We start from the raw sequence: 57,432 nt of genomic DNA on the forward strand, positions 1-57,432 counted from the left end.
CCTCGTCTTTCTCCGCGTCCGTGAGGTTCCCCACGAACCGCTCGTAGGCGGTCTCCGCGGACTGGTACAAGGTGGCGGCCACCCAGCGGAGCAGTTCCGGGTCGAGCGCCCGGTATCCGGGACCGGTGACCTTGGTGTGCATTGCGCGCACGATCGCGCTGATCCGCTCCGCTTCGTCCGGGGAGCCGAACATGACCCCGTAGACGAAGGTGAGAGTGCCGTGGAGCCGACTGAGCGGCCGGTGCGCGAAATCGCTGTAGTCGTGCACGCCCTGCCCCACCGCGGGGTGGGCGATCTGCAGCAGGATCGCGTACCCGGCCCCGGCCAGCAGGGCAGCCTCGCGGAAGACACGGTCGAGGACAGGAGCATCAGAGGGGGAGGAGGGGACCATAACTTTCAGCTTACGTTCCGGCTGGACCGAGGGCTGGGGCCGTCGGTCCTGGGATTAGCGCACGTCAGGGCCGCGCCAGTACACCACGGGGCCGTCCCCGGTCGGCACCACCGCCACATCGCCGTGCTGGTCTGTGCGGTACGAGGCGGAGGTCAGCGCGGTCAACTGCGCCCACGTGTCCGCAGCCGGGTGCCCGTAGGGGTTGCCGGCGCCCACCGAGGTGAGCGTCACCCGGGGCCGGGTGGCTTCGAGGAACACGGCCTCCTGCGTGCCCGCCCCATGGTGCGGGGTCTTGAGCACGTCAACACCGCGGATCCCCGGATGGGTGAGGAGAGCGCGCTGGGCCGACTCTTCGATATCCCCGGTGAGCAGCACCGACAACCCGCCTTCGGCGGGCGGGGCAGCGGACCGGTGGGCGAGCACGACCACGCTGCCCTCATTGGCGTCCCCGCCCGCGAAGTCGGCGGGCGGCCACAGCACGGACAGTCGCCAGCGTCCCACAGCCAGCTCCTCCCCGGCATGCACGGTGCGCAGCCGCGCCCCGGCCCGCTCCAAGGCTGCGGCAGCGTCCGGTGCGTCGAACCCCGGAGGCACCACCGCCTCCGCCACGGTCCGGCCCCGCAGCACCCCGCTTGTGCCGCCCGCATGGTCCAGGTCGTGGTGGGTGAGCACCAGCAGCGCAACCCGGCGCACCCGCAGCCGGTCCAAGCAGCGGTCCACTGCCCCTGGACGCGGCCCGGTGTCGACCACCACCGCCTCCCCGCGGTCCACCGCCAACACGAGCGCGTCCCCTTGGCCGACGTCGCAGGCGACCACCGCCCACCTCGGCGGGGGCCAGCTAGGAGCCAGGCAGGCGAGAGCCAGCGCCGCCACCGCGGACGCGGCAATCCCCGCAGCCACCACCCTCCGTGCCCAGCCCCGCAGCACCAGCAGCGCGGCGAGCAGGACAGCCAGCAGCAACGCCCCCACCACGTCGGACCGCCACGGCACCGCGCCGTGCGGCACGCGGGCACCCCATTCCGCGATGCGGTGGATCCAGGCCACGGCGACCCCCGGAACCCACACCGCCACCTGTGCCGCGGGAGGCGCCACCAGTCCCAGGGCGGCGACCACGAAACCGCCGACGGTGGCGACCGGCACGAACGGCCCAGCCGCCACGTTCGTCGGCACGGACACCCAACTGACCTCGGCGGACAGCACCACGAGCAGCGGCGCACACGCCACTTGGGCGGCGAGCGTGACCGCGACCGGCTCCGCCAGCCACGCCGGCACCCGGCGTGCCCATGCGTCCCGCCACGGGGGCGCGAGCACCATGATGCCGCCGGTAGCCAGCACGGACAGGGCGAACCCGAACGAGGCAGCCAGCGCCGGATGGAACAGCAGCAGCCCGATCACTGCGGCAGCTAGCGCTGCCACCCCGATCCGGGGACGCCCCACGACCAGGGAGACGAGGGCGACCGCGCCCATGAAAGCCGCACGCAGCACACTCGGTTCCGGCCGTGCCAACAGCACAAACCCGGCGATTGTGGCCGCACCGGTGAGTGCGGAAGCCCACACAGGCAGCCGGAGCCAGCGGGTGACCGCCAGCACCGCGCCGGTCATCACCGCGAGATTCGCCCCGGAGACGGTCAACAGGTGCGTCATGCCGGTGGCGCGGAAGATCTCCGCGGTCTCCGCGTCCAACAGGGACGTGTCCCCCACGACCAGCGCGGGCAGCAGACCCCGCTCCGGCTGGGGCAGGACCGCGCACGCCCGCCGCAGCCCGCCGCGGACCCGGTCCGCCCACGCATGGGCGGCCGACGGCGGGCCCACGTGACGGGGCGGACCGCGGACCAAGAGCAGCGCAGCATCCAGGCGGGTGCCCGCGGGCACCGCGGTGCCCGCTACGCGCACCGGCTGGCTGGGCACCAGGTGCCGCCACTGTTCGCCGTGGACGAGGAGGACCACCGGGACCCGGCTCCGGACCCGGGTCCCGTCCGGCAGCGTCACCCACTCGGTGTGGGCCGTCACCACGAACTCGGCCCGCCCCGGGACCGCGGGGTTCTCCCGAGGCCGCGGGTCCAAGGCGAGCACCACGCTCGCCTCCGTGAACTGCTGGGCCGCGGCCAGCTCAGCCATCGGACTGGCCGCTACCGCGGCGGTGCGCCCGGCCACCGCCACCGCCCCGCCCGCAGCGCAGACCAGGGTCGCACCGCACAGGGCGGCTACGGTCCCCCAGCGCGGGTGGCGCAGCAGGAGCAGCCCTGCCCACGCGGCCGTGCCGAGCACCGCCGCGGTGAGGAACGCGGTGCGTGGCGCAGCGTGGAGCAGTGCGAGGACCGTCAGCCACAGTCCCACGGCCGGGACCGCCAGGCTCACGTCGAGCCGGACACCTGCCCCGGGCAGGGGACCGGAACCTGCCGCAGTCACGGGGCACCGCCGACGTAGACCAGGTCGCGCAGCTCCGCGAACCGGCGGTCCCCGATACCGGTGACGTCGTGGAGCTGCTCCACCGAGGTGAAACCGCCGATGGACGCGCGGTGGTCGATGATGCGCTGGGCCAGCACCGGGCCGATTCCCGGCAGGGTCTGCAACTGGTCGGCGGTAGCGGTGTTGAGGTCGATCCGCCCGTCCCCGGCGGGCAGGCCCGGACCCTCGCCTTCCCCGGCCATGGGCGACGGGGTGACCCCAACGAGGATCTGCTCGCCGTCGACGAGGGGACGGGCCAGGTTGAGGAACCCTAGATCCGCATCCGGGCGCGGGCCGCCCGCCGCGTCGAGAGCATCGGCCACCCGGGACCCGGCGGGCAGGGTCACGATCCCCGGGGAGACCACGTCACCGCCCACGTGGACCACGACCGTGCCGGCAGGACTCGCTTCCGCCGCCGGGGACGGATGAGGACCGGACGGGACGGCCTCCTGCGGCGGCGCGGGCGCGGACGCGGGACGGGCGTTGAGCATGAACCAGCCGGTGACCCCCGCGGCCAGCAGGCACACGAGGGCGAGCGCCGCCACCCCGGACAGGGTCACGCGGGGCCGCAGCTCCACTGAGACACCCCTCCAGCGGTCCACAAGGGCCGCCAGCGGGGCAGGCAGCCGCCGCTCCGCCGGGTCGGGGAGCGGCGGGATGCGCACATACCCGGGCGGGGGAGCGGGAGCCGAACCGTCGTTCCGACCCGTGCCGCGGTCCGGCTGAGGTGCGGCGGGCGGGGCCGGACGGGCACCGCGGCCCGCCCGGGCAGGGCGCTCTGCCGCATCCTCGTCCCTCCCCACCTCGGGAGCCGGGGGACGCCGTGGCGCGGGAAGCACGGGCACCGGGGAGCGGACCGTGTCGGCTACGGCATAGGGCGGGGGAGGAACAGTGAAGTCCAGTGGGGTCGGGTCCCCGTCGTCCGCTGCCCGCCACTCGGCAGGCAAGGCGGCCTCAGACGACGGCAGGGGAGACGGCTGCTGCGCTGCCGGGGCAGCGGGCTCAGGAGCAGTGTGTCGTGCCATACCGGGGACGGTAGGTCCCCGCCACGGGAGCGCTAGAGAGGAAGGTTCCGCCTGTGGACAACTGCGCGGAGCGCTCACCGGTACGGCCCGCAACCGGCAGCGGACCGGCCCCGACAACGCGAAAGGCCAGACACCGTCACGATGCCTGGCCGTGGGCGCGTGTCAGGAACGAACCTGCTGCAGACGCTTAGGCAGCCTGAGACTGCTGCAGCTGGTGGAGCCGCTTGGCGATCGCGCTCTTGCGGTTCGCAGCCTGGTTCTTGTGGATCACGCCCTTGCTGACGGCCTTGTCCAGCTGGCGTGCCGCGGCGCGCTGGAGAATGATGGCCTCTTCGACGTTCCCGGCCTCGGCAGCTTCACGGAACTTGCGGATAGCGGTCTTCAGCGACGACTTGACCGCCTTGTTGCGCAGACGAGCCTTCTCGTTCTGCCGGATGCGCTTCTTCTGCGACTTGATGTTCGCCATGCGAAACCCTGCTCCAGTTACGTCAGGATGTGCGTCGTCACCACCCGGACCGCGCCTGTGGGCAGCCGCGCCACGAGGAGATCCGCGGAGATCGACGCGAGGATTGAGACCAAGGGCTCAAAAGTGAACGTGGAACGTCTGAGACACGGACTTCCATTATGCCCTGGGAAGGGGAATGCTCGCACCGCGGCACCGCTTTACCGCTGGATGTGCAGCCAATCTTCCTCGAGCTCCGTCCACGCGTCGTCGGCCAGCTCCTCCGGGGCGTGGACCGCGATCCCGAAACTGTCCCGCTGGCCGTGCGCGGTCAACGCGATCCGCACCGCCTCCACCGCGGTCGCTGCCGCGGCAGGGTCGTCCGCCGCCGGCGGCACCCCGATCCGCAGCCCGATCGTCTCCGGCACGGTCCGCAGCGCCAGCGTCGTCTGCCGGGCCATGAAACCGCCGTACAGGGAGCCGCTGGGCATCCCCGTGCCGCTGCCGGACACGACGACCACGTCCGACAGTTCCGCGACCCGGAGGAGGAAATTGGTCGACCAGTAGCGTTCGCCCCCCTGGACGGCGAACACGGGAAGCCGCACCCCGGGAAGCGGCTCGAGGGGGAGGGCGAGTACGGACAGCACGGCCTCCGCGCCGATCGCGTCGCGAGTACGCTCCAGCAGGTCCACGAAGCCCGGGTCGTTCACGGTGACCGGGGTGATGGCGTAGTGCACGCCGTCGAACCCCGCGTCCACGACAGCGCTGGCCGCCTCCACCAGGCGGGCTCGCGCCTCCTTGGGCACGCGGTCCTCCAGCAGCGAAGAACTCTCCGCGGTGCTGCTGAGCCACCCCACCACTGCCACGTCCGGAAGCTCGCGGCCCATCCAGCCGAGGAAGGCGTCCGCTGCCGCGTACCCGGCGGGGTCAACCGTGCCGTCCTCCGCGATCTCCCCCACGTGCACATACACTTCGGTGAAGGCGCGCAGCCGGGGCAGCGCCGCGGCGAAGTCGGACTCGTCTTTGCTCCCGTCCACCCACGACCCGTCCAGCCACGCCGCGTCTGCGCCGGTCGAGGCCGCCCACTCCGCTTTCTCCCCGGAGAACTGTGCGGCTAGCACCACGCCCGCGCCTACCGCTACTACCAGTACTGCGGCCAGGCCCGCGAGAAGGCGTGTGAGAAGCCAGCGCACGTTGCTCTCCCGGTTCTGTCCGTCGCATAGCCTGATAGGGATCGTGTGCCCCATTGTGGCCCGCGGTACCGCCCGCTGTCGCGTCCGTGGGACCATGGGGGCACTGCCCGATCACGGCCGCGTGTGCGCTCCCGCCACGCAGTGCCCTATCCGACCTCGACGAATGTGAACGGACCACGGTGCCACAGCCAACTCGGACCGATCCCGCGCTGATTCGGAACTTCTGCATCATCGCGCACATCGACCATGGCAAGTCGACACTGGCCGACCGCATGCTGCAACTGACCGGCGTGGTTGAGGAACGCCAGATGCGGGCCCAGTACCTCGACCGCATGGACATCGAACGCGAGCGTGGCATCACCATCAAGTCGCAGGCGGTGCGACTGCCTTTTACCGCGCTCGACGATGTGACCTACATCCTCAACCTCATCGACACCCCGGGGCACGTGGACTTCAGCTATGAGGTCTCCCGGTCGCTGGCGGCCTGTGAAGGCGCGATCCTGCTGGTCGATGCGGCCCAGGGCATCGAGGCCCAGACTCTGGCCAACCTGTACATGGCGCTGGAGCACGATCTCACGATCATCCCGGTCCTCAACAAGATCGACCTGCCCGCGGCCCAGCCGGAGAAGTACGCCGCGGAGCTCGCCGGGATCATCGGCTGCGAGCCGTCGGACGTGCTGCGGGTGAGCGCCAAGACCGGTGAGGGTGTCGAGGAGCTGCTCAACGAGATCGTGGCTCGCATCCCCCCGCCGGTGGGCAATGCGGACGGGCCCGCCCGCGCGCTGATCTTCGACTCCGTCTACGACACCTACCGGGGTGTGGTCACCTACGTGCGGGTGGTCGACGGGCAGATCACCAACCGGGAACGCATCCAGATGATGTCGACCGGGGCCACCCACGAAATGCTGGAGGTCGGGGTGATCTCCCCCGAGCCCACCAAGGTGGACTCCCTCGGGGTGGGCGAGGTCGGCTACCTCATCACCGGGGTGAAGGATGTGCGCCAGTCCCGGGTCGGGGACACGATCACGTCGGCGGCCGCTCCCGCCGCGGAGGTCCTGCCCGGCTACCGCGACCCCAAGCCGATGGTGTTCTCCGGGCTGTACCCGATCGACGGCACCGACTACCCTGTGCTGCGGGACGCGTTGGAGAAGCTCCAGCTCAACGACGCCGCGCTGGTGTTCGAACCGGAGACGTCCGCCGCGCTCGGCTTCGGGTTCCGCTGCGGTTTCCTGGGGCTGCTGCACTTGGAGATCACCCGGGACCGGTTGGAGCGGGAGTTCGATCTGGCGCTCATCTCGACCGCCCCCAACGTGGTCTACCGCGTCCGTATGGAGGACGGCACCGAGCACACGGTGACCAACCCCAGCGAGTTCCCGTCGGGCAAGATCGCGGAGATCCGCGAGCCGGTGGTGAAGGCGACCGTGCTGACCCCCTCCGACTATGTCGGCCCGATCATGGAGCTGTGCCAGGGGCGGCGCGGCGTCTTGGACGGGATGGAGTACCTGTCCGAGGACCGGGTGGAGATGCGGTACACGCTGCCGCTCGCCGAGATCGTCTTCGACTTCTTCGACCAGCTCAAGTCCCGCACCAAGGGGTACGCCTCCTTGGACTACGAGCCGTCCGGGGAGCAGGCCGCCGACCTGGTGAAGGTGGACATCCTGCTGCAGGGGCAGGTGGTGGACGCGTTCTCCGCGATCGTGCACCGCGACAACGCCTACTCCTACGGTGCGGAGATGACGAAGAAGCTGCGGGAACTCATCCCCCGGCAGCAGTTCGAGGTGCCGATCCAGGCCGCGATCGGTTCCCGGGTCATCGCCCGGGAGAATATCCGCGCGCTCCGCAAGGACGTGCTCGCCAAGTGCTACGGCGGTGACATCAGCCGGAAGCGCAAGCTGCTGGAGAAGCAGAAGGAAGGCAAGAAGCGCATGAAGATGGTGGGCCGCGTCGAAGTGCCGCAGGAGGCGTTCATTTCGGCACTGTCCACCGAGAGCAGCGGCGAAGGCAAGGACGGCAAGAAGAAGTAAAGCGCTTCCCGGCCCGCACGCCGGGAAGCGCGTGGGAAGGGGCCGGTGCGGTCTGGGGAGGGGCCGCCGCACCGGCCCGATGGCTTTCAGCCTTTGACCGCCCCCGAGGTCAGCCCTTCGACGATGTAGCGCTGCAGGAACCAGAAGACCGCCATGGTCGGCAGGGCGATCAGCAGCGTGCCCACCGCGAACAGGCCGAAGTTCGCGTTGCGTTCGTCGGCGACCAGCGAGTACAGGCCGAGCGCCACCGTCTTAGCCTCCGGGTCGCGCAGGAACACGGTGGCGAGCAGGAACTCGTTGATGGTGTTGATGAACACCAGCAGGCCGACGATCGCCAGCACCGGGGTGACCAGAGGCAGCATGATGCGGAAGAACGCCTGGGCGTGGGTGGCGCCGTCGACTTTGGCGGATTCGTCGAGCTCCATGGGGATGGTGTCGAAGAACCCTTTCATCAGCCAGGTGTTCACGCTCAGCGCCCCGCCCAGGTAGACCAACAGCAGGCCCCAGCGGGTGTCGAAGCCGATCGGGGGCCAGTAGTCGGTGACCGTGGCGAACATCAGGTAGATCGCCACGATCGCCAGGAACTGCGGGAACATCTGGATCAGCAGGATGCCGAGCAGGCCGATGCGGCGCCCAGTGAACCGGAACCGGCTGAAAGCGTAGGCGGCCAGCGCGGACAGGAACACGGTCACTGCGGCGTTGCACACCGCCAGCACGATCGAGTTGACGTACCACGCACCGAACGGGGTGGTGGCGAACAGTTCCCGGGCGTTGTCCAGGCTGGCCCCGGTCGGCACCAGGTGGCTGGAGCTGAGCGTGCCCAGCGGGTTGAGCGCGGCCGAGATGACGAACAGGATCGGGAACAGGGCGAAGGCCACCGCACACCACAGCAGCAGGTGCCGCCAGGAGTTGTCGCGCAGCCAGCGGAGGAAGGGGCGGTCGCGGTAGACGGGGGCGGTCACCGGTTCACCTCCTCCAGGGAACGGCTCTGTCTGAGGCTGATCAGCGACAGCAGGGCCACGATCAGGAAGATCAGCACGGAGACCGCTGAGGCGAACCCGTACTGGGCGCCTTGGCCGCCGAACGCCAACCGGAAGGTGTAGGTGATCAGCAGGTCGGTGGCTCCGGCCAGCGGGTTGTCCGGGCTGAACGGGCCGCCTGCCGTGGTCAGCCAGATCGCGTTGAAGTTGTTGAAGTTGAACGCGAAGGTCGAGACCAGGATGGGGGTCATCGCGATCATCAGCAGCGGCAGGGTGACGTGGCGGAACGCCTGCCAGGCGCCCGCGCCGTCGATTCGGGCTGCTTGTTCCAGTTCCCGGGGGATGGACTGGAGGGCTCCCGTGGCGACGAGGAACATGTAGGGGAAGCCGAGCCAGGTGTTGACCAGCAGGATCGAGCCGCGCGCGGTCCACGCGTTGCCCAACCAGTTCACGTCCAGTCCCAGCACCCGGTTGATCAGCCCGAAGTCGGTGTTGAACATGTCCCGCCACAGCAGCAGCATCGCGAAGGACGGCATGGCGTACGGCAGGACCAAGAGGATCCGGTACAGGGTGCGGCCGCGCAGCGGGGTGCGGGTGTGCATGAGCAGCGCCAGGCCCAGGCCGACCACGAAGACCAGCAGGGTGGTGCCGGCAGCGAATCCGATGTTCCAGGCGAGGATGGACAGGAAGGACGCGCCGGTGGCCGGGTCGGTCACGAACCGGAGGAAGTTGTCGAAGCCGACGTTGACCCGCCAGCCTTGGAGGAGCCGCTGCCCGTCGTCGGAGACGAAGGAGCCGTTGACGTTGTCGGCGGTGTACGTCACCCCGGTGACGGAGTCCACGATGCAGTCGCAGTCCTCCTGGTAGGTCCGGGTGGCTTGGCCTTCGTAGGCCATGGACAGGCCGCTGGAGCGGATCCCGGTCCCGTCGCCGGTGGGCACCGCGAAGTCGGCGATCTCGTCGCTGCGCTCGTTGATCTGGGCGGTGGTGAGCACGGTGTACCCCTCGGCGTCGACGATCTTCCCGGAAGCCTCTCGGGTGAGGTCGTCGGGGTCGAGGGGGGTGAGGCCGTCGGCGTCGCCGGCGTAGACGGTGCCGTCGGCCGCGGTGAGCAGGAAGACGAGGTCGCCGGTGTCCGGGGCGCCGTCGGCGGCGACGGTGAGGGTGTACTGGGGGGAGTCGGGGGTGCGCACCACGGAGTAGGCCTCGATCGCGGCGATGGCCTGCTCCTTGTCCCCGCGGTGCCCGTCGCCGAAGTTGGTGACCGAGGTGCTGACGGTGTACAGCACCGGCAGGATCTGGAAGGCGATGAGCAACAGCGTCCCGGGCAGCAGGTATTTCAGCGGGACGTGGCGGGGGGACAGGTAGACGTAGAAGATCAGGGCGGTGACTGCGGCGACGATGCCGACCCCGACCCAGTTGGCCGCTTCGATGAGCGGGAACGCGGCCCAGACTGCTAGGGCAGCGGCCAGCCCCAGCGCACCGATTTTGACGACCAGTCCGAGCAGTGAGGTCGTGGGCTCACCGCGGACGTGGGATGTGGGGGCGGGCGCCCCCGAGCGGGCGCCCGTGACGGTGTTGCGAGCCACCGTGGATCAACCGCCGATCTGCTCGGAGATGGCCTCACCCGCGGCCTTGACGGCCTCGGCGACGTCCTCACCGGCGATCACCGCGGCCTCGGCCTGCCCGAACGGGCCCCAGATCGCGGCCATTTCGGGGATGGCGGGCAGCGGGTCGCCGTTGGCGCCGGCCTCGACGATCTTGAGCAGGTCGGGGTCGTCGGCGGAGACCTTTTCCAGGGCGGCGGTCAGCGCCGGGGGACGGGGGTCGGCCTCGTACAGGGCGACGGCCAGTTCGGTCTCGGTCACGAAGTTGGTGGCGAACTCCTGGGCGAAGACCTTGTTGGCGCCGCCGGAAGCCACGAAGAACGCTTGGACGCCGATGAACGGGCGCGCTTTGTCTCCGTTCGCGAAGCCGGGAACCGGGCTGATCTCGTAGGGGATGCCCGCTTCCTTCATGTCTGCGATCGCCCACGGGCCGGAGATGAGGAAGGCGGTCTTCGCTTCGTTGAACAGGGGGCCGGCGTTCTGGCTGTCGATGGAGCGCTTGAGCGCGCCTTCGCCCTTCTCGCCGAGTTCCGCGATCTTCTCGAACGCCTTGATGGAGGATTCCGAGCCCACACCCATGTCGGAGGGGTCGAGGTTGCCTTCGTCGTCCTTGCCGAACAGGTAGCCGCCCGCGGAGGTGTACAGCGGGTAGATGTGGTAGGCGTCGCCTTCCGAGCCCACCTGGAGGCTCATGATCTCTTCGACCTTGCCGCTCTCTTTGAGCTTCTTGCCTTCCTTGATGAGCTCTTCAATGGTGTCGGGGGCTTCGGGGGCAAGGTCGGTGTTGCGGAAGAGCACCAGGTTCTCCATGGCGTAGGGCACGCCGTAGAGCTGGCCTTCGAACGTCACCGCGTCGAGGGCGACTTGTTCGAATCCGTCGGCAACCTCCTGGGGGAGCTGGACGGGGTCGATGGCGCCGTTGCGGACGAGGTTGCCGGTCCAGTCGTGGGCGCCCACGACCAGGTCGGGCGGGGATCCTGCCTGGTGTGCGGTGACGAAGTTGTCTTGGAGGTCTTCGTTCGGGATGGATTCGACTTTCACGGTGATGCCGTGGGCCTCACCGAATCGTTCCGCGTAGGGGATCAGCACATCGGTGCGGTTGGGGTCAGCCCAGATGACCATGGCACCGTCGGTGGACTGCTCGGAGGACGCGCTGTCGTCGCCTCCGCCGCCACACGCGGTGGCAAGCAGTGTCAGGACTGCTATGCCCGACAACACGCTGAAGCTACGGAACTTCATGGATTCTCCTTCGAGTAGGCCGCGGCAGCGTCCCCCTGCACGGCGCGGCTTCCGGGTGCGGTGGCGTGGACGTTAGCAACTTTTTGCAAAAGTTGGAAGAGTTTTCTCTTTCTTGCAACGAAATGAGTAATCCAAGTGAAATCTCCGGTTGACATAGAGGGGTCCGAACGCCCCCGAAAAGTCCGGACCCCTCTGTCGGTGTCAGCGCGCCACGCGCCGACTCACCCCGCTACTGCCGCAGCCACACCGCGGTGTCCCCAGGCAGCACGAGGTGCGTGCCGTCCTGCTCCACCGGACCGCTGGACAGCACCACTTCGCCCTCGAACGGCAGCGTGACCGGGTCAGCGCCGAAGTTCACCGCGCAGGTGAAACCCGGTTCCCGGCGGAAAGCCAGCACGTTCTGCGGGGCGTCCGCCCAGTGCAGCGCGTCCTCTGCGGGGAGCAGCAGTTCGCGGCGGAGCCGCAGCGCCTTCTTGTACAGCGACAGGGTCGAGTCCGGGTCGCGCTCCTGGACCTCCCGGGTCAGCGACCGCCACTCCGCGGGCACCGGCAGCCAACTGCGCTCCGCCGAGCAGCCGAAGCCGAACGGGGGCTCGTCGCCTTCCCAAGGCAGCGGCACCCGGCATCCGTCGCGGCCCCGCTCGGTGTATCCGGAGCGCTTCCACGTGGGGTCCTGCAGGGCCTCCTCCGGCAGATCGGTGACCTCGGGAAGTCCCAGCTCCTCACCCTGGTAGAGGTAGACCGATCCCGGCAGGGCCAGCATCAGCAGGAGCGCGGCGCGTGCCCGCGCCAGCCCTTGCGCGCCCCCGCCGAACCGGGTGACGTGCCGGGTGACGTCGTGGTTGGAGAGCACCCATGTGGTCGGCGCCCCCACCGCGTTGTTCGCGGCCAGGGAGCGGTCCACCACGGCGCGCAGCGTTGCAGCGTCCCAGTCTGCGGTGAGGTACTCGAAGTTGAACGCCTGGTGCAGCTCGTCGGGGCGGAGGTAGCGGGCCACGCGTTCCGCGTTCTCCACCCACGCCTCGGCCACCAGCGCGCGCTCCCCGGGGTAGCTGTCGACGATGGCGCGCCACTCCCGGTAGATCTCGTGGACCCCGTCCTGGTCGAAGTAGGGCAGCCGCGTGTGGCCGTCGAGCATGTCCGCCTTCTGGCCTTCGGCGATGTCGGGCAGCGCGGGGTCCTTGATCATGCCGTGGGCCACGTCGATGCGGAAGCCGTCCACCCCGCGGTCCAGCCAGAACCGCAGAATGTCGGCGAATTCGGCCCGGACCTCCGGGTTCTCCCAGTTCAGGTCGGGCTGCTCTACGTCGAACAGGTGCAGGTACCACTCGCCGGGCGTCCCGTCCGGCTCCGTCACCCGGGTCCAGGCGGGCCCGCCGAAGATCGACTGCCAGTTGTTCGGCGGCAGCTCCCCGTTCTCCCCGCGCCCCGGGCGGAAGACGTACCGGTCGCGCTCCGGGCTGCCCGGTCCGGCGGCCAGCGCGTCGCGGAACCAGCGGTGGGCGGAGGAGGTGTGGTTGGGAACGATGTCGATGATGACCCGGAGGCCCAGGTCGTGGGCGGTGGCCAGGAGGGCGTCGAAGTCGGCCAGCGTTCCGAACCGCGGGTCGACGTCACGGTAGTCGGCGACGTCGTAGCCGCCGTCGGCGAGGGGGGAGACGTAGAAGGGGGTCAGCCAGATCGCGTCCACGCCGAGCGAGACCAGGGCGGGCAGGCGCTCCCGGATGCCGTTGAGGTCGCCTTCGCCGTCGCCGTTGGAGTCTGCGAAGCTGCGGACGTAGATCTGGTAGATGACCGCGTGGCGCCACCAGTGGGTATGGGCGGTGGGCGCGGTCAAGTGAACGCTGTCGGGAACTTGCTGCATGGATGCGTCTCCATCGCACGAGTGGAACCCACGATTGCAATTACTTGCGCAAGATTACCTACTTCTTGCGTACATGGAAGAGGGGTTTTCGATAGAGTTCTGCCATGGGTCCACCACGATTGGCCGACATCGCCCGCCACGCGGGCGTAAGCGAGGCGACAGTTTCCCGGGTACTCAACGACAAGCCAGGGGTCGGCCCAGCCACGCGCGAAGCTGTACTGACCGCCTTGGACGTGCTCGGATACGAGCGTCCAGCCCGGCTGCGGCAGCGCTCCGCCGGGCTGGTCGGCATGGTCGTCCCGGAGCTAGAGAATCCGATATTCCCGATGTTCGCCCAGGCCGCAGAGCGGGTGCTCGCCCAGCACGGCTACACCCCGGTGCTGTGCACCCAGACCCCTGGCGGGATCGTGGAGGACGAGTACGTGGAGATGCTGCTGGAACGTAACGTCTCCGGCATCATCTTCGTTTCCGGCCTGCACGCCGACACCACCGCCAACCACGACCGCTACCGGGCGCTCCTCCAGCGCCGCCTGCCTATCGTCCTGGTCAACGGCTACGTCGAAGGACTGCCCGCGACCTTTATCTCCCCGGACGACCGGGCTGCGGCCCGACTCGCGGTCAACCACCTCGCGGCTCTCGGCCACACCCGGATCGGGTTCGCCAGCGGCCCCCACCGCTACGTGCCCGTCCAGCGCAAGCTGGACGGCTTCAAGGCCGCGATGCTGGAGAACGGCCTCGACTTCCACGACGACCTGGTCGAACTCTCCCTGTTCGGGGTGGAAGGCGGCCACGCGGCGGCCAGCAGACTGCTGGACCGCGGGGTCACCGCCATCGTCTGCGGCTCCGACCTCATGGCGTTGGGGGCGATCCGCGCGGCCCGCCAGCGGAACCTCACCGTCCCCGGTGACCTGTCAGTGGTCGGCTACGACGACTCCCCGCTCATCGCGTTCACCGACCCGCCACTGACCACGGTCCGCCAGCCGATACAGGCCATGGCACTCGCCGCGGTCCGCGCGCTCTGCGACGAGATCTCCGGGCATGCCCCGGCACGCACCGAGTACATGTTCGAACCGGAGCTCGTCGTGCGCGGCTCCACCGGCGTGCACCGGGCCTCCCTGGGAGAACAGGTCGCTCCGGCCGGGAACTAGCCGACGTTGTGCTCCGCGGACCGCACGGTCCCACCAGGCCAGCCCACTCGCCCCCACCGAGTGGGCAGGGCCGCGGCACGGCAGCCATGCTGGCCCGCGGCGGCCGGAGCGAGGACTGCCTCGCATCGCCGACACTGAAGACATGCCTTCAGCTCCACTCGACGGTACGCCTGTTCCCCCGGACGGCTCCCTGCCTGCCGATGCGCTCGCCGAGCTCGGCACCCGGCCGTTCGGGTTCTACGTGCACGTGCCGTTCTGCGCGACCCGCTGCGGCTACTGCGACTTCAACACCTACACCGCCGCGGAGCTGCGCTCGCGGGACGGAACAGCAGTCGCCTCCCCGCGCACCTACGCGGACCAGGCGATCGCTGAAATAGCGCTCGCCCGGCGGGTGCTCGGCGACCGCGAACTCCCGGTGCGTACCGTCTTCATGGGCGGCGGCACCCCCACCCTGCTCTCCCCGGAGGAACTCGGCCGCATCCTCGACGCGATCGACGCGCAGTTCGGGCTCGCCCCCGACGCCGAGATCACCACCGAAGCCAACCCGGAAACCGTGGACGCGGGCATCCTCGCCCGGTTGCGCGAAGCAGGGTTCACCCGGATCTCCTTCGGGATGCAGAGCGCCAAAGCGCACGTGCTCGCGGTCTTGGAACGCACCCACACCCCGGGACGGCCCGAACAGTGCGTGGCCTGGGCCCGCCAGGCCGGGTTCGCGCACGTCAACCTGGACCTCATCTACGGGACCCCCGGGGAGAGCGACGCCGACTGGAAAGAGTCCCTCACCGCCGCGATCGCGGCCGGCCCGGACCACATCTCCGCCTACTCGCTCATCGTGGAAGAAGGCACCCGGCTCGCCGCCCGGGTGCGCCGCGGCGAGCTGACCCCGTTCGACGACGACGTGCTGGCCGACCGCTACATCATGGCCGACGAACTGCTCTCCGCCGCGGGACTGCAGTGGTACGAGGTGTCGAACTGGGCAGCCGACCCTACCGCGCGCAGCGCGCACAACCTGCTGTACTGGACCGGCGGCCACTGGTGGGGGGTCGGCCCCGGTGCGCACAGCCACATCGGCGGGGTGCGGTGGTGGAACGTCAAACACCCCGCTGCCTACGCGGCCCGCCTGGCCGCGGGCCGCACCCCGGCGCACGCCCGGGAGATCCTCTCCGCAGCGGACCGCCGTTTCGAACGGATCCTCTTGGAGCTGCGGATCGCCCAAGGCTGCCCCCTCGACCTGCTCGACGACGCGGGGCGTGCCGCGGCTGCCCGCGCCGTCGCCGACGGGCTGCTGGACGCCGCCGCCCACGCGCGGGGACGCGCCGTCCTCACCCTGCGCGGCCGGCTGCTCGCCGATGCGCTGGTGCTCGACCTTGCCTGAGCAGGAGCCCGACAAAGTTCAGGGGGATCCCGGTGGGATCCCCCGTGCCGCAGGCCGAGACTACTTGACCATGCGGATGCTGATCGGGTAGCGGTACCACTCGCCCCGGTTCGCGGCGACCGCGGCGAGGATGGCGAAGATGATCCCGCAGACCAGGGCGGCTATCCAGGTGAGCGCGCCGATGACGATGAAGGTCAGGAACCAGGACACCACGTAGGCGATGAGGAGCGTGAGCTGGAAGTTCAGCGCTTCCGTCAAGTGGTGCCGCAGGTAAGGGGAGGCCGTGTCCTTCTGGATCAAGAACAGGATGAGCGGCCCCACGAACCCGGTGAGCAGACCGAGCACGTGGGTGAGCACGCTGAACGTCTTCTCGTCAGAGTTGCTCGGTCCCGGCTGCCCGTAGCCGTACTGCCCGTAGCCGGGGTGCGGGACGGGGGCGCCGTAGCCGGGGGGAGGTGTGGGCGCGCCGTAGCCGGGCGGAGTCCCGTAGCCGGGCTGGCCTCCCATAGCGGAAGGATCGGGGCTGTAACCGCCGGTGCCGTACTCCTCAGGACCGGGGGGCGGATAGGGGTTATTCATGCGTCGTCCTCAGTAGTTCGTCAATCGAGGATGGGGGAGATGGATGCTCCGCAGTAGCGATGCAGTGGCACCGCAACGGTTCGCTGCAGCCCTAGCCGTGCGGTCGTGAACAGCCGGGGCGTCCTCGGCGGCAGCGGCCGTCCACCAATCTTTAGATGGCTTCACCGTAGAGGAGGTTCCGCTACTTGACCAGATGGATGGCGATCGGGTAGCGGTACCAGGCATCCCGGGCCGCGGCCATCGCGGCCATAGTCCCGAACACGAGGCAGTCCAGCCACACGACGACGATGACTACCGCGCCGATCCACGCCAAATCCGGGGTGAAGAACCCGAATCCCACAAAAAGCCCGGCTCCCACCACGTAGGGAATGAACAGGGTCAACTGGAAGTTCAACGCTTCAGCGGCGTGATGCCGGGTCCACGGAGAACGGTTTTTCACTGCCAGGTAGACGAGGAGCGCGGGCAGCCACCCGACACAGGCGAACACGATACCCACCAGGTGCGCGATCATCGCCCACGTACTGCCGTCCGGTGCGGGCGGCCAGGCGGCGGGGGGAACCCCCGGAGCGGTCCCGTACGGGCCGGGGGGAGGATAGCTGCCTTCCTGGTGGGGCTGCGGTGCGGGATACGCGGGATAAGGTCCTGCCTCGGGTGCGGGGGGAGTCGGCGGGGCGAACTGCGGAGGATGGTGCGGCGGGTGCGGGCCGGACTGGGGAGCGGCCCCAGAAGGTCCGGACCCCGGCTGCGCCCCCGGAGAAGGGACAGCCGGGTCGTGGTCGGGGGAGGGAGAAGACGGTGTCTCGTGCATATCTTCCCTTGGCTGGCTGGGGCACTGCCGTGGATACGCATCGCGGATCCACACAGGCAGCTTAATCAGGACGGGCTGCGGAGCGATTACAAGGAGCTTTCAGTCGTCGACCGATTCCAGCCGAGCCGCAGCAGGCCGCGACTGAAGATTTCGAGTCTGGTTGGCCCTGTGCCAGGCGCGGCCCCGCGGCGGCTTTCCGCCCTTGGGCGGAGAACGCCTCATCTGCACACCTGTGCCGCGACGCGCCACGGGTGTGCCGGGACGCCCGGCCTGCAGCCGACGCGGATAGCCTCATGCCCCGCTCCTGTTCCCACGGGCAGCGGCGGTGGGAATGGTGCTGCGGACGAGGCTGGCGGGAACAGGGCGACCGGCCCCGAAACGGCAGGGCCTGCGGCGTGGGAAATCTGGTGATGGGGAGTGAATACAGGTCCGAAGCGGGGCAAAATTCGGTTGATACCGTGCTTGGACAGACATAACGCCGCTCGGCGCCGCCGCATAGAATTAGCACTTAAGACCACGGAGTGCCAGGAGGTGAGCGCGTGCTCGACGACCGTAACGTGCTCGACGACCGTAAACTCGCGGTGCTGCGTGCCATCGTCGAAGACTACGTGTCCACGAATGAGCCCGTGGGGTCGAAAGCACTGGCCGAGCGGCACAAGCTGGGGGTTTCTCCGGCGACTATCCGCAACGACATGGTTGCGCTGGAGGAGCTGGGGTACATCGCCCAGCCGCACACCAGCGCGGGCCGGGTGCCGACGGACAAGGGCTACCGTCTGTTCGTGGACCGGCTCTCCAAGGTCAAGCCTCTGTCCAAGGCTGAGCGTCGGGCTATCGAGACGTTTCTGAGCGGGGCGCTCGACCTCGACGAGATCGTCTCCCGCACGGTGCGGCTGTTGGCGCACCTGACCCGGCAAGTGGCGATCATGCAGTACCCGTCCCTCACCCGGTCGAGCGTGCAGCACCTGGAGCTCGTGCCGCTGGGACCGCAGCGTCTTATGCTGGTGCTGATCACCAACACCGGTCGTGTCGAGCAGCGCGTCATCGACGGTCTTGCAGAGGTCTCCGACGACGTGGTCGAGAACCTGCGCGGGGCGCTGAACCGGGCTCTCGTGGGCAAGTGGCTGACCGAGGCACCGAAAGAGTTCCCGACGGTCCTCGCCCAGCTTCCGCTGGAGGAGCGGCCGATCGCCGAGTCGGTGATGTCGGTCTTGACGGAGAGCCTCGTCGAGAAGCACGAGGGGAAGGTCGTCTTCGGGGGGACCGCGAACCTCGCGGCGATGGGGTTCTCTGCCGGGCTCCGAGACGTCCTTGAAGCGCTGGAAGAAAACGTCGTCCTCATCCGTTTGCTGGGTGAGATGGGCGACGCATCGATGCTGACCGTGCGTATCGGTGCGGAGAACAACCACGAGGGCCTGCAGTCCACCTCGATTGTCGCCGCAGGGTACGGGATCGGCGATCAAACGTTGGCCAAGCTCGGGGTCGTCGGTCCAACCCGGATGGACTACCCAGGAACGATGGGAGCGGTGCGCGCAGTGGCAAGGTACGTCGGTCAGATCTTGGCGGGACAGTAAGTGGCCAGAGACTATTACGAGATCCTTGGTGTTCGCCGCGACGCGACCCAGGACGAGATCAAAAAGGCATACCGCCGGCTCGCACGTGAACTGCATCCCGACGTCAACCCCGACCCAGAGACCCAGGAGCGGTTCAAGGAAGTCGCCCAAGCCTACGAGGTGCTCTCCAACCCGGAGAAGCGCCGCATGTACGACATGGGCGTCGACCCGTTCGCGCGCGGCGGGGCAGCGGGCGGCGGAGCCACCGGCTTCGGAGCGGGCTTCCCGTTCGACGACTTGATGAACGCGTTCTTCGGGGGGAGCACGGGAACCCGCGCGGCACGCGAGCGGATGCGCCGGGGCCGGAGCATCAAGGTGCGGGTCGAGCTCGACCTCGAAGAGACCGCGTTCGGCGTCACCAAGGACATCACGTTCCCCACCGCGGTCGTGTGCAACACCTGCCAGGGTGAGGGCACGGCGCAGGGAACCCACCCCGAGACCTGCGACATGTGCGGTGGCCGCGGTGAAGTCTCCCAGGTCACTCGCTCGTTCCTCGGCCAAGTCATGACGACTCGGCCGTGCCCGCAGTGCGCGGGCCAGGGCACGATCATCCGCAACCCCTGCCCGGACTGCGCCGGGGAAGGCCGGGTCCGGGAGCGCGTCACCCGCAAAGTGCAGATCCCCGCGGGTGTCGAGGACGGGACCCAGATCCAGCTGGCGGGCGAAGGCGAGGTCGGCCCGAACGGCGGACCGCGCGGCGACATCTTCCTGGAGATCGTGGAACGCCCGCACCCGATCTTCGAACGGCGCGGCGACGACCTGCACTGCACGGTCACCGTTCCGATGACCGCGGCCGCGCTGGGGGCGACGCTGACCATCGACACCCTCGACGGCCCGGAGGAGATCGACCTGCGCCCCGGCACCAATTCCGGGCAGGTCATCACCCTGCAGTCGAAGGGCTGCCACCACCTCAACGCGCCGGGCCGCGGCGACCTGCACATCCACGTCACGGTGGAGACCCCCACCCGACTGGACGAAGAGCAGGAAGCGCTGCTGCGCAAGCTCGCGGAACTCCGCGGCGAGGACCGGCCGCCGGGCAAGTTCAGCCCGGGGCAGGGCAATTTCTTCTCCCGCATCCGTGACGCGTTCGGCGCGCGGTGACCGCCCCGGTTTTCCTGGTCGAGCCCGCGGCCCTCGACTCTGACCCCGTCGTGGTGGACGGCGCTGAGGGGCGGCACGCCGCCACGGTGCGCCGCATCGCCGTGGGTGAACCCGTGGACCTGGTCGACGGCGCGGGCCACCGGGCCCGCTGCGTGGTGACCGCGGTCGGCCGCGACACGATCACCTGCGCCGTCCAAGAGCGGGTGTTCGAGGCTGAACCGCGGCCGCGGATCACGGTCGTCCAAGCCTTGCCGAAAGGGGACCGCGGTGAGCTCGCCGTGGAAGTCATGACGGAAGCGGGCGTCGACGCCGTGGTGCCCTGGCAGGCAGAGCGCTGCATCACCCGCTGGCGGGGGGACCGTGTCGCCAGGTCGCTCACGAAATGGCGTTCCGCGGCCCGGGCTGCCGCTAAGCAGTCCCGGCGCAGCCGCATCCCCGAGGTCGCCGAACCGGTGGGGAAGGCGGGTGTCGTCGCGCTGCTGGAAAGCGCAACGCTGGGCATCGTGCTGCATGAAGAAGGCGCGGTCCGGCTTTCACAGCTGCCGCTGCCGGAAGAACTGTTCGGCCCTGCCGGGCACGCCGTCCTCGTCGTGGGGCCGGAAGGCGGGTTCAGCGACGCGGAGCTCGCAGCTTTCGAGGACGCCGGGGCGCTGCGGGCGCTGCTGGGGCCGACCGTGCTCCGCACGTCCACGGCCGGCGTGGCTGCTCTCGCGGTCCTCCAGGCCCGGTGCGGCCGCTGGTAGCCGGACGACTCTTGGCGCGCGGCCGGCACCGGGAAGCGGTTTACTGCGGGTCGCCGCCGGACGGCGGGGGCGGGGAGGCGGTCGGCGTCTTCTCCGCTCCCGGGGAGCCAGGGGATGAGGAGCCGTTCGAGCCGTCGTCCTCGGAGGGGGACGGCGACGGCTCAGGCTCGTCCGGGACAGCCGGCGACTCCGACGGGCACGGGCGTTCCGTGGCGCGGGGGTCTGCTGCGGCACCGCTGTCTGCCCGCTCCCCCGGACTGGGGGACGCGCACGCAGAGCTTCCGAAGACGGTGGGCGGTGCTTCAGCTTCCGGAGCGGACGGCGACGCTTCCGGGGCGGCCGACGGCAGTGTGGAGGGAGCCCCGTGCACCGGAGGCGGCACGACGCCTTCGGGATCGGCCGGCGCCTGCGGTGACTGCGACGGTGTCTCTTCGGCCCGCTGGGTGTCTGAAGCGGAGACGAACGACCCTGGCAGCACCTGGTTGCGGAGCTGCGGGGTCCCGAGCAGCACTGATCCGGCGATCAGCACCGCGGCGCCCACGGCGACGACCGGACGGAACCATGCCAGTCCTGTCCAGGGGAACAGGCTCCGGCGCTCGGTGCGGGCCCGGATCCGTTCCAGCGCGTCGTGGGAGATGGGAATGTCGTCGGCCGCGGCGTGCAAGGCAGCCCTGAGCCGCTTTTCGAAGTCGTCGAATTCTTCGGTCATTTCGTCTGCTCCAGGAGCTTGCGGAGCGTGGAGATACCGCGTGCCGTGTGGCTCTTCACCGCGCCACGGCTGATGCCCATGGCGTCGGCGATCTGAGCTTCGGAGAGGTCTCCGTAGTACCGCAGGACGATGGCCTCCCGCTGCCGCGTCGGTAACGCGCGCAGCGCGTTGACCACCTCGGCGCGCTCCAGTTCGTTAAGTGCACCGTGCTCAGCACTGGGGGCGTCGGGAAGCGCCTTGGGTGCGTGCTTCTCGACAACGGCTCGGTGCCGCAGGACCGACCGGGCTTTGTTGACCACCGCTTGCCGCAGATAGGAAAGCGCTTTGTTGGGGTCGCGGAGCCGCCGCCACGCCCCGTGCATGGCGACGAACGCGTCCTGTACGACTTCTTCGGCAGTGGCGACATCGCGAACGAGGAGGGCAGCGAGTCGCACCAAAGGGCGGTAGTGGTCCGAGTAGAGCTGTGTCACCGCTTGGTCGGCATCCCACCGGGCCGACACCGTAGCCGCGGGCGCTTCCACCACCATGGTTTCGCTCACGTGATGAGGACGCGGCCCCTTCTCGCCGGGTTTACGAAAGGCCATGCCGTTCTTCTCGCTTGGTCGGAGACTGCTGCTGACGGGAAAAGCGTCGATGACCTCCTTCGGCGTTGGGAGCGGGGGAGTCGGGGCCGGACAGGAGCGCGGCCGGCGCGCCGAGAACCAGGATAGTGGCGGTCATAGTGCCTCAGGTGCGGTTATGCGAGGACACGGGATCCCCGGACGCTGCCTAGTCGCGGTTTCCGGCATGATGGGACCCTGGGGCAGCACCCCCGCATTCGGCAACGGAGGGAGAAGCGGTGACCGATCGTCGGTCCGACTGCCTGTTCTGCAAGATCGTCGCCGGGGAAGTGCCCGCCGATATCGTGCGGGAGGGCGAGCGCACGATCGCCTTCCGCGACATCAACCCGCAGGCGCCCACGCACGTGCTGATCATTCCGCGGGACCACTATCCCGACATGGCCAGCGCGGGCGCTGCCGGGATCGGCCTCCTCGACGAGATCGCCCGGGAAGCCGGGGAGATCGCCCGGGCCGAGGGCATTGCGGACAGCGGGTACCGGATGGTCTTCAACACCGGTCCCGGAGCCGGGCAGACCATTTTCCACGTGCACGGCCATCTGCTCGGCGGCCGCGGACTGGAGTGGCCCCCGGGGTGATCGATCGTCCCCGTCCCGGTCGGGAGCGGTCCGGCGGACAGCCCTGGCCGGGACGGGAAAACCTCTCGGGGGATTAAGCACCCGTTGGTAGAATTGCCGAAAAGAAATGAGGCCGCAGGGGCAGGTGAGACACGGCCTCCGGACACGCGAAAGGTAGGGGCGAGACGGCCGCAAGGCCACATCATGGTCGAGTCAACGTACGCGCACACCCAGGTTAAGGTCGTCGTCCCCGAAGAGCAGATGATGCTCCATCTGCTGGGCACCGAAGACGAACTGCTCCGCGTGGTCGAAGACTCTTTCGACAGCGACATCCACGTTCGGGGTAACGAGATCACCATCAGTGGGCGCCCCGAGGACAACGCTCTCGTGGTCCGGCTCATCGAGGAATTGCTGCGGTTCGTGGAGAACGGGACCCAGATCACCCCGGACACGATCGAACGGGTCCTGGCCATGCTCCGCTCCCCCGGACCTGAGCGTCCCGCCGACGTGCTGACGATGAACATCCTGTCGGCGCGGGGGCGCACGATCCGACCCAAGACGCTGAACCAGAAGCGTTACGTCGACGCGATCGACAAGCACACCATCGTCTTCGCGATCGGCCCCGCTGGGACCGGAAAGACCTATCTGGCGATGGCCAAGGCGGTCAAGGCCTTGCAGGCCAAGGAGGTCAACCGGATCATCCTGACGCGTCCCGCGGTCGAAGCGGGAGAGCGGCTGGGCTTCCTGCCGGGCACCCTGTACGAGAAGATTGACCCCTACCTGCGTCCCCTCTACGACGCGCTGCACGACATGCTCGACCCCGACTCCATCCCCAAGCTGATGGCGGCGGGGACGATCGAGGTCGCGCCGCTGGCCTACATGCGGGGCCGTACCCTCAACGACGCTTTCATCATCCTCGACGAGGCGCAGAACACCTCGCCCGAGCAGATGAAGATGTTCCTCACCCGCCTGGGTTTCGGCTCCAAGATCGTGGTTACCGGTGACATCACCCAGGTGGACCTTCCGGAGGGCCAGGAGAGCGGACTGAGGACGGTGGAGACCATCCTCGACGGCATCGAGGACATCAGCTTCTGCCGTCTGACCAGCAACGACGTCGTCCGACACAAGCTCGTCGGCAAGATCGTGGACGCCTATGGTCGGCACGAAGCTGCACAGCGTCGCAAGCAAGGCAACGGTGCTGTGGGACGGGAGACGCACCGTCCCCATGGGACCGATTCCAGTAGCAGGTGAGCCGCGGCGCAGACCGCATGCCGCAGTGTCCCCGACACCAATGGAACAAGGCCGGTAACAGCAATGAGTATCGACGTCGCGAACGAGTCCGGCGTCCCCGCCGACGAGGAACGGCTGGCCCGACTGGCGCGCTACATCTTGGACGCCCTGCGGGTGCACCCTCTCGCGGAACTGTCCGTGCTCCTCGTTGACGAGGAGCCGATGGCGGATCTGCACGTCCGGTGGATGAATGAACCGGGACCGACCGACGTGCTCTCCTTCCCCATGGACGAGCTCCGCCCGGGCGCTCCGGGGCGGACGTCCGAACCGGGGATCCTGGGGGATGTGGTCATCTGCCCGCAGGTTGCCGCCCGGCAGGCGGAGCGGGCCGGGCACAGCATGCAGGACGAGATCGACCTGCTGTGCACGCACGGGATCCTGCACTTGCTCGGCTACGACCACGCCGAGCCGGATGAGCACCGGGAGATGTTCAGCCTGCAGAACGAGCTGCTGGCGGGCTGGCGACGAAGTTTGGAAGAAGAGGAACGGTGAACGGGGCCGCCGGCACGGGGAGTGTCTTCGGACTGGCGGTCTTGCTGATCTGCGGCGCGGCTTTCTTCGTCGCGGCGGAGACCGCGTTCAGCCGCACGGTGCGGTTGGGGGGCAAGGCGCCGAGCCGCGACCATTCCGCGACCCGCCGCCTGCGTCGGGTCGCGGCGGACCCGGCCTACCATCTCAACACGGCGCTGCTGCTCCGGGTCTGCTGCGAGGTGGGGGCCACCCTGGCGTTGGCGGTGGGCTTCCTCACCTGGCTGGGGTTGACCTGGGGGGCGGTCGCCCTCACCGCGGTGGTGACGGTGCTGGTCGACTACGTGCTGGTTGGGGTGATTCCCCGGATTCTGGCGCGGAGGTTCCCCGGGCCTACCGCGGAGGTCGCCGCCGCCGTCGTCGGCCCGGCAACAGTGGTGCTGGGCCCGGTAGCCCGGCTCCTGGTGCGGGCCGGCCAGCTGCTCCTGCCGCGCGGCGGCACCGACCGGGAGGGGCCGTTTGCGACCGAGGAGGAGCTCCGCCACTTGGTGGACCTGGCCGAACGGGGGCACGTCATCGACCCCGAGGAGCGCCAGATGATCCACTCGGTGTTCCAGCTCGACGACACCACGGTGCGCGAGGTGATGATCCCGCGCCCCGACATTGTCTTCCTCGAAGGCAACGTCTCCATTGAGGAAGCCCTGGAAAAGGCGTTGAGCAGCGGATATTCGCGCATCCCGGTGATTGGGGAGAGCCTTGACGACGTCATCGGCATCGTCTACCTCAAGGACCTGGTGGCGCGCCTGTACGATGCGTGGCGCGCGAACGGCGGCGCTCCCGCCCCGGGGCGAACGATCCGCGACGTCATGCGCGAACCCACCTACGTGCCGGATTCCAAGCCCGTCGACGAACTGCTGCGGGAGATGCAGCAGCAGCGCATCCACTTGGCAGTGGTGATCGACGAGTACGGTGGCACCGCGGGAATCGTCACGATCGAGGACATTGTGGAGGAGATCGTCGGGGAGATCACCGACGAGTACGACGACGAAGTCCCCCCGATCGAATGGCTGGACGACAACCGTGCCCGGGTGACTGCGCGGCTGCCGCTGGGTGAGCTCGCGGAACTGTTCGGCGTGGAGATCGACGCGCCGGATGTGGATACGGTCGGCGGGCTGCTCGCCTACGCACTCGGCCGGGTGCCTGTGCCCGGATCCCAGGCAGAGTATGCAGGACTGCGGCTGGTCGCGGAGGATCCGGCGCGCCGCCGTCGCAAGACCGCCACGGTCTTAGTGGAACGGCTGCCCGCCGCCGTGGAATCCACTGATCCGGACCAGTCTTGACCGCAGAAAGGCTATTTCCGTGAGTAACACTGCCCACGAGCTTTCCAACCCCGAGGACACCAAGCTCATCACCCTGGCCCGCTCGTCCCGGGCCCGCAACAGCGCTGCCGAGGGCGCGGCCGTGCGGGACGAGACCGGCCGCACCTATGTGGCCACCACCGTGTCCCTGCCGTCGCTCCAGTTGAGCGCGGTGCAGGCTGCCGTGGCTGCCGCGGTGTCCAGCGGGGCCCAGCGTCTCGAAGCGGCCGTGGTCGTCACCGAAGCCGCGGAGTGGACCGAGGCGGACCGTGCAGTGGCAGCCGACCTCAACACCGAGACCCTGGTGGTGGCCGCGCCCGACGGTACCCCGGTCCGTGTGGAGCAGGGCGCAGCAGGCCGCGGGAACCGGTGAGACTGGAACCATGGACGATCTCGACACCACGACACCGCTTTCCGCACCGACGCAACAGGAGGGTTTCCGCAGCGGTTTCGTCTGCTTCATCGGGCGGCCCAACGTCGGCAAGTCGACGCTGATGAACGCTCTGGTCGGCCGGAAAGTAGCGATCACCAGCGACCGGCCGCAGACCACGCGGCGCACGATCCGCGGCATCGTGCACCGCGAGAACGCGCAGTTGATCATCGTGGACACGCCGGGCCTCCACAAGCCGCGCACCCTGCTCGGGGAGCGGCTGGACAGCCTGGTGCGCTCCACCCTGGTCGAGGTCGACGTGATCGGCTTCTGCATCCCCGCGGACGAGCCGATCGGCCGCGGCGACACCTATATCGCCAGGGAGCTCGCCCAGCAGAAGGAGACCCCGGTGGTGGCGATCGTCACCAAGACCGACAAGGCCCGGCGGGCCCAGATCGCCCAGCAACTGGTGGCGGTCTCCGAACTCGGGGACTGGGCCGACATCGTCCCAGTTTCCGCGGCGAGCGGCTTCCAGCTCGACGAGCTGGTCGACGTGCTCTGCAGCCACCTGCCGGAAGGGCCGCCGCTGTACCCGGACGGCGACCTCACCGACGAGCCCGAGGAGATCCTCGTGGCGGAGCTGGTCCGGGAGGCCGCACTGGCAGGGGTGCGGGAAGAGCTGCCGCATTCGATCGCGGTCGTGGTCGACGAGATGGTGCCGCGCGAAGACCGGGACCTCATCGAGATCTACGCTTCGCTCTACGTGGAGCGGCCCAGCCAGAAGGCGATCGTCATCGGTACGAAAGGCTCCCGGCTACGTGAGGTCGGCACCCGGGCACGCCGGCAGATCGAGGCGCTGCTGGGCAGCCGCGTGTACTTGGACTTGCGGGTGCGGGTCGCCAAAGACTGGCAGAGCGACCCCAAGCAGTTGCGCCGGCTCGGTTTCGACCAGCAGGTGTGACGCGGGCCTGGGCCGCAGGTCACCGCGCCTGGTTGTTGAGGTCGTCGGCGAGTTCGCGGGCGACCTCCCGGACCACGGGAGCGGCTTTGGCCACGAAATCCCAGGTCATCCTGGACTCGGGGCCGGAGATGGAGATGGCCATCATCGCCGGGCCGCCGACGACCGGCACGGCAAGGCAGCGCACGCCGACTTCCTGTTCGCCGTCGTCGATGGCGTAGCCGCGGCTGCGGATACGGGCCAGTTCGGCCGCGAACTCGTCCGGGGTGGTGATGGTGCGGTCGGTGGCCGCGGGCATCCCGGTGCGGCGGACGATGGCCAGGGCTTCGTCGTCGGGGAGCTGGGCGAGGAGCGCTTTGCCGACGCCCGCCGAGTGCGGCAGCACCCTGCGTCCCACTTCGGTGAACATGCGCATGGCGTGCGCGGAGGGCACTTGGGCGACGTAGACGACCTGGTCGCCGTCGAGCATGGCCAGGTTGGCGGTCTCGCCGAGCTCGTCGACGAGGCGAGCGAGGTGCGGGCGGGCCCAGGCGCCGAGCAGGCGGGACGCGCTCTCTCCGAGGCCGATGAGACGGGGGCCGAGAGCGTAGCGGCGGGACGGCAGTTGCCGCACGTAGCCGTTGCTGACCAGGGACCGCACGATGCGGTGGATGGTGGGCAGGGGCAGCCCGGACGACTGCGCGAGTTCGCTGAGCGAGGTCTCCCCGCCCGCCTCGGCCATGATTTCGAGCAGACAGAACGCGCGGTCAAGGGACTGCACGCCACCTGAGCGTTCCCGTTTGCCCGCGGTGACGGTGGTCCCGTTCATGCCGTCGAGTCCGGCGTCACCGGTCGCTGTCTGTGACGTGGTCATAGGAAGTCAGCTCCCATCGCCGTGACCGACTGCGCTGGCGGCCACATGAGTTCTCGGGACCCTTATTCTGCGGTATCCGGGCGGCCATCTGCGGGCATGGCGCCCGTGTTGCGTGGTACGGCAGCGCGGTTGCCGCCTCAAGGCTGAACGGCTTGTGGAGTGCGCGGGCAGCACAGACCGCACCACGTGCTTTCGAAGTGTAGAAGTCAGACTCCGGCATGCGGAAGTAGTGGCGGGCGGGGGGAACGGCCGACTCCGGCCACGGAGCTCGACCAGGCCGCGGTCGTTGCTGTGGGGCGTACCCCGGCGCCTGGGAGCGGGTACTGTCGATGGCCAGTGCGGTCCTGCGCGGCAGGGCTGCTGCCGTGTGCGGCCGGGGAGGGGGACCCAGGGGCCGCGGCGCGGCAGCCGGCGGGACCATCCGGACAGCATGCACCGGACCGAACCTGCCGGAGTCGATGCAGTTCACCGAGGGGAAAACCAGGCGTCGCAGACCCGCGGCACGCCCATGAGCAGTCTCACACTGCGGGCTCCCCGTCCCACTTCGCTCAGCAGTCTGCTAACGTGGCCTTTGTCATGCTGCGTGAGCTGCTCCTGCTTAGCGGCCGCGGCGGGGGCCGATAAGGGCCGGCTCCCTCGCCGCGGAGGTTCGACCTGTCTGCTGTCGGCCGCACGACCGCAAGAAAAAGTCTCACGGGAGCGTATTCACATGATTCCGCAGCAACAGCCGAGTGGCATGCCGTTCCACCGCTACCAGCCGTTCAAGCCGGTCGACCTGCCTGACCGAACCTGGCCCTCGAAGACCATCACCAAAGCTCCTCGCTGGCTCTCCACTGACCTGCGCGACGGCAACCAGGCGCTGATCGAGCCCATGGACACCGAGCGCAAGCGCGAGATCTTCGACCTGCTGGTCCGCATGGGCTACAAGGAGATCGAGGTCGGTTTCCCCGCAGCCAGCCAGACCGACTACGACTTCGTGCGGTACCTGATCGAAGAGGACCGCATCCCCGACGACGTGCAGATCTCGGTGCTGACGCAGGCACGCGAGGAGCTGATTGAACGCACCGTCCAGAGCCTGGTCGGCGCCAAGCGGGCCACCGTCCACCTGTACAACGCGACGTCGCCGGAGTTCCGCCGCATCGTCTTCGGCGTGAACCGCGAAGAGTGCAAGGGCATCGCGGTGGAAGGCACCCGCACCGTCCTGAAGTTCGCCGAGCAGTACCTCAAGGACACCGAGTACTTCGGCTACGAGTACTCGCCGGAGATCTTCATCGACACCGAGCTGGAGTTCGCACTCGAAGTGTGCGAAGCCGTCATGGACGTCTACCAGCCGGGTCCGGACCGGGAGATCATCCTCAACCTGCCCGCCACGGTCGAGCGCGCCACCCCGAACGTGTACGCCGACCAGATCGAGTGGATGAGCCGCAACCTGTCCCGCCGCGAGTACGTGTGCCTGTCCGTGCACCCGCACAACGACCGCGGCACCGCAGTGGCCGCCGCTGAGCTGGCGGTGATGGCGGGCGCCGACCGGGTCGAAGGCTGCCTGTTCGGCCACGGCGAGCGCACCGGCAACGTATGCCTGGTGACCCTGGGCCTGAACCTGTTCAGCCAGGGCATCGACCCGATGATCGACTTCTCCAACATCGACGAGATCCGCCGTACGGTCGAGCACTGCACCCAACTGCCGGTCAACCCCCGCCACCCCTACGGCGGCGACCTGGTGTACACCGCGTTCTCCGGCTCCCACCAGGACGCCATCAAGAAGGGCTTCCACGCCCTGGAGGCCGACGCTGCTGCGGCGGGCGTCCCTGTGGACGAGTACCGGTGGAACATGCCGTACCTGCCCATCGACCCCAAGGATGTGGGCCGCACCTACGAGGCGGTCATCCGGGTCAACAGCCAGTCCGGCAAGGGCGGGGTCTCCTACGTCCTGCAGCGCGACTACTCCATCGACCTGCCGCGCCGTCTGCAGATCGAGTTCTCCCGCGTGGTGCAGCAGTTCGCTGATGCCGAGGGCGGCGAGTTCAGCGGGGAGCGCATCTGGGAGATCTTCACCGACACCTACCTGTCCGAGGGCGTGGTCGGGGTCATGGCGTACCGCTCGGAGACGAGCGAGGACGGCGAGTACTGCATCAGCGCCGACGTCCGGCTGCGCGGCGAGATTCGTGAGATCACCGGCACCGGCAACGGCCCGATCTCCGCGTTCGTGGACGCGCTGGCCGGTGTGGGCTTCAAGCTGCGGGTCCTGGACTACAGCGAGCACGCGTTGAGCGAGGGCGGCGACGCCCGCGCCGCGGCCTACGTCGAAGCCGAAGTCGACGGAAACGTCCTGTGGGGTGTGGGGATCAGCAGCAACATCACGACAGCCTCGCTGAAGGCGGTGTGCAGCGCGGTCAACCGGGCCCAGCAGAGCTGACCTGAGCGCGGCGGATCGGTCGCGGTGCCGCCGCGGCGCGTCCGCCTGACTGTTCGAGAACAGGCACAGGCCCCGCCCGATACGGGCGGGGCCTGTTGGCGTGCTCGACTATTCGCGGCCGAACATCTGGGTCCAGGCGCCGTTGGACTCGCCCACCCCCAGCGCGCGGTTGCTGCAGTTGAGGATGTTTCTGCGGTGGCCCGGACTGTTCATCCAGTCGCGCATGACCTGTGCGGCGGTGCGCTGCCCTTTAGCGATGTTCTCCCCGGACCACGCGTGGTAGCCGTGTTCCCGGGCGCGGTCGTCGGGGGTGCGGCCGTCCAGACTGGTGTGCGACATGTAGTTGTTGCGGTCCATGTCCTCGCTGTGCGCCTGTGCGGCGGCGGTCAGCCGGTCGTCGGCCCGGACGGGGGGACAGCCCGCTGCGGCGCGCTCTTCGTTGACCAGCGCGAAAACTTGGGCGCTCAACGCGTTCATGCTTCCGGTGGACCCGCTCCGGGACGAAGGGGCGGACGAGGATCCCGAACCTCCGCCTCCGGAACCGCTTTGCCCACCCGATCCCGTACTGCTGCCAGAGGAGGCCTCCTCTTCGGCGCTGTTCTGCTCCTCAGCCTGGGTTTTCACCCCGTCACGCCGTTGCTCGGCCTGCACGTTGGGGGGAGGACTGGGGGAGGGGATGGGCGGTGCCGCTTCCGCTTCCGCGCTGGGGAAGAAGGGGGTGGGCACCGCGGCGTCGTTGGGAAGCAGTGACCCGGGTGCATAAGAGGACGGATCACTGCTGGGCATGCGCATCGACCCGAACACCAGCACCGCGGCCAGCACCAACCCTACGGGGAGGGCGAGGAGCGCGGTGAGCAGTGTGCCGCTTATCCGGCGCCGTCGTAGGGGAGGACGCCTGCGGCGGCGCCGGGAGGGCGGTGGGCGGCGCCGATGCGACCGGGAGCCGAGCGGGGATTGCTCGTCCTCGGACATTCGCCTGCCTCCGTTCGTGAGGGGACCTCGGACGGGGGATGCGGGATTTTCCGTTGGGGGATGATGGTAGACGACGAAAAACCCCAAAGTGTTATCCGTCCGAAATATGTCACAGGATTGCGGCGGGCGAAAAGTGGGAATGAGGACAGGCCGTTGCGGTCCGTCGCATCGGTGACAATGGGAGAGTGAGCCTCTACCGAGATGAAGGCATCGTCCTTCGTACTCAGGACCTAGGAGAGGCCGACCGGATCGTGACTCTGCTGACCCGGCGCACCGGGTTGGTCCGCGCGGTCGGCAAGGGGGTGCGCCGCACCCGGTCCCGCTTCGGGGCGCGCCTCGAACCGTTCACCCACATCGACGTGCAACTCCACGCCGGCAAGAGCCTTGACGTGGTCACGCAGGTCGACACCCTGCACGCGTACGGGAGTGTCCTGGTCACCGACTATCCACGCTACACCGCGGGGGTCGCGATGCTGGAGACCGCAGAAAAGGTCGTGAGCGTGGAGAAAGACCCGGCGCTGCGGCAGTTCCTGCTGCTGTGGGGCGGACTGCGGACCCTCGCCGAGGGCGCGCACGACCCCCGCCTGGTCCTCGACGCCTACCTGCTGCGCTCCCTCGCCGTCGCCGGCTATGCCCCCGCTCTGGAAGAATGTGCCCATTGCGGTGTGCCGGGACCGCACCGGGAGTTCGCGGTGCACGCCGGGGGTATGGTGTGCTCGCTGTGCCGTCCCGCGGGCTCGGTCAAGCCGTCCCCCGCAGCAGTGGCGCTGATGGTGGCGCTGCTGCGCGGTGACTGGGAGAGCGCCGATGCGAGCGCTGAGCGGGACCGCACCGAATGCAGCGGCCTGGTCGCCGCCTATCTCCAGTGGCACCTGGAGAACGGAGTCCGATCTTTGCGCCTTGTGGAGCGTGCGTGAGTCCCAAGACCGTCTTCTCGACCGACACCCACCGGGAGCCGATACCCCCGCAACCGCACCCCAGCGGGGCTCGGCCACCCCAGTTACCCCGAGAACTCATTCCCCGGCACGTGGCAATCGTCATGGACGGCAACGGCCGCTGGGCCAAGCAGCGCGGCCTGCCCCGTACTGAAGGGCACAAGGCGGGCGAGTCCTCCCTGTTCGACGTGATCGAGGGAGCGCTGGAGCTCGGCGTGCCCTACCTGTCCGCCTACGCGTTCTCCACGGAGAACTGGAAGCGCTCCCCGGACGAGGTGCGCTTCCTCATGGGGTTCAACCGCGACGTGATCCGACGCCGCCGTGACGAGCTGCACGCACGCGGGGTGCGGGTGCGCTGGGCGGGACGGCCGGGACGGCTGTGGAAGAGCGTCATCAAAGAGCTCACCGAAGCCGAAGAGCTGACCAAGCACAACACCAAGCTCACGCTGCAGTTCTGCGTGAACTACGGGGGCCGTGCCGAGATCGCGGACGCGGCCGCGGCCCTGGCCCGGGATGTGGCTGCCGGCCGCCTCTCCCCCAACCGGGTCACCGAGGCCACGCTCGCTCGCTACCTGTACCACCCGGACATCCCCGACGTGGACCTGTTCATCCGTTCCTCCGGGGAGCAGCGCCTCTCCAATTTCCTGCTCTGGCAGTCGTCGTACGCGGAATTCGTGTTCCTCGACACGCTCTGGCCCGACTTCGACCGGCGGCACTTCTGGCAGGCCTGCGAGATCTACGCCCGCCGGGACCGTCGCTACGGGGGAGCCGAACCCAACCCGGTGGGGCCGCCGCAGTCCGCTGCCGGAGCGCAGGGGCAGGACTGATGGGAGCGCTCGCCCCTGGGATGCCGGTGGACTACGTGGCCATCGGCGACAGTTTCACCGAAGGCGTGGGGGACTGGTACCCCGACGGCACCCCGCGCGGCTGGGCGGACCGGTTCGCCGACCGCCTGGCGGAGTACAGCGGACAGTTGCGTTACGCCAATCTCGCGGTGCGCGGCAGGCTGCTGCGCCAGGTCATGGAGGAGCAGCTGCCCCGCGCTTTGGAGTTGGCCCCCACCCTGGTGACGTTCAGCGCGGGCGGAAACGACCTGCTCCGCCCGAGCGGCGACCCGGACCGGCTGGCGCGGGCCCTGGAGATCGGGGTGCGTCAGCTCCGCGCGTCCGGCGCCGAGGTGGTGCTGTTCACCGGGGTCAACATCGCCACCGGGTACATGCGCGGGCTGATCGGCCGGTTCGCCCGCTACTACCTCAACATCCGCGCGATCGCGGACCGCTACGGCTGCTTCCTCGTCGACCAATGGTCTATGCCTGTGTTCCGGGACCCGCGGGCCTGGGACACCGACCGGCTGCACCTGTCGGCGGAGGGGCACCGCCGGTTGGCGCTGCGGGTGTGCGAAGTCGTGGGGGTGCCGGTCGACGAGGACTGGAACGCCCCGTGGCCGCCGGCCGCTCCAGTGTCGCGCGCGCAGGCGTGGCGGGAGGATGCGCGCTGGGTCCGCCAGTATCTGGTGCCGTGGATCCACCGGCGGCTGACCGGCCGTTCGTCCGGGGACACGGTGACCGCAAAGCGTCCGGTGTTGGAGAAGTACCCGCCGCAGGACTAGGGGCGGCGCCCCTGCCCGCACTACGCGCAGCGGGGGCAAAACCCCTGATCGGCAGGGGGAGCGCGGGTGTGAGGGCCGCGACAAAATCCGGTAATCCACAAACCTACTGTCGCGTAACCGTGGATTTACCGTGCATGATCCTCTAATATGAGCGGCTTTACTCTCGGGAAGGACATCCTCTCCTACGTGGCTGTCGGTGACAGCTTCACTGAAGGACTCGACGACCCCTACCCGGACAGCGCGCGCTTCCCCCAGGGCCGGTACCGCGGGTGGGCGGACCGCTTCGCCGAACACCTGGCCCGGCACGTGCGCGAGGTGCGCTACGCCAACCTCGCGGTGCGTGGCAAACTCCTGCGCCAGATCCTTACCGAACAGCTCCCCCGAGCCGTGGAACTCCGCCCCGACCTCGTCACGCTCTGCGCGGGCGGCAACGACATCCTCCGCCCCGGCTCCGACCCGGACACGCTGGCCGACGCGTTCGAGGGCGCGGTGCGCCAACTGCGCGACACCGGAGCGGACGTCGTGATCTTCACGGGGTTCGACACCGGGTTCCAACCGGTCATGCGGCACCTGCGGGGCAAGATCGCCACCTACAACATGCACCTGCGCGGCATCGCCGACCGCTACCACTGCCGTGTCGTGGACCTGTGGAGCATGAAGATCTTCCAGGACCGCCGCGCCTGGAGCGACGACCGGCTGCACCTGTCGGCGGAGGGGCACCGCCGCTTGGCGCTGCGGGTGTGCGAAGTGATGGGGGTGCCGGTCGACGAGGACTGGAACGCCCCGTGGCCGCAAGAACCGCCGGCGCCCTGGCACCAGGCCCGGCAGGAGGACCTGCGCTGGGCCCGCCAGCACCTGGTGCCGTGGATCCACCGGCGGTTGACGGGCCGCTCCTCCGGCGACGGAGTGCGGCCCAAACGCCCGAACCTGGAACCGCTGGTCCGGCGGTGACGTCCCGCGGAATCAGGTGCGGGGCTTGGCCGCGGCACAGTCGGAGCAGGTACCGAAGAGTTCCAATGTGTGGGTGAGGTCGACGAAGCCGTGCTGGGCGGCGAGTTCGTCCGCCCAGCTTTCCACTGCCGGGCCTTCAATCTCCACGGCTTTGCCGCAGTCCCGGCAGACCAAGTGGTGGTGGTGCGTGGGGGTACTGCAGGCCCGGTAGACGGCTTCACCTTCGTCCGTCATCAGGACATCCACTTCACCCGCATCGGTGAGTGCCTGCAGGGCGCGGTAGACAGTGGTCAGGCCGATCTTGGCGCCGTCAGCCCGCAAAGACGCGTAGAGGTCTTGAGCGCTGCGAAAGCCGTTGCTCTTGTGCAGGGCCTGGCGGACAGCCTCACGACGTGAGCTCATGGCGAAACACTCCCCGGATCAGTCCCGGAAATCGTACCCACCGCCGGAGGAGACTCCGCCTCAGGGACGGTTCGGAATCGCCTGCGGCGCAGCAGGATTCCGCCTCCTGCGGCGGTAACGAACAGTGCGATCGCGACCAGCACGATGGCGGCGCCCGGCGCGGTGTCGGTGTAGTACGCGGTGGAGAGACCGGTGAGTGCAGCGAGCACGCCGAGGAGCACCGCCAGTCGTACCGTGGCCCGAAAACTACGGGTGAGCTGCTGGGCCGCAGCCACCGGAACAACCATCAGCGCGCTGACGAGCAGCACCCCCACGACCCGCATCGCCAAGACCACGGTGACCGCGGCGACGACCGCGAGCACTGTGCTGAGGAAGCGGACCGGGATGCCGTGCACCCGGGCCAGCTCCTCGTCTTGGCAGAGGACGAAGAGCTCCCGTCCGAAGTAGCCCAGGACCGCGAGGACGGCGACGGCGAGCAGGGCGACCAGGACCACGTCCTGCGGGCTCACCGTGCTGACCGAGCCGAACAGGAAGGACGTAAGGTCGGCGCTGGTCGCTCCGGGGGCCAGCCCGGTGAGGAAGACGCCCCCGGCGATCCCGCCGTAGAACAGCAGCGCCAGGGCGAGGTCCCCGCTGGTCCGGGTGTGGGTGCGGACGAGTTCGATGAGCACTGCGCCGACCGCGGAGACGACGAGCGCGGTCAGCACGGGGGAGGTGTGGGTGAGGAACCCCAGCCCTACCCCGGTCAGCGCCACGTGTCCGATCCCGTCGCCGAGCAGGGCGAGCCGGCGCTGGACGAGGAACACCCCGATGACGGGGGCGGTCATGCCGACCAGGGCGGATGTGATGAAGGCGCGGACCATGAAGTCGAGCTGGAGTATCTCAGGCACGGCGTGAGACCTCAATGTACGAAAGGGTGGGCGGAGGACGTCCGGTGTCGGTGCGGGAGTGGTCGCGGCCCGAGCAGCAGCCGTGGTCCGAGTGCTGCGGCGCACCGTCACTGACCAGTGTGCCGTTCTCCAGGGTGAGGGCCCGGCCGATCAAAGGTTCGAGCGGTCCGAGTTCGTGGAGGACCAGCAGGATGGTGGCGCCCCGCGCGGCGAGGCTTTCGATCGTGCGGGCCAGGGCCTGCTGGTTGGCCGCGTCCACCCCGGCCATGGGCTCGTCCATGACGAAGATGTCGGGCTCCCCGGCAAGGGCACGGGCGATGAGGACGCGCTGCTGCTGGCCTCCGGACAGGTGGTAGACGGAGTCGTCGGCGCGGTCGAGCAGTCCTACCGCGGTCAGCGCCTCGGTGACCGCGTCCCGGTCGTGCGCGGTGAGGGGGCGGAATCGGCGGCGCCGGTTGATCCGCCCGGAAGCGACGATTTCGCGCACGGTCGCCGGGACACCGCCGCCGACGGAGAGGCGTTGCGGCACGTAGCCGATCTGCGCCCAGTCACGGAAGCGGCGGAGCGGGGTCCCGCCGATCCACACCTGTCCACCGGAGAGCGGCACCACGCCGAGCAGGGCGCGGACCAGGGTGGACTTGCCTGACCCGTTCGGTCCCATGACGGCGACGGTCTCTCCTCGGGCGATCTCGAAGGAGACGTCGCGCAGCACGGGCTTGCCGTCGTACGCTACGGCGACGTCGCGTGCGGTGAAGGCAGGCGCGGTGGGCAGGCTCGATGACGACACTTTTTCAGTGTCGCGAAAACGAAAATGATTGTCAAAATATCCCGGATTGGAGTACTCCGAGCCCGAGGAGCACCGCCACCACGACGCACCGCATCGCTCGCTCAGCCGACGACAGCCGCGGCCAGGCCAGGTAGCCCAGCCAGGCGAAGAACAGGGCCAGCAGGACGAGGAGCAGCGCGCCCACGATCCCGGTCAGCAGCAGGCCGGAGAAGAACACCCCGACCACGGCGACAGGCAGGACCCACCCGGGGGCGTGGTGCAGGACGAGCAGGGGGAGCGCGCTCCGCTCCTCCACGGCGCGGCGTAGTCGGGACACTTCAGCAGCGGCAGAGGGCTCCTCGTCCGGGAGACGGCGACCAGCGGGCTCAGTGTGGTGCTCTTTGGGGGACACCCGGCTTTCCTCCACAGCATTGGGGCGACGGTCTAAGCGTACTGAGTGACGGCCTCACCGCCGAGGGGTTGCAGCAGCGGGACGGGCGGTGCCCGGAGTACCGCGAGGACCGTGCGGCGCTTCTAGTCGAGGAGCGCCCGCACGGCACCGCACCCTCTGCCCGCTGTGGGCCGGGCGACGTCCGCTGCGGCTGGATCTGCGCCGCATCACCCGCTATGGCACCATGGCGTGGTGATCGTCATCACCAGACACACCGTCGCCACCGAAGACTCTGAGGAGTTCGTCGCCCACGCCAAAGCGGCGCTGGACGTGCTGTCGCAGAGGCCCGGCTACCGCCGGGGGTCCCTGGCACGCGCGGTCGACGACCCCACGCTGTGGACGGTGGTCACCGAATGGGACGGGCCGGGCTACTACCGCCGGGCGCTCTCCCACTACGACGTCAAGGTCACCGCGGTACCGCTGCTGTCCACCGCCCACGACGAGCCCAGTGCGTTCGAGACCCTGGCCCGCCAGGCGCCCGCGGCGGAGGACTGACGCACGGCACTGCGGGACCGCAGACACTCGGCAAAACAGACAAGTCGCTGAGCGGCATAAAGTCGGTGGTGAGTCCAATAGGCTTGAGGACCGTACCTATTTCGAGCGTCGCGCCTTTCCGCGATCCGCCGACCGCCAGCCGGATGGATGGAGTCAATCACTATGGCCGCTAAGTCAGAGGCAATGGACACCCTGGTCAGTCTTGCCAAGCGCCGGGGATTGGTCTACCCCTCGAGCGAGATCTACGGGGGTCTGCGCGCCTCGTGGGACTACGGCCCTCTGGGCGTGGAGCTGAAGAACAACGTCAAGCGCCAGTGGTGGCGCGCCATGGTCCAGGAGCGTGAGGACATCGTCGGCCTCGACTCCTGCGTCATCCTGGCCCGTGAGGTCTGGGAGGCGTCCGGCCACGTCGACGCCTTCGTCGACCCGCTCACCGAGTGCCAGTCCTGCCACAAGCGCTTCCGTGCCGACCACCTCACCGAGGCCTACGAGGCCAAGCACGGCAAGCCTCCGGCGAACGGACTGGCGGACCTCAACTGCCCTCACTGCGGCGCTAAGGGTGCGTTCACCGAGCCGCGGATGTTCAGCGGTCTGCTGCGCACCTACGTGGGACCGGTGCAGGACGAGAGCGGCCTGGCGTTCTTGCGCCCGGAGACCGCGCAGGGCATTTTCATCAACTACAAGAACGTCGAGCAGTCGTCGCGCCGGAAGATCCCGTTCGGAATCGCCCAGATCGGCAAGTCGTTCCGTAACGAGATCACCCCGGGCAACTTCATCTTCCGCACCCGCGAGTTCGAGCAGATGGAGGTGGAGTTCTTCGTCCGGCCGGGAACGGACGAGGAATGGCACCAGTACTGGATCGACACGCGGCTGCAGTGGTACATCGACCTGGGGATCAACAAGGACAACCTGCGGCTGTACGAGCACCCGAAGGAGAAGCTGTCCCACTACTCCAAGCGGACCGTGGATATCGAGTACCGGTTCAACTTCGCCGGGAGCGAGTGGGGCGAGCTGGAGGGCATCGCCAACCGCACTGACTACGACCTGTCCACGCACTCCAAGAGGTCGGGCACGGACTTGTCCTACTTCGACCAGGAGACCAACACACGGTTCATCCCTTACGTGATCGAGCCGTCGGCGGGTGTCGACCGGACGATGCTCACCTTCCTGCTCGACGCCTACACCGAGGACGAGGCGCCGAACGCCAAGGGCAAGATGGAGAAGCGCGTCGTCATGCGGCTGGACCCGCGGCTGGCCCCGGTCAAGGCGGCGGTGCTGCCGCTGTCGCGCAACGCGGACCTGTCGCCGAAGGCCCGGGACTTGGCCGCGAAGCTGCGCAAGCGGTGGAACGTGGAGTTCGACGACGCCGGGGCGATCGGCCGCCGCTACCGCCGCCAGGACGAGATCGGCACCCCGTTCTGCGTGACGATCGACTTCGACACGCTGGAAGACAACGCGGTGACGGTCCGCGAGCGCGACTCGATGGCTCAGGAACGCATCTCGATCGACCAGGTCGAGCAGTACCTCGCGGAGCGGCTCGCCGGGTGCTGACCCGTACGGCGGTCCGTTGACGTTGCGGCCCTGGACCGTTTTGGTCCGGGGCCGCAGTGGTTACTGCGCCGGTGCGGCGGCGGTGACGACGGCGAACACCGCGATGTACTGGCAGGCGAAGGCCGCAATGGTCAGCACGTGGAAGATTTCGTGGAAGCCGAACCAGCGCGGGAACGGGTCGGGGCGTTTCAGCGCGTACACCAGAGCGCCGAGGCTGTAAAGGATTCCTCCGGTGAGGACGAGCAGCAGGGGGACGGCTGCCACGCCGCGGATCAGGTCGGGCAGGAACAGGACGGCGATCCACCCCAGGGCCACGTACAGCGTGGTGGACAGCCAGCGCGGGGCGTGGAGCCACACCAGGGTGAACAGGACTCCGGCCGCGGCGCATCCCCAGATCAGGGCTAGCATCGCGGTGCGCTGGGTCCCGTCGAGGACGAGCAGGACGAACGGCGTGTAGGTGCCGGCGATGATCAGGTAGATGTTGGCGTGGTCGAGGCGGCGGAGTGCAGCCGCGGTCCGGGGGGACCAGCGGCCGATGTGGTAGGCCGCTGAGGTGCTGAACAGCAAGACCGCGCTGAGGCCGTAGATTGCGCTGGCGAGCCGGGCCGCAGTGGTGGGCGCAAACCCGATGAGGATGATGCCTGCGATGAGGGCCAGGGGGGCGGTGCCTAAATGCAGCCAGCCGCGTAGGCGAGGCTTGGCCGAGTGCAGGAGGTGGGCGGCGGCCGCCTCGACCCGGGTGAGCGGGGTCGGGGAGGGGTGCGGGCGTTCTGCTGGGGGGCGGTTTTCCGGCTGTGCAGCCACGTTCTTCTGTGCCACCTCTCCTTCGTGGGCGCCGAGCGGCATTGCTTCTGGAGCGTAACTTACGCATTCGTAGGTTACTTGGCGGTAGCGATGTGGCGCTGGGCACATTTCCGGGCTGATGTCGGGCGGAGTGGACCAATTTTCTCCCCCTCGGTCGGGTGAGTGGTCTAAATCTCTTTTGATCTCGTGTTTTGCAGGTCGTTCCCTGGTGCTCCTCGCGGAAATAGTGCCCTGAACTGGGACAAAACGGATGGACCATTGGTTTATACCATTCGAATGCCTATGACCTGCGAAAACACTCAAATAAGGGGTGTGCTGAACAAAGTTGCTCGACAGGGTCGGGTAGAGTCGCGCCATCTTTTAGGCCGCCCGACCGTAGCAAGGAGTTCCCGTGCCCAAGTACGTGTACGACTTCACCGAGGGGAACAAGGACCTCAAGGATCTCCTCGGAGGCAAGGGTGCCAACCTCGCGGAGATGACCAACCTTGGCCTTCCCGTGCCGCCCGGGTTCACCATCACCACTGAGGCGTGCCGGCACTACCTCGAGCACGGGACCATGCCCCCGGGGTTAGACGCCCAGATCGAAGAGAAGCTGGCCGCCCTTGAAGCGACCATGGGCAAGCGCCTCGGCCAGCCCGACAACCCGCTGCTGGTGAGCGTACGCTCGGGCGCCAAGTTCTCCATGCCCGGCATGATGGAGACCGTCCTCAACATCGGTCTCAACGACGAGTCGGTCAAAGGACTTGCCGCCCAGTCCGGCAACGAGCGGTTCGCCTGGGACTCCTACCGCCGCCTCATCCAGATGTTCGGCAAGACCGTACTGGGCATCGATGGCGACCTGTTCGAGGACGCCATCGACGACCTCAAGGCCCGCAAAGGCGTCACCAGCGACCTCGACCTAGACGCCGCCGACCTCGCCGGGCTCGTCGACACGTTCAAGACCATCGTCCGGGAAGCCACCGACGCGGAGTTCCCCACCGACCCGCGCGAACAGATGCGCCTGGCCATCGAAGCCGTCTTCAAGTCCTGGAACGCCCCCCGCGCCGTCCTCTACCGGCGCCAGGAGCGCATCCCCAGCGACCTGGGCACCGCGGTCAACATCTGCTCCATGGTCTTCGGCAACCTCGGCATGGACTCCGGCACCGGAGTGGCCTTCACCCGCGACCCCGCCACCGGCCAGCAGGGCGTCTACGGCGACTACCTGCAGAACGCGCAAGGTGAGGACGTCGTCGCGGGGATCCGCAACACCATCCCCCTCACCGAACTGGAGCGGATCGACCCCAAGAGCTACGCCGAACTGCTCGAGATCATGGAGAAACTCGAGCGGCACTACCGCGACCTGTGCGACATCGAGTTCACCATCGAGCGCGGCAAACTGTGGATGCTGCAGACCCGCGTGGGCAAGCGCACCGCTGCCGCAGCCTTCCGTATCGCCAACCAGCTCGTCGACCAGGGGCTCATCACCCTGGAAGAAGCGGTGAACCGGGTCAGCGGCGAGCAGCTCGCCCAGCTCATGTTCCCCCGCTTCGACGAGAAGGCCGAACGCGACCTGCTGGGCCGGGGCATGAACGCCTCCCCGGGCGCGGCCGTGGGGCGCGCGGTCTTCGACTCCGCCACCGCCGTCGCGTGGTCGCGCAACGGGGAGAAGGTCATCCTGTGCCGCCGGGAGACCAACCCCGACGACCTGGAAGGCATGCTCGCTGCCCAGGGCATCCTCACCAGCCGCGGCGGCAAGACCTCGCACGCCGCCGTCGTGGCCCGCGGCATGGGCAAGACCTGCGTCTGCGGTGCCGAAGAGCTCGACATCGACACCAAGAACCGCCAGTTGACCGCGCCGGACGGCCGGGTCATCAAGGAAGGCGACGTCATCTCCATCGACGGCACCACCGGTGAAGTGTTCCTCGGCGAAGTCCCCGTCGTGGCCTCCCCGATCGTGCGCTACTTCGAAGGCGAGCTCGACCCCTCCTCGGCGGAAGCCGACGACCTGGTCCGCGCCGTCGACCGGATCATGCGGTACGCCGACGCCAAGCGCCGCATGGCTGTGCGTGCCAACGCCGACACCCCCGAGGACGCGGCCCGCGCCCGGCGCATGGGCGCCCAGGGGATCGGCCTGTGCCGCACCGAGCACATGTTCCTCGGTGACCGCCGCGCCCTGGTGGAACGGCTGATCCTCGCCGACACCGACCAGGAGCGGGACGAGGCTCTCGCCGCCCTCCTGCCGCTGCAGCGCGAGGACTTCACCGGCATCTTCGAGGCGATGGACGACCTGCCCGTCACCGTGCGGCTGCTCGACCCGCCGCTGCACGAGTTCCTGCCCGACATCACTGAACTGTCGGTGCGTGTGGCCGTAGCGGAGGCGCGCGGTGAGAAGAACGAAGGGGACCTGCGGCTGCTCCAGGCCGTCCACCGGCTGCACGAGCAGAACCCGATGCTGGGCCTGCGCGGGGTCCGCCTCGGCCTCGTCGTACCGGGACTGTTCACCATGCAGGTACGGGCGATCGCCGAGGCTGCGGCCGCACGGATCAAGCAGGGCGGCCGTCCGCGCCCCGAGATCATGATCCCGCTGGTCGGCACCGTCCAGGAGCTGGAGATCATCCGCGAGGAGTCGGTGCAGGTCATCCGCGAGGTCGCCGCCGAGCACGGGGTGGAGCTCGACATCCCGATCGGCACCATGATCGAGCTGCCCCGCGCCGCGCTCACTGCCGGGCAGATCGCGGAGAGCGCCGAGTTCTTCTCCTTCGGCACCAACGACCTCACCCAGACCACCTGGGGCTTCTCCCGCGACGACGTGGAAGCCTCCTTCTTCTCCACCTACCTGGAGAAGGGAGTGTTCGGCGTCTCCCCGTTCGAGTCGCTGGACGTCGACGGGGTGGGACGGCTGGTCCGCATCGCCGCGGAGGAAGGCCGCGCCACTCGCCCCGGCCTCAAGCTCGGGGTCTGCGGTGAGCACGGCGGCGACCCAGCCTCGGTGCACTTCTTCCACGAGGTGGGCCTGGACTACGTCTCCTGCTCGCCGTTCCGCGTCCCCGTCGCCCGCCTCGAAGCGGGACGGGCCGCGCTCCGCTAACCTGCGCCAACGCCGATAAGCACGGTGGTCCCCGCCTTGCGACCCTGCTCCGAGGCGGGGACTTCATATATGACGAATACAAGACATTTGGGTGTTTCGGCTGTGACCTTCTCGTAGCATTGTCCCCGGGAAGCGGCCGTACCGGACAGGAATCCGGTGCCGCGCTCTCCCGACCAGGGTGCCGTCAGACCGCACACGCGGACGCGCCAGGGGTACTCCGGCCCACCGTCCGCAGGCCTGCACAGCACCGTTGGCACGGCCCGGGGTGCGGTACCGCACAACCGTGCTCGATCGGCTAGGGGGTGTGAAGGTGCGCACGACCGGTGACGGGCCTGAGAAGGCGGGCCACCACGGGGCCGACGAGGAGGCCACCCGGGTCTTCACACGGCTCTCCACCTTCGAGCCGGACGCCCGCGACCTCCGGGACGACGCGGACCACCCCGGCGACGACCACGCGCGGACGTTCCGCCGGATCAGTGGGGGAGCCGAAGCGGCCGCGCCGCCCGAGCCCGCGCCTACGCGCACGTTTACGCGGGACACCCTTTCCTTACCAGGCCGCGACGGGCCCCCTGACGAGCCTGACCGCCTCGAGGACCCCCGGACCCTGCGGCGCCCCGCCCGCACCCGCCGCCCGCGCAGCATCGGGCGGATAGTGCGGCGCACTGTGGCGCTGCTGGTGCTCACCGTGATCCTGCTGCCGTGCGCGACCTGGGCTTGGGTGTGGTACACCGCGCGGCAGGACGAACGCCCGCCCTCCGATGCGATCGTCGTGCTGGGCGCCAGCCAGTACAATGGCCGCCCTTCTCCGGTCTTCGAGGCCCGCCTCCGCCACGCCGCCCACCTGTACGAGGAAGGGGTGGCGCCCACCGTGGTCACCGTGGGCGGCAACCAGCCGGGCGACAACTTCACCGAGGGCGGCAGCGGTGCCCGCTGGCTGGTCGAACAGGGCGTGCCTGCAGACAGCGTCATCCCGATCGGCAAGGGCAGCGACACGTTGGAGAGCCTGGAGCTCGTGGCCCAGGTCTTCGAAGAGCGAGGCTGGCGCACCGCGGTCATCGTCAGCGACCCGTGGCATTCCCTGCGCTCCCGGGAGATCGCCGAAGATTTCGGGATCGAAGCCGCCACGTCCCCGGCCCGCTCCGGACCGGCTGTCCTCGAACGGGAAACCCAACTGTGGTACATCACCCGCGAGACCGCGTCGCTGTGGCACTACTGGATTTTCGGGGAGAGCGCCGCGGTCCGCGTCGACGCCCTGTGACCCCGACACCCCGGCATACCGCGGGAATCCCGGACTTCCTGCGCTAACGCTCCTAAAGTAGGGCGGAGAACACCAGCGCAGTGTTGTGGGGTGCCCATGGCTGGTAACCCGGGGGACGGCTACCGCGACCACGACCGGCAGCGGTGGGCTGCGGAGCCGCCGAAACGCCGGTCCCGCAGCGACTTCGCCCGCGACCGGGCCCGCGTGCTGCACAGTTTCGCGCTGCGCCGACTCGCCGCGAAAACCCAGGTGGCCCAGCCAGGGGTCAGCGACTTCCCCCGGACCCGGCTCACCCATTCGCTGGAGTGCGCCCAGATCGGGCGGGAGCTCAGCGGCACGCTCGGCTGCGACCCGGACCTGGTGGAAGCCGCCTGCCTCGCCCACGACCTGGGGCATCCGCCGTTCGGGCACAACGGGGAAGCCGCGCTGGACCGGGCCGCGCGCCCGTGCGGCGGATTTGAGAGCAACGCGCAGAGCCTGCGGCTGCTCACCCGCCTGGAAGGGAAGGTCTTCACCCCCGAGGGGCGGAGTGCCGGACTCAACCTGACCCGGGCGACGCTGGACGCCACCCTCAAATACCCCTGGCGGCGCGGGGAAGCCGGCGAGACCGCCAAGTTCAACGTCTATGCCGAGGACAGCGACGTGTTCGCGTGGATCCGCCAGGGGGCGGTGGGGCGGCGCACCTGTCTCGAAGCGCAGGTCATGGACTGGGCTGACGACGTGGCCTACTCGGTCCACGACTTGGAGGACGGACTGTACACGGGGCAGCTCTCCTTGGCCGCGCTCCACAGCCCCGCCGAGCGGAGCGAGGTGTGCCGGACCGCAGCCGCGCACTACTCCGACGCTGAGCCAGCGGAACTGGAGGAGGTGTTCGCCCGCCTGATGGCGCAGGAGTGCTGGCCGCGGTCGCTCAGCGGCGACCTGCCGTCGCTGGCGGCGTTGAAGAACCTCACCAGCGAGCTGATCGGACGGTTCTGCCGGGCCGCGGAGCGGGCCACGCTGGAGAAGTACGGTTCGGCACCGCTGACCCGCTACGCCGCGGAACTGGTGGTGCCCCGTGAGCAGCGCATGGAGTGCGCCCTGCTCAAAGCAGTGACCGCGCACTACGTGTTCCTGGTAGACGAAGAGGACCGCTATGCGCGGGAGCGGCAGGTGGTCACGGAGCTCGTCGAGGCGGTTGCCGCGGGCGCGCCCGCCACGTTGGAGCCGCAATTTCAGGCAGACTACGCGGCAGCCCAGGACGATGCCGCCGCGCTGCGCGTGGTGATCGACCAGGTGGCGTCGCTCACCGACCTTTCTGCCCTCTCCTGGCACGCTCGCCTCTGCTGACCGGGGCTGCGCTGCGGCCGCTAAGCCCCGCCCCAGAAATCTGTCATTGCAACCTTGCCCGAAGCAGCGACTGTGGGCGGGAGCCCTGCATGGCCCGCGCCCACAGCAGGGCTTCCACCCCCATCCCACCCGAGCCCGGCCGCAACGAATACCCTGGCTTCCGTGTCCGGTCGAATCAAAGATGAAGACGTCGCATTGGTACGGGAGCGTTCCCCTATCGCCGACGTGGTCGGCGAATACCTCCAGCTGCGCAACGCCGGCGGCGGCTCCCTCAAAGGCCTGTGCCCTTTCCACGACGAGAAGACCCCCTCGTTCAACGTCACCCCCGCACGCAACCTCTGGTACTGCTTCGGCTGCGGGGAAGGCGGCGACGTCATCTCCTTCATCCAGAAGATCGAACACCTGAGCTTCGTCGAAGCCGTCGAGCACCTGGCGCGGGCAGCGGGCATCCAGCTCCGCTACGAGCAGGGCGGCTACGTCCCCCGCAACGAGCAGGGGCAGCGCCAGCGGCTGGTCGACGCCCACCGGGTCGCCGCCGAGTTCTACGCCGAGCAGCTGCTGAGCCCGGAAGCGCAGGCGGGCCGCCGCTTCCTCGTCGAACGCGGCTTCACCCGGGCCGATGCGGAGCACTTCGGCGTGGGATACGCTCCCGCCTCCTGGAATGCGCTCCTGTCCCATCTGCGTGCCAAAGGTTTCACCGACCAGGAGATCGTGCTCGCCGGACTGGCCAGCCAGGGGCGGCGCGGCCCCTACGACCGGTTCCGCGGCCGCCTCGTCTGGCCGGTGCGGGACCTCAGCGGGGACGTCGTCGGCTTCGGGGCGCGCAAACTCGACCCCGAGGACACCGGGCCCAAATACCTCAACACCCCGGAAACCCCGCTGTTTAAGAAGTCCAGCCTCCTCTACGGGCTGGACTTGGCCAAGAAAGAGATCGCGCGCCAGCGCCAGGCCGTGATCGTGGAAGGCTACACCGACGTGATGGCCTGCCACCTGGCTGGCGTCACCACGGCGGTCGCCACCTGCGGCACCTCGTTCGGAGAAGAGCACCTCAAGATCCTGCGGCGCCTCCTGCTGGGCCGCTTCGAGTTCGGCGGCGAAGTCATCTTCACCTTCGACGGCGACCAGGCAGGGCGCAACGCGGCCCTGCGCGCCTTCGCTGAAGAGCACGGATTCGCCTCAGAGACGTTCGTCGCCGTGCAACCCGACGGGCTCGACCCCTGCGACCTGCGGGTCCAACGGGGCGATGCGGCGGTCCGCGACCTGATCGCCGCGAAGCAGCCCTTGTACGAGTTCATGATCCGCAGCAAGTTCGAGGGCTACAACCTGGACACCCCGGAGGGGCGGCTGGCTGCCTTGGACGCGGCCGCGCCGATCGTGGCGAGCATCCGCAACGCCGGGGTGCGCCGCCTCTACGGGGTCAGCCTGGACCGCTGGCTGGGCATCATGGACGAAGAATTCGTCCACCGGCGGATCCAGGAGCACATGCGCCGGGCCCGCGGCCGCCGGGTCCCGCCCAAACCGGCCACTGCCGCACCCGCGCCCCGCTACGACCTGCGCGACCCCGTGGTGCAGCGGGAGCGTCTCGCCCTCAAACTCGCGGTGCAACACCCCCTGCTCTGCTCCGGTTTCGACCACCTGGACGCTGACATGTTCACCGTGGAGCAGCACCGCGACGTGTTTCACCTCATCCAGAAAGCGGGCGGCACCCAGTCCGTCCAGGACCCGGCGCTCTGGGCCGGACAGTTGCGGGAGACGGCCCGTAACGAAGCGCAGCGGACTTTCCTCACCCAATTGGCGGTGGAGCCGATCGAGATTTACGGGGAACTCGACGAGTACCGCGCCCAAGAGATCATCAGCACAATCAGAATTCATTCCATCAACCGACAGATCACAAACCTCAAATCTCGCCTGTCCCGGCTCGACCCGGTCGCGGACGCCGAGGAATACCAGCGGATTTTCACCGAACTCATGACCGCTGAACAGCAGAAACGTATGATGCGAGAGCGTTTTGGGGGAGCTATGTGACATAAAGGTGACAAAATTCAATCCCTCTACTCCGGGAAAACGCAGGCACACTATAAGAGTGGTTTTTCCGGTGTCACCTAAGAGGGCGTCGTCGATGCGAGATACGGCGGCTGAGATCGTGGAAAGGAGAACGCCCGCTGGCCCCGCGGCCGCGGTGGAACGCAGTGGCGGTCCTCCTGTCGAGGCGGTCGGGGGAGAACCGGAGTACGTGGACCGCGACGATTTCGCGGAGCACCCCGAAACCCGCACCTCCTCGGGCGACATCGTCCACGCCTATCTGCGAGAAATCGGCCGAGTCCCCCTGCTCACGGCTGAAGAAGAAGTCGAACTCGCCAAAGCCATCGAAATCGGCCTCTACGCCGAGCAGAAACTGCGCGCCGCACGCACCGGTCCGGTCCCCGCACAGTACTCCCCTGAATGGTTTGAGGACCTCAACGAGCTCGTCCGCGAAGGAAAACTCGCCAAACGCCGCCTGATTGAATCTAACCTGCGCCTGGTGGTGTCGGTCGCCAAGCGCTACCTGGGCCGCGGTCTGGCCCTGCTCGACCTGATCCAGGAGGGCAACCTGGGGCTCATCCGCGCGGTGGAGAAGTTCGACTACACCCGCGGATACAAGTTCTCCACCTACGCCACCTGGTGGATCCGGCAGGCGATCACCCGCGCCATCGCGGACCAGGCCCGCACCATCCGGGTCCCCGTGCACATGGTGGAGAGCATCAACCGGCTGGCCCGCACCCGCCGCCGCCTGCACCAGGAGCTCGGCCGAGAACCGACCTTGCACGAGCTCTCCCGCGAACTCAACGTCGACCACGACCGGGTCGTGGAAATCCACCGCGTCTCCCAGGAGCCCATTTCCCTGCACACGCCGATCGGCGAGGAAGACTCCGCGTTCGGCGACTTCATCGAGGACACGGACGCAGTCCCGCCGGTGGAGGCCGCGGCGTTCGTCATGCTCCAGGACCAGTTGGCTCAGGTCCTGGGCGGGCTTTCAGAACGGGAGCAGCGGGTGATCACGCTCCGTTTCGGGTTGGAGGACGGAAAACCGCACACTCTTGAAGAGGTGGGACGGAAGTTCGGCGTGACCCGGGAACGCATCCGGCAGATCGAGTCCAAGACGCTCGCGAAACTCCGGCAGCCCTCCCGAGCGCGCATCCTCCGCGACTACCTGGGATAAGCGGTGGGAAGAAACAGGTAATGCGCCGCGACTAATAGTGGTATGTCGCGGACATTCCGTCACGGGGCGGGATACGTTGAAACCATGGCGGGTCGACACCGGATTCTTCCAGCACGGCGCCGTACCTTTGCACCCACCTGGGTCGTGCTGCTGGTCGCGGCCGGCGTGGTGGCCCTGTGCGGCGGGGTCGTCGTGCTCCTCGGCCCGCGCCTGGGGAACTGGTGGACCAGGCCCACGGCGGAGCGGATCGCCTACTTCGCTGACTGGAATACCGCCAACCGCGGCTACACGATCAAAGACGTGGACGAGAGCGGGGCTGCCGCACTCCTGGACCGGCTGATCTGGGCGTTCGGGGATGTGAGCGAAGACGGGCTGTGCCACATCCCCGCTGAGGCGGACCAGCCGTGGCAGATCTTCCAGCGCCGCTACGAGGCCGCGGAAAGCGTGGACGGCCAAGCCGACACCTACGAGCAGCCGCTCGCCGGGAGCCTCAACCAGTTGCGCAAACTCCAGCAGAAGTACCCGGACTTGCGCGCCAGCATCTCGCTGGGGGGATGGAACTGGTCCACGTACTTTTCCGAGGCGGTGCGGACTCAGGAGTCCCGGGAGCGTTTCGTCGCCTCCTGCATCGACCTGTGGCTGCGCGGCAACCTGCCCCGCCTCGAGGGGGAGCCGCAGGGAGGCGAAGGGGTCGCCGCAGGGATTTTCGACGGTATCGACCTCGACTGGGAGTGGCCGGGCGGCAACGGCCATCCCGACAACGTCGAGCACCCCGACGACAAGCGGAATTTCACCCTCGTCGTGCAGGAGTTCCGCGCCCAGTTGGACGCCTTGGAACGCGAGACCGGGCGGGAGTACACCCTGTCGGCGTCCCTGAGCCACGACCCGAAGATCATGCGGGACAGCTACGAGCCTGAGGTCTTCGACTACCTGGACTTCGCTACCGTCCAGGGCTACGACTTCACCGGGTCGTGGCGGGACATCACCGGCCACCACGCGCAGTTGTACGCGCCTGACCAGGATCCCGACCAGCCCAGCGTCGACCGGGCAGTCCGCCAGTACCTCGACTACGGGCTGCCCGCCGAGAAGCTCGTGCTCGGCATCCCCGGCTACGGTCGCGGCTGGCGCGGGGTGCCGCCGGGGCCCAACGGCGACGGGTGGCTGGTCGAAGCGGAACAGCCGGCGGAAGGCGGCTACGGGGAGGCGACACACGCCTACGAAACACTGGAGCAGCATCCCGGGGAGCGTTTCTTCGACCGCGAGACCGGGGCCGCGTGGATCTACGACGGCGACGAGTGGTGGTCCTACGACACCCCGGAAGTGGTGCGCCGCAAAGGCGCCTACGCCGTCCGCCACGGCCTGCGCGGCCTGGTGCTGTGGAACCTGGACATGGATCCGGAAGGGGAGCTGGTCGCCGCGATGGCGGAGTCGCTGCGCTGAACCCGCTTGGAGCTAGCGGCGCACGAACCGCTGCACCCCCGATCCGGCCCGCCACAGTTCGATGACGAGTTCGTCGCCGTCCACCGAGGTCAGCACGGCGTCGTGGAGGTCCAGCCGGAACAGGTGGAACGGCCCGGGCGGTACCCCGTGCTGGCGGAACGCGGCGATCTCTTCCGGGTCGGTCACCTCGATGGCGCGCCCGGACAGTTTGGCGTCGCCCGCGGCCATGGAGCCGTCGCCGGGGTTGGCGTGCAGGGCGAACCGGCCGTCCCGTTGCAGGTCGCGGGCTTTGACCGCGCCGGGCATGGAGCCCAGCATGAGGTCGGGGCCGTGGAACACCACTTCGGTACCGCTCACCCGGGGAGACCCGTCTTTGCGGAGGGTGGCGAGGACGTGGTGCCGGTGGGCGGTGAAGCGGGCGCGCACCGCGGCGGCGAGGCGCGGGGCTTCTGCGGCGAAGGATTCCCAAGTGGCCATGGATCTCCCTTCGGGAGCGGGGTTACACGCCGGTCTGCTCGCGGAGCCGGGCCAGGGCGCGCTGGGTGCGCTGGCGGATCTCGGGGGATTCCGGGTCCACGCCCTCGTCGTAGCGGAGCTGCCAGGTGATGTCGGTGCTCCCGGGGGCGCGTCGCGCAATGAACCGGACCCCGGGAGCGCCTTCGACGTCAGACAGCAACGGCACGTGGCGGGAGACCACGATGGTGGCGGTGACTCGTTCGTAGACGGCTTGGGCGAGGCGGCCCGGCCGGGGCAGGGGGATGACCTCTTCGGGTTCGTCTTCGGTGGTGAGCACCAGGCCGGTGTCGTCCCAGCGGGCCTGGTCGATGCGCTCCCACGGGATGCGCCGCCCCTCCGGCAGGTGCAGGGCGGCCGTGGTGGCGACGACCGCTGTCCCGTTCTCGGTCCACGCGTGGGCGATGATCCGCTCCCCGGGAGCGAGGTCGAGTCGGGCACGGATCTCGGAGGGCAGAGCGTGTCGGCGGAGCCAGCGCAGCATGGTCCTACCGTAGTCCGTGCCCGACGGTCAGCACACGGAGGCGCCTAGTCGCGTGCCGCGGTGCCGGAGGCGGCTTCGATCCGGTCGAGCTCGGCCTCCTCTTCCGGGGTAGGGCTGGCCAGGAAGTCGCGCACGGAGGTGACCGGGAGTTTCTCGGAGAGTTTGTCGTAGACGGTCTTGCTGGCGTCGGTCACCTGGGACCGCACCCGGTCGGCTGTCTCTCGCACCGTGGGGTTCTCGACGAGGCTGCGGGCCGCGCGGGCGATCTGCTCGTACCGTTCCCGTCCGGCTTTGGCGCCGAGGATGTAGCCGATAGCGAACCCGGCGATAAAGACGATCCGATAGCGCATGCGGTCCTCCCGAGACGATGAATTCGTGCCGTGATCCACGCTACCCGCAGTGGTTGCCGCAGGACAGGAGGCGACATTCGGGGCGGGGGAACTGCGGGGGAGGAAAATCTGTCACGAGCACTCTCCAGAGTGCGCTACGCTAGTGGTGTCACTGCGGGGAACACGAACCCCACAGCAACGCAATCCCGCGTAGCTCAATTGGCAGAGCAGCCGGCTGTTAACCGGCAGGTTATTGGTTCGAGTCCAATCGCGGGAGCAACGACAGTGAGGACGCGGTCCCGCGTCAGCGGTGGATAGCGTCATCTCCTGCAAGTTCCGCACGTCGAGGCTCTTGCCCTGAGGCGAGAGCCTTTATCGTGACTGCTGGTTCCCGATTCGGCCTTCGCGTGGGCGGGCACACTGGCGTGCCGCCGCGGGAATCCGGGCATCGGTTGCCGCTTTATCTCCGGCAGTGGGTCTCCAGCAGTGATTCCCGGTGGCAGGGGCCCGTGGCCTTGAGGACGCAGCCCAGGCACCGGGGAGCGCTGTAGCTGGGTGACCGCTCTGTCTTTCGCATTCTCTCGGGGAGTCGAGCGCTTTCTTCTGCGGCCTGTTCCCAGGTCCGGAGCCGGCGCTTTCCCGGGGAAGGGCGGCGTGCCGAGTCCGAGAGGCCCGCGGGACTCCGCGAGTCGAGCCCGGGGCTTGTGTCTCCGGGTGGGGCCAGCGCGGGGCAGGAGGCGGCGCGGCACTGGTGCACGACCGCTGGCCTTTTCTCGCTGCAGAACCGGTGGGACAGGGACCGACGGAGTGCGCTGCCGTGTCCCTGCTGCGAGCGGCTTCTGCTACCACGGGCGATCCCCTCAACGCAAGTGGCAGGAGTCACTTTCGTTCTTCTTGATTTGAAGAATTTTTCATGTTCATACATTCTTGATCCCGACATACCTCCCCACATCCCCTCAAAAGTGAAAAGAGAATCAAACGTGCCGGTACCGCTCTACCAGGCCAAGGCGGAGTTCTTCCGCACGCTTGGCCATCCGGTTCGGATCCGGGTGCTGGAGCTGCTGCAGGAGGGGCCCCGCCCGGTCCACGAACTCCTTGCCGACATCGGTGTTGAAGCGTCCAACCTTTCCCAGCAGTTGGCGGTGCTGCGCCGCACCGGTCTGGTGGTCTCCCACCGCGAAGGCAACGTCGTGCGCTACGAGCTGAGCGCCCCACAGGTCGGCGACCTGCTGCGCGCCGCGCGCACCATCCTCACCAGCATGCTGGTCGACCAGGGGGAACTGCTGGCCGAGCTCCGCGAAGCAGAACGGGAGGGGCAGCGGTGAACCTTCCCGTCCTCTCCCGGGACAGCGCCCTGCGCCCTGTCCTCGACCGTTTCCGCGTGATGATTCCGGCCCGCGCCGACCTCGCCCGGATGCGGCACGCACCGGGACGCAACCTGCTGGCCGGGGTGACCGTCGCCGTGGTTGCCCTGCCGCTCGCCCTGGGCTTCGGGATCTCCTCCGGGCTCGGAGCTCAGGCCGGGCTGGTCACCGCGATCGTCGCGGGTGCCCTCGCCGCGTTCTTCGGCGGCTCCAACCTGCAAGTCTCCGGCCCCACCGGGGCGATGACGGTGGTGCTGGTGCCCATCGTCGCCCAGCACGGACCCTCCGGAGTCCTCACCGTCGGGCTGATGGCGGGCCTCATGCTTGTCCTGCTGGCCCTGCTCCGCGCCGGCCGCTACGTCCGCTACATTCCCGCCTCCGTGGTGGAAGGCTTCACCATCGGCATCGCCGCGGTGATCGCCCTGCAGCAGGTGCCCGCTGCCCTGGGCGTGCCCGTTCCGGAAGGCGACAGGGTGCTCGTCGTGGCGTGGCAGGCGGTCCTCGACTTCGCGGCCCACCCGGAGTGGACCGCGGTCGCGATCGCCCTCGGCGTGGTCGTGGTGATGCTCGTCGGTGCCCGCTGGCGGCCCACAGTGCCGTTCTCCCTGATGGCTGTCGTGCTCGCCACGGTCCTCGTGGAAGTCACCCCGCTGCACGCGGAACGGATCGGGGACCTGCCCGCGGGCCTGCCCGCCCCCTCCCTTGGTTTTCTCGACCTCTCCCAGGTGGGCACACTCGTGGCCCCGGCCGCGGCGGTGGCGGCCCTGGCCGCGTTGGAGTCGCTGCTGTCGGCCACCGTCGCCGACGGGATGAGCGTCAACCAGCGCCACGACCCCGACCGGGAACTGTTCGGCCAGGGCGTGGCGAACATCGCCGCCCCCCTCTTCGGCGGGGTCCCCGCCACCGCGGCAATCGCCCGCACCGCAGTGAACGTGCGCTCCGGGGCGAGCTCGCGGCTGGCAGCGATCACCCACGCCCTCGTCCTCGCCGGAATCGTCTACCTGGCCGCGCCCCTCGTGGAGCGGATCCCGCTGGCGGCCCTGGCTGGAGTGCTGCTGGCCACAGCGGTGCGCATGGTCGAAGTGGGCTCGGTGCGCGCCATGGTCCGCGCCACCCGCTCCGACGGGGTCGTGCTGGTGCTCACCGCGGTCGTCACCCTCACCGTCGACCTCGTGGTCGCGGTGCTGGTCGGCATGCTCGTCGCCGGTGCGCTCGCCCTGGCGTCGCTGGCCCGCAACGCCAGCCTCGACCAGGAGGAGCTGGCCCGGCACCTGCCCCCGGGCGACCACACGGAAGAGGAGCGGGCCCTCCTGGCCAAGCACATCGTCGCCTACCGGATCGACGGTCCGCTGTTCTTCGCCGCCGCCCACCGGTTCCTGCTGGAACTTAGCGAGGTGGCCGACGTGCGGGTCGTCATCCTCCGCATGGCCCGGGTCAGCACGATCGACGCCACCGGGGCCCAGGTTCTCGGGGATGCCGTGGACCGGCTCCAAGCCCGCGGCATCACCGTCATGATGTCCGGTCTGCGCCCGGGACAGTTGCGTCCGCTGGAGTCCCTGGGCACCCTCCCCCGGCTGCGGGAGGCAGGCTGCGTCTTCGAGACCACCCCCGAAGCGATCCAAGCCGCCCTGACCATGCTCCACCACGCCGGGGTGATCCCCTCCTCACTGCGGTCCGCGGAGGCCGCACCGCAGGGCGCCGCGGTGCTGTCCTCGCCGGGACACCAGGCCCCCGCCCCGGGGAAGGCCTGACCGCCGGAGACCCAGGCGTTCAAGCGGGGCCCGAGCGGCACGCGCCGCTTCGGGCCCCGCGGTGTGCACCCCGTGCTTCAGGCAGCAGCGGACGACCGGCCGAAGTGGTCGAGGAGCAGTTCGTTGACGAAGGTCGCCTGCTCCCACGACGCCAGGTGGGCGGCGTCCGGGATGACCTCCATGCGGGCGTTGGGGATGCGCGACGCGATGAGCTCGGCGTGCTCCGGCGGGGAGGTGGGATCCAGTTTGCCCGCCACGACCAGGGTGGGCGCGGTGATCGAAGGCAGCCCCGGAAGCAGGTCCATGGTCTGGATGGCGTTGCAGCAGCCCACGTACCCCTCGTCGGGGGTGTTCGCGATCATGTCGATGAACAGGGACACCGTCTCAGGGTCGCGTTCCGCATAGGCGGGGGTGAACCAGCGGGATACCACGGTCGGCGCGATCGCGGCCGTGCCTTGAGTGCGCACTGTCCGGATGCGCTCCTCCCACGCTTCCGGCGTGCCGGGGGGTGTCGCCGACGTGCACAGCAGGGCCAGGCGGTCGATCCGTTCCGGGGCGTTCGCGGCCAGCCACATGCCGGTCATCCCGCCGATGGACAGGCCCGCGAAGTGGGCGCGCTCCACTTTCAGCCGGTCGAGGAGCCGCAGCACGTCAGAGCCGAGGTCCGCCATGGTGTAGGGCGCGGGGGGAACCGGGGAGGAGCCGTGGCCGCGGAGGTCGTAGCGGACGACGCGGAACTGTCCGGTGAGTCCCGCCATCTGCGGATCCCACATGTCGAGGCGGCTGCCCAGCGAACCGCTGAGCACGACGACGGGCCCGTCTTCGGGACCGTCCACGGTGTAGTGCACATCAACACTCATAGCCTTGACCTTTCTGTGCGGAACGGGTGTTCCTGGTGAGCGAGCCGGAAGGTCCCGCAGGGTCGAATATGGCGGTTGCCGCAGCGGGAAGGGACTGGCCGGGCATGGGAAACCTGTGGCCTTCCCCGCTCTTCCAACCCTTGGGGGATACCCGGGCAGGCCACCGTGCACAACCCCGACAGTGGGAAAGCGGACTGCTGTCTCGGATCCGGCAGGCGGGCGGGGAGACCAGGCTGCGGGGAGGCCCGCTGCTGTGCGGAGCGGCCGGGCCCGTCCCGGTCGACGGGCATGCGGGCCGCCGCGCGCCACGAAGACCGGGAAGTGGGACATGATCGGCCTGCGGTGCCCCGCGGGCGCGGGTCGGGTCCGCCGTGGACGACGAACGGCGGGCCGCGGGGCACCGGGCGCAAGCCGCGCCACCACGACGACTACCCCCACGGAGCGGTCATGCCCGTGATGCCGGTCACAGTGCAGGCCTGGGGTGGTTGGCTGGTGCCGCTCCGCTCACGCACACTCTCATGGGCGCTCTCCTCCTGGCTGGGGCGGAAACAGTGCGGAGACTGCTCCGCCTACGGCACACATCCCCGGGAGGCCCCGGGGCGCGGGCGGTCTCGGCCCGTGCGCTGGCACGGCGCCGCCCTGCTCGCTCCGCCGCTACCCACGAGGAGCGCGGAGGGGACATGCCCGGGGCAGCATTCCGGAGAGTGCGGCGCGCCCGTGCCGAACGTGCCCGGTGGCGCTTAGCGGTGCAGCACTACGGCGAGGCCCTGGCCCACGCCGATGCAGATCGCGGCCAGCCCCCACCCGCCGCCGCGGCGGTGCAGTTCGTGGGCGAGCGTGCCGACGATCCGGGCACCGGACGCGCCCAGGGGGTGGCCGATGGCGATGGCGCCGCCGTTGGGGTTGACGATCTCCGGGTCCAGGTCCGGCCAGAGTTTCAGGCAGGCCAGGGACTGGGCGGCGAACGCTTCGTTGAGTTCCACCACCGACAGGTCGTCCCAGCCGATCCCGGCGCGGCGCAGCGCGATCTCGGCTGCCTGGACCGGGCCGATTCCGAAGACGTCGGGGTCGACTGCGGCGACCCCGCGGCTGACAATCCGGGCCAGCGGCTCGCGGCCGACCCGTTCAGCTGCTGCCGCGTCCCCGATGAGGAGCGCGGCCGCCCCGTCGTTGAGCGGGGAGGCGTTGCCCGCGGTGATCGTGCCGTCGGGGCGGAACGCGGGTTTGAGCGCGGCCAGTTTCTCCGCGGACGTCTCCCGGATGCTCTCGTCCCGTTCCAGTTCCGCGCCGGGGATTTGGGTGATCTCCGCGTCGAACACTCCTTCCGCCCAGGCGCGGGCTGCGCGCTCGTGACTGCGGAGCGCGAAAGCGTCCTGTTCGGCGCGGCTGATGCCGTACGTGGCGGCGACCTGCTCGGTGCTCTCTCCCAGGGAGACGGTCCACTGCTCCGGCATGGCCGGGTTGACCATCCGCCACCCCAGCGTGGTGGAGTACAGGGTTTCGTGGCCGGTGGGGAAGCCCTGAGCGGGTTTGGGGAGCACCCAGGGTGCCCGGCTCATCGACTCCACACCCCCGGCCACCGCCAGGGAGGCGTCGCCCACGGCGATCGCGCGGTTGGCGGCGATCACGGATTCCATGCCGGAACCGCACAACCGGTTCAAGGTCACGCCCGGCACCGAGGTGGGCCAGCCCGCGAGCAGCGCGGCCATGCGGGCCACGTTGCGGTTGTCCTCCCCAGCCCCGTTCGCGTCGCCGAAGAAGACGTCGTCGACCGCGGCGGGGTCCAGCCCGGGGGAGCGTTCCGCGAGCGCGCGCAGGACGTGCGCGGCCAGGTCGTCG

52 protein-coding genes and 1 tRNA gene (2 of these 53 only partly in view) are annotated in these 57,432 nt (G+C 68.9%); 28 read left to right on the forward strand and 25 right to left on the reverse strand.

Annotated features, from left to right (window positions below; translation table 11 throughout):
* The 5 genes from TFU_RS04100 to TFU_RS04120 all read right to left on the reverse strand — a co-directional run.
* Window positions 1-391, reverse strand: the 5' end (the start) of a protein-coding gene (locus TFU_RS04100; protein WP_011291271.1) for an oxygenase MpaB family protein. The gene continues 455 nt to the left of window position 1, outside the view; only the first 391 of its 846 coding nucleotides appear in the window; its start codon is at window positions 389-391; the stop codon falls past the left edge of the window.
* 54 nt (window positions 392-445) lie between these two features.
* The gene (locus TFU_RS04105) at window positions 446-2,800 is read right to left on the reverse strand and encodes a ComEC/Rec2 family competence protein (RefSeq protein WP_011291272.1); all 2,355 of its coding nucleotides are present in this window, start codon (window positions 2,798-2,800) and stop codon (window positions 446-448) included.
* Window positions 2,797-3,864, reverse strand: coding sequence for a ComEA family DNA-binding protein (locus tag TFU_RS16275; RefSeq protein WP_011291273.1), 1,068 nt, complete (start codon window positions 3,862-3,864; stop codon window positions 2,797-2,799). Before TFU_RS16275 ends, TFU_RS04105 begins: the two co-directional genes overlap by 4 nt.
* Before the next feature lie 187 nt (window positions 3,865-4,051).
* Window positions 4,052-4,330 carry a 30S ribosomal protein S20 gene (gene rpsT / locus TFU_RS04115; RefSeq protein ID WP_011291274.1) on the reverse strand — a complete coding sequence of 93 codons (279 nt, stop codon included), beginning with the start codon at window positions 4,328-4,330 and terminating at the stop codon, window positions 4,052-4,054.
* Between the two features lie 197 nt (window positions 4,331-4,527).
* Window positions 4,528-5,499: a hypothetical protein gene (locus TFU_RS04120; RefSeq protein ID WP_041427749.1), complete on the reverse strand. Its 972-nt coding sequence runs from the start codon at window positions 5,497-5,499 to the stop codon at window positions 4,528-4,530.
* A gap of 179 nt (window positions 5,500-5,678) precedes the next feature.
* Here TFU_RS04120 and lepA point away from each other — a divergent pair, with 179 nt between their 5' ends.
* Window positions 5,679-7,523, forward strand: a complete 1,845-nt coding sequence (gene lepA / locus TFU_RS04125) for a translation elongation factor 4 (RefSeq protein ID WP_011291276.1) — start codon at window positions 5,679-5,681, stop codon at window positions 7,521-7,523.
* 86 nt (window positions 7,524-7,609) lie between these two features.
* Here the strand turns inward: lepA and TFU_RS04130 are convergent, their stop codons facing one another.
* The 4 genes from TFU_RS04130 to TFU_RS04145 all read right to left on the reverse strand — a co-directional run bounded on the left by TFU_RS04130 (window position 7,610) and on the right by TFU_RS04145 (window position 13,213).
* Window positions 7,610-8,485, reverse strand: coding sequence for a sugar ABC transporter permease (locus tag TFU_RS04130; protein ID WP_011291277.1), 876 nt, complete (start codon window positions 8,483-8,485; stop codon window positions 7,610-7,612).
* Complete coding sequence (locus TFU_RS04135) at window positions 8,482-10,092, reverse strand: ABC transporter permease subunit (protein WP_011291278.1); 1,611 nt, start codon at window positions 10,090-10,092, stop codon at window positions 8,482-8,484. The genes TFU_RS04130 and TFU_RS04135 overlap by 4 nt, the downstream gene beginning before the upstream one ends.
* Before the next feature lie 6 nt (window positions 10,093-10,098).
* Complete coding sequence (locus tag TFU_RS04140) at window positions 10,099-11,349, reverse strand: sugar ABC transporter substrate-binding protein (protein ID WP_011291279.1); 1,251 nt, start codon at window positions 11,347-11,349, stop codon at window positions 10,099-10,101.
* A 229-nt stretch (window positions 11,350-11,578) separates the two neighbouring features.
* The gene (locus TFU_RS04145; RefSeq protein WP_011291280.1) at window positions 11,579-13,213 is read right to left on the reverse strand and encodes a glycoside hydrolase family 13 protein; all 1,635 of its coding nucleotides are present in this window, start codon (window positions 13,211-13,213) and stop codon (window positions 11,579-11,581) included.
* A 104-nt stretch (window positions 13,214-13,317) separates the two neighbouring features.
* Here TFU_RS04145 and TFU_RS04150 point away from each other — a divergent pair, with 104 nt between their 5' ends.
* Both TFU_RS04150 and hemW read left to right on the forward strand, forming a co-directional pair.
* Window positions 13,318-14,361 carry a LacI family DNA-binding transcriptional regulator gene (locus tag TFU_RS04150; RefSeq protein WP_011291281.1) on the forward strand — a complete coding sequence of 348 codons (1,044 nt, stop codon included), beginning with the start codon at window positions 13,318-13,320 and terminating at the stop codon, window positions 14,359-14,361.
* Between the two features lie 142 nt (window positions 14,362-14,503).
* Entirely contained in the window at window positions 14,504-15,736 is a 1,233-nt protein-coding gene (gene hemW / locus TFU_RS04155) for a radical SAM family heme chaperone HemW (RefSeq protein ID WP_011291282.1), read from the forward strand.
* A gap of 60 nt (window positions 15,737-15,796) precedes the next feature.
* On the opposite strand, the gene TFU_RS04160 is transcribed toward hemW, so the two are convergent.
* Together TFU_RS04160 and TFU_RS16280 are read right to left on the reverse strand one after the other, a co-directional pair.
* On the reverse strand, window positions 15,797-16,315 hold the full coding sequence (locus TFU_RS04160) for a DUF4870 domain-containing protein (RefSeq protein WP_011291283.1): 519 nt from the start codon (window positions 16,313-16,315) through the stop codon (window positions 15,797-15,799).
* A 181-nt stretch (window positions 16,316-16,496) separates the two neighbouring features.
* Window positions 16,497-17,123, reverse strand: a complete 627-nt coding sequence (locus tag TFU_RS16280; RefSeq protein ID WP_011291284.1) for a DUF4870 domain-containing protein — start codon at window positions 17,121-17,123, stop codon at window positions 16,497-16,499.
* A gap of 557 nt (window positions 17,124-17,680) precedes the next feature.
* On the opposite strand from TFU_RS16280, the gene hrcA reads away from it, so the two are divergent.
* From hrcA to TFU_RS04180, 3 genes are read left to right on the forward strand one after another with little or no spacing between them, the layout of a single operon-like run.
* On the forward strand, window positions 17,681-18,694 hold the full coding sequence (gene hrcA / locus TFU_RS04170) for a heat-inducible transcriptional repressor HrcA (RefSeq protein WP_016188371.1): 1,014 nt from the start codon (window positions 17,681-17,683) through the stop codon (window positions 18,692-18,694).
* Window positions 18,695-19,834, forward strand: coding sequence for a molecular chaperone DnaJ (dnaJ, locus tag TFU_RS04175; protein WP_011291286.1), 1,140 nt, complete (start codon window positions 18,695-18,697; stop codon window positions 19,832-19,834). It abuts the gene before it with no gap.
* Window positions 19,831-20,577, forward strand: coding sequence for a 16S rRNA (uracil(1498)-N(3))-methyltransferase (locus tag TFU_RS04180; RefSeq protein WP_011291287.1), 747 nt, complete (start codon window positions 19,831-19,833; stop codon window positions 20,575-20,577). The genes dnaJ and TFU_RS04180 overlap by 4 nt, the downstream gene beginning before the upstream one ends.
* Before the next feature lie 40 nt (window positions 20,578-20,617).
* Here the strand turns inward: TFU_RS04180 and TFU_RS04185 are convergent, their stop codons facing one another.
* Window positions 20,618-21,286 carry a hypothetical protein gene (locus tag TFU_RS04185; protein WP_011291288.1) on the reverse strand — a complete coding sequence of 223 codons (669 nt, stop codon included), beginning with the start codon at window positions 21,284-21,286 and terminating at the stop codon, window positions 20,618-20,620.
* A complete protein-coding gene (locus TFU_RS04190; RefSeq protein ID WP_011291289.1) occupies window positions 21,283-21,813 on the reverse strand; it encodes a SigE family RNA polymerase sigma factor in 531 nt (176 codons plus the stop codon). The genes TFU_RS04185 and TFU_RS04190 overlap by 4 nt, the downstream gene beginning before the upstream one ends.
* A 311-nt stretch (window positions 21,814-22,124) precedes the next feature.
* On the opposite strand from TFU_RS04190, the gene TFU_RS04195 reads away from it, so the two are divergent.
* The 6 genes from TFU_RS04195 (at window position 22,125) to era (ending at window position 26,907) form a co-directional block, all read left to right on the forward strand.
* Complete coding sequence (locus tag TFU_RS04195) at window positions 22,125-22,481, forward strand: histidine triad nucleotide-binding protein (RefSeq protein WP_011291290.1); 357 nt, start codon at window positions 22,125-22,127, stop codon at window positions 22,479-22,481.
* A 183-nt stretch (window positions 22,482-22,664) separates the two neighbouring features.
* On the forward strand, window positions 22,665-23,711 hold the full coding sequence (locus tag TFU_RS04200; protein WP_016188373.1) for a PhoH family protein: 1,047 nt from the start codon (window positions 22,665-22,667) through the stop codon (window positions 23,709-23,711).
* Between the two features lie 63 nt (window positions 23,712-23,774).
* On the forward strand, window positions 23,775-24,242 hold the full coding sequence (ybeY, locus tag TFU_RS04205) for an rRNA maturation RNase YbeY (protein WP_011291292.1): 468 nt from the start codon (window positions 23,775-23,777) through the stop codon (window positions 24,240-24,242).
* Complete coding sequence (locus TFU_RS04210; protein ID WP_011291293.1) at window positions 24,239-25,558, forward strand: hemolysin family protein; 1,320 nt, start codon at window positions 24,239-24,241, stop codon at window positions 25,556-25,558. The genes ybeY and TFU_RS04210 overlap by 4 nt, the downstream gene beginning before the upstream one ends.
* A gap of 19 nt (window positions 25,559-25,577) precedes the next feature.
* Window positions 25,578-25,949, forward strand: a complete 372-nt coding sequence (locus TFU_RS04215) for a hypothetical protein (RefSeq protein ID WP_011291294.1) — start codon at window positions 25,578-25,580, stop codon at window positions 25,947-25,949.
* Between the two features lie 10 nt (window positions 25,950-25,959).
* Window positions 25,960-26,907 carry a GTPase Era gene (gene era, locus TFU_RS04220; RefSeq protein WP_011291295.1) on the forward strand — a complete coding sequence of 316 codons (948 nt, stop codon included), beginning with the start codon at window positions 25,960-25,962 and terminating at the stop codon, window positions 26,905-26,907.
* Between the two features lie 19 nt (window positions 26,908-26,926).
* Here the strand turns inward: era and TFU_RS04225 are convergent, their stop codons facing one another.
* Window positions 26,927-27,664 (reverse strand): IclR family transcriptional regulator, encoded by a 738-nt coding sequence (locus tag TFU_RS04225; RefSeq protein WP_038043422.1) that lies wholly within the window; start codon window positions 27,662-27,664, stop codon window positions 26,927-26,929.
* Between the two features lie 802 nt (window positions 27,665-28,466).
* Here TFU_RS04225 and leuA point away from each other — a divergent pair.
* On the forward strand, window positions 28,467-30,173 hold the full coding sequence (leuA, locus tag TFU_RS04230) for a 2-isopropylmalate synthase (protein WP_016188375.1): 1,707 nt from the start codon (window positions 28,467-28,469) through the stop codon (window positions 30,171-30,173).
* A gap of 108 nt (window positions 30,174-30,281) precedes the next feature.
* Here leuA and TFU_RS04235 read toward each other — a convergent pair whose 3' ends face one another.
* Window positions 30,282-31,145 carry a CAP domain-containing protein gene (locus TFU_RS04235; protein WP_011291298.1) on the reverse strand — a complete coding sequence of 288 codons (864 nt, stop codon included), beginning with the start codon at window positions 31,143-31,145 and terminating at the stop codon, window positions 30,282-30,284.
* Window positions 31,146-31,330: 185 nt separating this feature from the next.
* On the opposite strand from TFU_RS04235, the gene recO reads away from it, so the two are divergent.
* From recO to TFU_RS04255, 4 genes are all read left to right on the forward strand, one after another.
* A complete protein-coding gene (gene recO / locus TFU_RS04240; protein WP_011291299.1) occupies window positions 31,331-32,062 on the forward strand; it encodes a DNA repair protein RecO in 732 nt (243 codons plus the stop codon).
* Window positions 32,059-32,907, forward strand: coding sequence for an isoprenyl transferase (locus TFU_RS04245; protein WP_011291300.1), 849 nt, complete (start codon window positions 32,059-32,061; stop codon window positions 32,905-32,907). The genes recO and TFU_RS04245 overlap by 4 nt, the downstream gene beginning before the upstream one ends.
* The gene (locus TFU_RS04250; RefSeq protein WP_011291301.1) at window positions 32,907-33,689 is read left to right on the forward strand and encodes an SGNH/GDSL hydrolase family protein; all 783 of its coding nucleotides are present in this window, start codon (window positions 32,907-32,909) and stop codon (window positions 33,687-33,689) included. The genes TFU_RS04245 and TFU_RS04250 overlap by 1 nt, the downstream gene beginning before the upstream one ends.
* A 147-nt stretch (window positions 33,690-33,836) precedes the next feature.
* On the forward strand, window positions 33,837-34,640 hold the full coding sequence (locus TFU_RS04255) for an SGNH/GDSL hydrolase family protein (RefSeq protein ID WP_011291302.1): 804 nt from the start codon (window positions 33,837-33,839) through the stop codon (window positions 34,638-34,640).
* Window positions 34,641-34,652: 12 nt separating this feature from the next.
* On the opposite strand, the gene TFU_RS04260 is transcribed toward TFU_RS04255, so the two are convergent.
* The 4 genes from TFU_RS04260 to TFU_RS04275 are packed head-to-tail and all read right to left on the reverse strand — an operon-like array spanning window position 34,653 to window position 37,110.
* Complete coding sequence (locus TFU_RS04260) at window positions 34,653-35,042, reverse strand: Fur family transcriptional regulator (RefSeq protein WP_011291303.1); 390 nt, start codon at window positions 35,040-35,042, stop codon at window positions 34,653-34,655.
* The gene (locus tag TFU_RS04265) at window positions 35,039-35,932 is read right to left on the reverse strand and encodes a metal ABC transporter permease (RefSeq protein ID WP_011291304.1); all 894 of its coding nucleotides are present in this window, start codon (window positions 35,930-35,932) and stop codon (window positions 35,039-35,041) included. Before TFU_RS04265 ends, TFU_RS04260 begins: the two co-directional genes overlap by 4 nt.
* Window positions 35,925-36,719: a metal ABC transporter ATP-binding protein gene (locus tag TFU_RS04270; RefSeq protein WP_011291305.1), complete on the reverse strand. Its 795-nt coding sequence runs from the start codon at window positions 36,717-36,719 to the stop codon at window positions 35,925-35,927. The genes TFU_RS04265 and TFU_RS04270 overlap by 8 nt, the downstream gene beginning before the upstream one ends.
* Before the next feature lie 31 nt (window positions 36,720-36,750).
* A complete protein-coding gene (locus tag TFU_RS04275; RefSeq protein ID WP_011291306.1) occupies window positions 36,751-37,110 on the reverse strand; it encodes a DUF6703 family protein in 360 nt (119 codons plus the stop codon).
* Between the two features lie 231 nt (window positions 37,111-37,341).
* On the opposite strand from TFU_RS04275, the gene TFU_RS04280 reads away from it, so the two are divergent.
* A complete protein-coding gene (locus TFU_RS04280) occupies window positions 37,342-37,644 on the forward strand; it encodes an antibiotic biosynthesis monooxygenase family protein (RefSeq protein WP_038043423.1) in 303 nt (100 codons plus the stop codon).
* A 162-nt stretch (window positions 37,645-37,806) separates the two neighbouring features.
* The gene (locus tag TFU_RS04285; protein ID WP_011291308.1) at window positions 37,807-39,195 is read left to right on the forward strand and encodes a glycine--tRNA ligase; all 1,389 of its coding nucleotides are present in this window, start codon (window positions 37,807-37,809) and stop codon (window positions 39,193-39,195) included.
* A 60-nt stretch (window positions 39,196-39,255) separates the two neighbouring features.
* On the opposite strand, the gene TFU_RS04290 is transcribed toward TFU_RS04285, so the two are convergent.
* Window positions 39,256-40,041: a PAQR family membrane homeostasis protein TrhA gene (locus TFU_RS04290; protein WP_016188381.1), complete on the reverse strand. Its 786-nt coding sequence runs from the start codon at window positions 40,039-40,041 to the stop codon at window positions 39,256-39,258.
* A gap of 349 nt (window positions 40,042-40,390) precedes the next feature.
* On the opposite strand from TFU_RS04290, the gene ppdK reads away from it, so the two are divergent.
* The 6 genes from ppdK to TFU_RS04320 all read left to right on the forward strand — a co-directional run bounded on the left by ppdK (window position 40,391) and on the right by TFU_RS04320 (window position 50,292).
* Window positions 40,391-43,066 (forward strand): pyruvate, phosphate dikinase, encoded by a 2,676-nt coding sequence (ppdK, locus tag TFU_RS04295; protein WP_011291310.1) that lies wholly within the window; start codon window positions 40,391-40,393, stop codon window positions 43,064-43,066.
* A 304-nt stretch (window positions 43,067-43,370) separates the two neighbouring features.
* Window positions 43,371-44,324, forward strand: a complete 954-nt coding sequence (locus TFU_RS04300) for a YdcF family protein (RefSeq protein WP_016188382.1) — start codon at window positions 43,371-43,373, stop codon at window positions 44,322-44,324.
* A 96-nt stretch (window positions 44,325-44,420) separates the two neighbouring features.
* Window positions 44,421-45,653 (forward strand): deoxyguanosinetriphosphate triphosphohydrolase, encoded by a 1,233-nt coding sequence (locus tag TFU_RS04305; protein WP_011291312.1) that lies wholly within the window; start codon window positions 44,421-44,423, stop codon window positions 45,651-45,653.
* Window positions 45,654-45,815: 162 nt separating this feature from the next.
* Entirely contained in the window at window positions 45,816-47,678 is a 1,863-nt protein-coding gene (gene dnaG / locus TFU_RS04310) for a DNA primase (RefSeq protein ID WP_041427761.1), read from the forward strand.
* Window positions 47,679-47,772: 94 nt separating this feature from the next.
* Complete coding sequence (rpoD, locus tag TFU_RS04315; protein WP_081430395.1) at window positions 47,773-48,852, forward strand: RNA polymerase sigma factor RpoD; 1,080 nt, start codon at window positions 47,773-47,775, stop codon at window positions 48,850-48,852.
* A gap of 84 nt (window positions 48,853-48,936) precedes the next feature.
* Window positions 48,937-50,292: a glycoside hydrolase family 18 protein gene (locus TFU_RS04320; protein WP_011291315.1), complete on the forward strand. Its 1,356-nt coding sequence runs from the start codon at window positions 48,937-48,939 to the stop codon at window positions 50,290-50,292.
* A gap of 12 nt (window positions 50,293-50,304) precedes the next feature.
* Here TFU_RS04320 and TFU_RS04325 read toward each other — a convergent pair whose 3' ends face one another.
* From TFU_RS04325 to TFU_RS04335, 3 genes are read right to left on the reverse strand one after another with little or no spacing between them, the layout of a single operon-like run.
* Entirely contained in the window at window positions 50,305-50,769 is a 465-nt protein-coding gene (locus TFU_RS04325; RefSeq protein WP_011291316.1) for a pyridoxamine 5'-phosphate oxidase family protein, read from the reverse strand.
* Between the two features lie 22 nt (window positions 50,770-50,791).
* Window positions 50,792-51,289, reverse strand: coding sequence for a hypothetical protein (locus TFU_RS04330; protein WP_011291317.1), 498 nt, complete (start codon window positions 51,287-51,289; stop codon window positions 50,792-50,794).
* A gap of 44 nt (window positions 51,290-51,333) precedes the next feature.
* Complete coding sequence (locus TFU_RS04335) at window positions 51,334-51,639, reverse strand: hypothetical protein (protein ID WP_011291318.1); 306 nt, start codon at window positions 51,637-51,639, stop codon at window positions 51,334-51,336.
* 183 nt (window positions 51,640-51,822) lie between these two features.
* Here TFU_RS04335 and TFU_RS04340 point away from each other — a divergent pair.
* The 3 genes from TFU_RS04340 (at window position 51,823) to TFU_RS04350 (ending at window position 54,733) form a co-directional block, all read left to right on the forward strand.
* Window positions 51,823-51,895 (forward strand) — tRNA-Asn (locus TFU_RS04340).
* Window positions 51,896-52,598: 703 nt separating this feature from the next.
* Window positions 52,599-52,943, forward strand: coding sequence for an ArsR/SmtB family transcription factor (locus TFU_RS04345; RefSeq protein WP_011291319.1), 345 nt, complete (start codon window positions 52,599-52,601; stop codon window positions 52,941-52,943).
* Window positions 52,940-54,733 (forward strand): SulP family inorganic anion transporter, encoded by a 1,794-nt coding sequence (locus TFU_RS04350; RefSeq protein WP_011291320.1) that lies wholly within the window; start codon window positions 52,940-52,942, stop codon window positions 54,731-54,733. The genes TFU_RS04345 and TFU_RS04350 overlap by 4 nt, the downstream gene beginning before the upstream one ends.
* 77 nt (window positions 54,734-54,810) lie before the next feature.
* Here the strand turns inward: TFU_RS04350 and pcaD are convergent, their stop codons facing one another.
* Together pcaD and TFU_RS04360 are read right to left on the reverse strand one after the other, a co-directional pair.
* Entirely contained in the window at window positions 54,811-55,593 is a 783-nt protein-coding gene (gene pcaD, locus TFU_RS04355; RefSeq protein ID WP_011291321.1) for a 3-oxoadipate enol-lactonase, read from the reverse strand.
* Window positions 55,594-56,333: 740 nt separating this feature from the next.
* On the reverse strand, window positions 56,334-57,432 hold the 3' portion of the coding sequence (locus TFU_RS04360; protein WP_011291322.1) for a thiolase family protein. The gene runs 77 nt beyond the window's last position; 1,099 of the gene's 1,176 nt are visible here — the last part of the coding sequence; its start codon lies beyond the right edge, outside the window; it ends in the stop codon at window positions 56,334-56,336.

The sequence above is a fragment of the Thermobifida fusca YX genome (assembly GCF_000012405.1).
GTDB lineage: Bacteria > Actinomycetota > Actinomycetes > Streptosporangiales > Streptosporangiaceae > Thermobifida > Thermobifida fusca.

Coding starts and splice junctions, on each gene's coding strand:
- TFU_RS04250 (WP_011291301.1), top strand. CDS start 32,907: ATGGGAGCGCTCGCCCCTGGGATGCCGGTGGACTACGTGGCCATCGGC.
- TFU_RS04185 (WP_011291288.1), bottom strand. CDS start 21,286: ATGACCGAAGAATTCGACGACTTCGAAAAGCGGCTCAGGGCTGCCTTG.
- TFU_RS04330 (WP_011291317.1), bottom strand. CDS start 51,289: ATGCTGCGCTGGCTCCGCCGACACGCTCTGCCCTCCGAGATCCGTGCC.
- era (WP_011291295.1), top strand. CDS start 25,960: ATGGACGATCTCGACACCACGACACCGCTTTCCGCACCGACGCAACAG.
- TFU_RS04320 (WP_011291315.1), top strand. CDS start 48,937: ATGGCGGGTCGACACCGGATTCTTCCAGCACGGCGCCGTACCTTTGCA.
- TFU_RS04335 (WP_011291318.1), bottom strand. CDS start 51,639: ATGCGCTATCGGATCGTCTTTATCGCCGGGTTCGCTATCGGCTACATC.
- TFU_RS04140 (WP_011291279.1), bottom strand. CDS start 11,349: ATGAAGTTCCGTAGCTTCAGCGTGTTGTCGGGCATAGCAGTCCTGACA.
- TFU_RS04145 (WP_011291280.1), bottom strand. CDS start 13,213: ATGCAGCAAGTTCCCGACAGCGTTCACTTGACCGCGCCCACCGCCCAT.
- TFU_RS16275 (WP_011291273.1), bottom strand. CDS start 3,864: ATGGCACGACACACTGCTCCTGAGCCCGCTGCCCCGGCAGCGCAGCAG.
- TFU_RS04150 (WP_011291281.1), top strand. CDS start 13,318: ATGGGTCCACCACGATTGGCCGACATCGCCCGCCACGCGGGCGTAAGC.
- TFU_RS04260 (WP_011291303.1), bottom strand. CDS start 35,042: ATGAGCTCACGTCGTGAGGCTGTCCGCCAGGCCCTGCACAAGAGCAAC.
- TFU_RS04255 (WP_011291302.1), top strand. CDS start 33,837: ATGAGCGGCTTTACTCTCGGGAAGGACATCCTCTCCTACGTGGCTGTC.
- hemW (WP_011291282.1), top strand. CDS start 14,504: ATGCCTTCAGCTCCACTCGACGGTACGCCTGTTCCCCCGGACGGCTCC.
- TFU_RS04290 (WP_016188381.1), bottom strand. CDS start 40,041: ATGCCGCTCGGCGCCCACGAAGGAGAGGTGGCACAGAAGAACGTGGCT.
- TFU_RS04285 (WP_011291308.1), top strand. CDS start 37,807: ATGGCCGCTAAGTCAGAGGCAATGGACACCCTGGTCAGTCTTGCCAAG.
- TFU_RS04235 (WP_011291298.1), bottom strand. CDS start 31,145: ATGTCCGAGGACGAGCAATCCCCGCTCGGCTCCCGGTCGCATCGGCGC.
- TFU_RS04305 (WP_011291312.1), top strand. CDS start 44,421: ATGGCTGGTAACCCGGGGGACGGCTACCGCGACCACGACCGGCAGCGG.
- TFU_RS04160 (WP_011291283.1), bottom strand. CDS start 16,315: ATGAATAACCCCTATCCGCCCCCCGGTCCTGAGGAGTACGGCACCGGC.
- TFU_RS04200 (WP_016188373.1), top strand. CDS start 22,665: ATGGTCGAGTCAACGTACGCGCACACCCAGGTTAAGGTCGTCGTCCCC.
- TFU_RS16280 (WP_011291284.1), bottom strand. CDS start 17,123: ATGCACGAGACACCGTCTTCTCCCTCCCCCGACCACGACCCGGCTGTC.
- TFU_RS04325 (WP_011291316.1), bottom strand. CDS start 50,769: ATGGCCACTTGGGAATCCTTCGCCGCAGAAGCCCCGCGCCTCGCCGCC.
- leuA (WP_016188375.1), top strand. CDS start 28,467: ATGATTCCGCAGCAACAGCCGAGTGGCATGCCGTTCCACCGCTACCAG.
- TFU_RS04190 (WP_011291289.1), bottom strand. CDS start 21,813: ATGGTGGTGGAAGCGCCCGCGGCTACGGTGTCGGCCCGGTGGGATGCC.
- ybeY (WP_011291292.1), top strand. CDS start 23,775: ATGAGTATCGACGTCGCGAACGAGTCCGGCGTCCCCGCCGACGAGGAA.
- rpsT (WP_011291274.1), bottom strand. CDS start 4,330: ATGGCGAACATCAAGTCGCAGAAGAAGCGCATCCGGCAGAACGAGAAG.
- rpoD (WP_081430395.1), top strand. CDS start 47,773: ATGCGAGATACGGCGGCTGAGATCGTGGAAAGGAGAACGCCCGCTGGC.
- pcaD (WP_011291321.1), bottom strand. CDS start 55,593: ATGAGTGTTGATGTGCACTACACCGTGGACGGTCCCGAAGACGGGCCC.